Source organism: Pseudomonadota bacterium (assembly GCA_018823135.1).
In the GTDB taxonomy this organism is placed as follows: domain Bacteria; phylum Desulfobacterota; class Desulfobulbia; order Desulfobulbales; family CALZHT01; genus JAHJJF01.
Genome location: JAHJJF010000034.1, coordinates 1 through 45,977 on the forward strand (window position 1 = coordinate 1; position 45,977 = coordinate 45,977).

At 46.8% G+C, this 45,977-nt stretch carries 41 protein-coding genes; 19 read left to right on the forward strand and 22 right to left on the reverse strand.

Going from position 1 to position 45,977, the window contains the following annotated elements; translation table 11 throughout:
• Positions 1-8: 8 nt before the first annotated feature.
• Both ligA and KKE17_02900 read right to left on the reverse strand, forming a co-directional pair.
• Positions 9-2,051, reverse strand: coding sequence for an NAD-dependent DNA ligase LigA (gene ligA / locus KKE17_02895; GenBank protein MBU1708929.1), 2,043 nt, complete (start codon positions 2,049-2,051; stop codon positions 9-11).
• Between the two features lie 43 nt (positions 2,052-2,094).
• Positions 2,095-2,283, reverse strand: coding sequence for a 4-oxalocrotonate tautomerase family protein (locus tag KKE17_02900; protein MBU1708930.1), 189 nt, complete (start codon positions 2,281-2,283; stop codon positions 2,095-2,097).
• A 292-nt stretch (positions 2,284-2,575) separates the two neighbouring features.
• On the opposite strand from KKE17_02900, the gene surE reads away from it, so the two are divergent.
• Positions 2,576-3,346, forward strand: coding sequence for a 5'/3'-nucleotidase SurE (gene surE, locus KKE17_02905; GenBank protein ID MBU1708931.1), 771 nt, complete (start codon positions 2,576-2,578; stop codon positions 3,344-3,346).
• On the forward strand, positions 3,347-4,162 hold the full coding sequence (locus KKE17_02910) for a biotin--[acetyl-CoA-carboxylase] ligase (protein ID MBU1708932.1): 816 nt from the start codon (positions 3,347-3,349) through the stop codon (positions 4,160-4,162).
• A gap of 48 nt (positions 4,163-4,210) precedes the next feature.
• Here KKE17_02910 and ahcY read toward each other — a convergent pair whose 3' ends face one another.
• The 7 genes from ahcY to KKE17_02945 all read right to left on the reverse strand — a co-directional run bounded on the left by ahcY (position 4,211) and on the right by KKE17_02945 (position 13,148).
• A complete protein-coding gene (gene ahcY / locus KKE17_02915; GenBank protein ID MBU1708933.1) occupies positions 4,211-5,515 on the reverse strand; it encodes an adenosylhomocysteinase in 1,305 nt (434 codons plus the stop codon).
• A 92-nt stretch (positions 5,516-5,607) separates the two neighbouring features.
• Complete coding sequence (gene metK / locus KKE17_02920) at positions 5,608-6,777, reverse strand: methionine adenosyltransferase (GenBank protein ID MBU1708934.1); 1,170 nt, start codon at positions 6,775-6,777, stop codon at positions 5,608-5,610.
• A gap of 110 nt (positions 6,778-6,887) precedes the next feature.
• Positions 6,888-7,814, reverse strand: a complete 927-nt coding sequence (locus tag KKE17_02925; protein ID MBU1708935.1) for a 2-dehydropantoate 2-reductase — start codon at positions 7,812-7,814, stop codon at positions 6,888-6,890.
• A gap of 41 nt (positions 7,815-7,855) precedes the next feature.
• Positions 7,856-8,755 carry a DNA-binding protein gene (locus tag KKE17_02930; GenBank protein MBU1708936.1) on the reverse strand — a complete coding sequence of 300 codons (900 nt, stop codon included), beginning with the start codon at positions 8,753-8,755 and terminating at the stop codon, positions 7,856-7,858.
• 230 nt (positions 8,756-8,985) lie between these two features.
• Positions 8,986-11,205 (reverse strand): ATP-dependent Clp protease ATP-binding subunit ClpA, encoded by a 2,220-nt coding sequence (gene clpA, locus KKE17_02935; protein ID MBU1708937.1) that lies wholly within the window; start codon positions 11,203-11,205, stop codon positions 8,986-8,988.
• 29 nt (positions 11,206-11,234) lie between these two features.
• A complete protein-coding gene (gene clpS / locus KKE17_02940; GenBank protein ID MBU1708938.1) occupies positions 11,235-11,549 on the reverse strand; it encodes an ATP-dependent Clp protease adapter ClpS in 315 nt (104 codons plus the stop codon).
• A 204-nt stretch (positions 11,550-11,753) separates the two neighbouring features.
• Positions 11,754-13,148 carry a DNA polymerase III subunit delta gene (locus KKE17_02945; protein ID MBU1708939.1) on the reverse strand — a complete coding sequence of 465 codons (1,395 nt, stop codon included), beginning with the start codon at positions 13,146-13,148 and terminating at the stop codon, positions 11,754-11,756.
• A 202-nt stretch (positions 13,149-13,350) separates the two neighbouring features.
• Here KKE17_02945 and KKE17_02950 point away from each other — a divergent pair, with 202 nt between their 5' ends.
• Positions 13,351-14,538 carry an SDR family oxidoreductase gene (locus KKE17_02950; GenBank protein ID MBU1708940.1) on the forward strand — a complete coding sequence of 396 codons (1,188 nt, stop codon included), beginning with the start codon at positions 13,351-13,353 and terminating at the stop codon, positions 14,536-14,538.
• A 19-nt stretch (positions 14,539-14,557) separates the two neighbouring features.
• Here KKE17_02950 and KKE17_02955 read toward each other — a convergent pair whose 3' ends face one another.
• The 3 genes from KKE17_02955 to KKE17_02965 form a co-directional block, all read right to left on the reverse strand.
• Positions 14,558-14,815 carry a hypothetical protein gene (locus tag KKE17_02955; protein MBU1708941.1) on the reverse strand — a complete coding sequence of 86 codons (258 nt, stop codon included), beginning with the start codon at positions 14,813-14,815 and terminating at the stop codon, positions 14,558-14,560.
• 257 nt (positions 14,816-15,072) lie between these two features.
• Positions 15,073-15,831, reverse strand: coding sequence for an exodeoxyribonuclease III (gene xth, locus KKE17_02960; GenBank protein MBU1708942.1), 759 nt, complete (start codon positions 15,829-15,831; stop codon positions 15,073-15,075).
• 14 nt (positions 15,832-15,845) lie between these two features.
• Positions 15,846-16,538, reverse strand: coding sequence for an endonuclease III (locus KKE17_02965; protein MBU1708943.1), 693 nt, complete (start codon positions 16,536-16,538; stop codon positions 15,846-15,848).
• Positions 16,539-16,857: 319 nt separating this feature from the next.
• Between KKE17_02965 and KKE17_02970 the strand changes: the two genes are divergently transcribed.
• The 3 genes from KKE17_02970 to nhaD all read left to right on the forward strand — a co-directional run bounded on the left by KKE17_02970 (position 16,858) and on the right by nhaD (position 20,044).
• Positions 16,858-17,805 carry a sulfite exporter TauE/SafE family protein gene (locus KKE17_02970; protein ID MBU1708944.1) on the forward strand — a complete coding sequence of 316 codons (948 nt, stop codon included), beginning with the start codon at positions 16,858-16,860 and terminating at the stop codon, positions 17,803-17,805.
• A 21-nt stretch (positions 17,806-17,826) separates the two neighbouring features.
• Positions 17,827-18,303 (forward strand): hypothetical protein, encoded by a 477-nt coding sequence (locus tag KKE17_02975; GenBank protein ID MBU1708945.1) that lies wholly within the window; start codon positions 17,827-17,829, stop codon positions 18,301-18,303.
• A 298-nt stretch (positions 18,304-18,601) separates the two neighbouring features.
• Positions 18,602-20,044: a sodium:proton antiporter NhaD gene (gene nhaD, locus KKE17_02980; protein ID MBU1708946.1), complete on the forward strand. Its 1,443-nt coding sequence runs from the start codon at positions 18,602-18,604 to the stop codon at positions 20,042-20,044.
• Positions 20,045-20,073: 29 nt separating this feature from the next.
• Here nhaD and htpG read toward each other — a convergent pair whose 3' ends face one another.
• The 5 genes from htpG to KKE17_03005 form a co-directional block, all read right to left on the reverse strand.
• A complete protein-coding gene (gene htpG, locus KKE17_02985; GenBank protein MBU1708947.1) occupies positions 20,074-21,960 on the reverse strand; it encodes a molecular chaperone HtpG in 1,887 nt (628 codons plus the stop codon).
• A 475-nt stretch (positions 21,961-22,435) separates the two neighbouring features.
• Positions 22,436-22,675, reverse strand: a complete 240-nt coding sequence (locus KKE17_02990) for a hypothetical protein (GenBank protein ID MBU1708948.1) — start codon at positions 22,673-22,675, stop codon at positions 22,436-22,438.
• 38 nt (positions 22,676-22,713) lie between these two features.
• Positions 22,714-22,923 carry a hypothetical protein gene (locus KKE17_02995; protein ID MBU1708949.1) on the reverse strand — a complete coding sequence of 70 codons (210 nt, stop codon included), beginning with the start codon at positions 22,921-22,923 and terminating at the stop codon, positions 22,714-22,716.
• Between the two features lie 45 nt (positions 22,924-22,968).
• Complete coding sequence (locus tag KKE17_03000; GenBank protein ID MBU1708950.1) at positions 22,969-23,178, reverse strand: hypothetical protein; 210 nt, start codon at positions 23,176-23,178, stop codon at positions 22,969-22,971.
• A 544-nt stretch (positions 23,179-23,722) separates the two neighbouring features.
• Positions 23,723-23,968: a hypothetical protein gene (locus KKE17_03005; protein ID MBU1708951.1), complete on the reverse strand. Its 246-nt coding sequence runs from the start codon at positions 23,966-23,968 to the stop codon at positions 23,723-23,725.
• Positions 23,969-24,560: 592 nt separating this feature from the next.
• Between KKE17_03005 and KKE17_03010 the strand changes: the two genes are divergently transcribed.
• The 4 genes from KKE17_03010 to KKE17_03025 all read left to right on the forward strand — a co-directional run bounded on the left by KKE17_03010 (position 24,561) and on the right by KKE17_03025 (position 33,237).
• On the forward strand, positions 24,561-25,322 hold the full coding sequence (locus tag KKE17_03010; protein MBU1708952.1) for a PEP-CTERM sorting domain-containing protein: 762 nt from the start codon (positions 24,561-24,563) through the stop codon (positions 25,320-25,322).
• A 250-nt stretch (positions 25,323-25,572) separates the two neighbouring features.
• On the forward strand, positions 25,573-27,636 hold the full coding sequence (locus KKE17_03015) for a glycosyl transferase family protein (GenBank protein ID MBU1708953.1): 2,064 nt from the start codon (positions 25,573-25,575) through the stop codon (positions 27,634-27,636).
• A gap of 5 nt (positions 27,637-27,641) precedes the next feature.
• Positions 27,642-32,165 (forward strand): tetratricopeptide repeat protein, encoded by a 4,524-nt coding sequence (locus KKE17_03020; protein MBU1708954.1) that lies wholly within the window; start codon positions 27,642-27,644, stop codon positions 32,163-32,165.
• 10 nt (positions 32,166-32,175) lie between these two features.
• The gene (locus KKE17_03025; protein MBU1708955.1) at positions 32,176-33,237 is read left to right on the forward strand and encodes a DUF4434 domain-containing protein; all 1,062 of its coding nucleotides are present in this window, start codon (positions 32,176-32,178) and stop codon (positions 33,235-33,237) included.
• Here the strand turns inward: KKE17_03025 and wecB are convergent.
• Positions 33,234-34,388 carry a UDP-N-acetylglucosamine 2-epimerase (non-hydrolyzing) gene (gene wecB / locus KKE17_03030; protein ID MBU1708956.1) on the reverse strand — a complete coding sequence of 385 codons (1,155 nt, stop codon included), beginning with the start codon at positions 34,386-34,388 and terminating at the stop codon, positions 33,234-33,236. The two genes, KKE17_03025 and wecB, sit on opposite strands and share 4 nt — an antisense overlap.
• A 263-nt stretch (positions 34,389-34,651) precedes the next feature.
• On the opposite strand from wecB, the gene KKE17_03035 reads away from it, so the two are divergent.
• A complete protein-coding gene (locus tag KKE17_03035; protein MBU1708957.1) occupies positions 34,652-35,074 on the forward strand; it encodes an arsenate reductase ArsC in 423 nt (140 codons plus the stop codon).
• 201 nt (positions 35,075-35,275) lie between these two features.
• Here the strand turns inward: KKE17_03035 and KKE17_03040 are convergent, their stop codons facing one another.
• From KKE17_03040 to KKE17_03050, 3 genes are all read right to left on the reverse strand, one after another.
• A complete protein-coding gene (locus KKE17_03040; protein ID MBU1708958.1) occupies positions 35,276-36,040 on the reverse strand; it encodes a hypothetical protein in 765 nt (254 codons plus the stop codon).
• 3 nt (positions 36,041-36,043) lie between these two features.
• Positions 36,044-36,631 (reverse strand): hypothetical protein, encoded by a 588-nt coding sequence (locus KKE17_03045; protein ID MBU1708959.1) that lies wholly within the window; start codon positions 36,629-36,631, stop codon positions 36,044-36,046.
• A 120-nt stretch (positions 36,632-36,751) separates the two neighbouring features.
• Positions 36,752-37,231 carry a MarR family winged helix-turn-helix transcriptional regulator gene (locus KKE17_03050; protein ID MBU1708960.1) on the reverse strand — a complete coding sequence of 160 codons (480 nt, stop codon included), beginning with the start codon at positions 37,229-37,231 and terminating at the stop codon, positions 36,752-36,754.
• Positions 37,232-37,567: 336 nt separating this feature from the next.
• Here KKE17_03050 and queC point away from each other — a divergent pair, with 336 nt between their 5' ends.
• The 5 genes from queC to KKE17_03075 all read left to right on the forward strand — a co-directional run bounded on the left by queC (position 37,568) and on the right by KKE17_03075 (position 42,726).
• Complete coding sequence (gene queC, locus KKE17_03055) at positions 37,568-38,305, forward strand: 7-cyano-7-deazaguanine synthase QueC (GenBank protein MBU1708961.1); 738 nt, start codon at positions 37,568-37,570, stop codon at positions 38,303-38,305.
• Positions 38,306-38,349: 44 nt separating this feature from the next.
• Positions 38,350-39,327 (forward strand): beta-N-acetylhexosaminidase, encoded by a 978-nt coding sequence (gene nagZ / locus KKE17_03060; protein MBU1708962.1) that lies wholly within the window; start codon positions 38,350-38,352, stop codon positions 39,325-39,327.
• Positions 39,328-39,720: 393 nt separating this feature from the next.
• A complete protein-coding gene (locus tag KKE17_03065) occupies positions 39,721-40,254 on the forward strand; it encodes a cold shock domain-containing protein (GenBank protein MBU1708963.1) in 534 nt (177 codons plus the stop codon).
• A 76-nt stretch (positions 40,255-40,330) separates the two neighbouring features.
• Positions 40,331-41,425 (forward strand): quinolinate synthase NadA, encoded by a 1,095-nt coding sequence (gene nadA / locus KKE17_03070; GenBank protein MBU1708964.1) that lies wholly within the window; start codon positions 40,331-40,333, stop codon positions 41,423-41,425.
• Positions 41,426-41,577: 152 nt separating this feature from the next.
• Positions 41,578-42,726 carry an aminotransferase class V-fold PLP-dependent enzyme gene (locus KKE17_03075; GenBank protein MBU1708965.1) on the forward strand — a complete coding sequence of 383 codons (1,149 nt, stop codon included), beginning with the start codon at positions 41,578-41,580 and terminating at the stop codon, positions 42,724-42,726.
• Positions 42,727-42,735: 9 nt separating this feature from the next.
• Here KKE17_03075 and KKE17_03080 read toward each other — a convergent pair whose 3' ends face one another.
• Positions 42,736-43,404, reverse strand: coding sequence for a serine/threonine protein phosphatase (locus KKE17_03080; protein ID MBU1708966.1), 669 nt, complete (start codon positions 43,402-43,404; stop codon positions 42,736-42,738).
• Between the two features lie 242 nt (positions 43,405-43,646).
• Here KKE17_03080 and KKE17_03085 point away from each other — a divergent pair, with 242 nt between their 5' ends.
• From KKE17_03085 to KKE17_03095, 3 genes are all read left to right on the forward strand, one after another.
• A complete protein-coding gene (locus KKE17_03085; protein ID MBU1708967.1) occupies positions 43,647-44,276 on the forward strand; it encodes a polysaccharide export protein in 630 nt (209 codons plus the stop codon).
• A 42-nt stretch (positions 44,277-44,318) separates the two neighbouring features.
• Positions 44,319-45,587: an outer membrane beta-barrel protein gene (locus KKE17_03090; protein MBU1708968.1), complete on the forward strand. Its 1,269-nt coding sequence runs from the start codon at positions 44,319-44,321 to the stop codon at positions 45,585-45,587.
• Between the two features lie 94 nt (positions 45,588-45,681).
• A partial coding sequence (locus KKE17_03095; GenBank protein ID MBU1708969.1) for a hypothetical protein occupies positions 45,682-45,977 on the forward strand: 296 nt, incomplete at its 3' end.

Here is a 45,977-nt window from a genome sequence, read left to right on the forward strand (position 1 = left end):
GAGGTCAACTAGCGGATATAGGAAAGAAATTCATTCTCGTCGATAATCGTTAAATTCAGGTCTTGCGCCTTTTGGATTTTGCTGCCTGGTTTTTCCCCGGCAACAACATGGGTCACTTTTTTATTGATTGAAGATGCTATCTGCCCGCCGAGTGACTTAACTCGGGCTTTTGCTTCACTCCGTGAAAATGAATTGAGCGATCCGGTAAACAGAAAAACCTTTCCGGAGAGGGGGAGATTTTGTTTTAAGAATATATTCGGGCTGTTGAGAATCAGTCCATGGTTGAACAGTTTGGCAATCATTTCTCGATTTGTCGTATCAGTAAAATAACCGGCAAGGCTTGATGCAATCTGTTCTCCCACCCCTTCAATTTCCTGCAGATCTTCAATCGTGGCCTGGAGAATTCGTTCCAGGGAGCCGGAAAAATGTGCTTCAAGAAGATTGGCTATTTCCTCGCCCACATGACGAATGCCCAGGGCGCTGAGCAGGCGCGAAAGACTGGTGTTTTTTGATTTTTCAATGGCGGCAACGGCATTGGCTGCGGAAAGTTCGCCCCATCCTTCAAGGTTCGAAAGCTGGTCAGTCGTGAGGGAGTATAAATCTGAAATTTTTTGCACAAGTCCTTCGGACACAAGCTGCTTCATAGCCTTTGCGCCGAGCCCCTCAATATCCAAACCTGCTTTTGAGGTGAAATGGATGAGATTCCTGAGTTGTTGAGCCGGGCAACTCGAGTTCGGGCAGCGGAAAGCAGCTTCAACATCGCCTTTTTGGATATTTTCTTCCTGGATCAACTTATGGGTGCACTCAGGACATTTATCCGGAAAAACAATAACGCTCTCGTTTCCTGTCCTTTTTTCGATAATTGGTTTAACTATTTCTGGAATGACATCTCCGGCTCTCTGAATGAGAACCGTGTCGCCTAAAAGCAGACCTTTTTCTTCAATCTGCTTTTTGTTGTGGAGTGTAGCGCGGCTCACCGTGACTCCACCGACAATGACCGGCTCAAGGTTGGCAACGGGAGTGATGACCCCGGTTCTTCCGACCTGGAATTCCACACTCAGCAGTCTGGTCGTTGCCTGGGATGCTGGAAATTTTGCTGCTATGGCCCAGCGCGGACTTCTCGCAGTTACCCCTAACCGGCGTTGCAGGTCAAGGGCATTGACCTTGACCACCATGCCGTCGATATCATAGGGAAGATCGGCGCGAATATTCAGGAGATGTTCATATAAATCAATGATTTCCCGGATGGATTGACAGTGCCGGGTCAGGGTGTTGATCTTGAACCCTGAGGCCTCAAGGAAACCGAGGATGGCGCCCTGGGTGTGCAAATCCTGTTGGTGTGCTGCGTCACTTATGCCATAGGCAAAAAAATCCAAAGGTCTTTTGGCTGTCAACTTTGGGTCCAATTGTCTGAGGGACCCTGCTGCTGCGTTTCGCGGATTTGCAAAAAGTTTTTCCCCGGCGGCCGACCGTTGCGCATTCAGGCGATTGAATCCCTCGACTGAAATATAGACCTCGCCTCGTACCTCTAATGTTTCCGGAATGGAACCGTCGGCATTGGATTTGAGTTTTAGAGGGATGCTGGCAATTGTTTTAAGATTCTGGGTGATATCTTCGCCAAAGCGGCCGTCCCCCCTGGTTGAGCCGAGGGTTAATGCGCCGTGTTTGTAAACAAGTTCAACGGCCAGGCCGTCAAGCTTTGGTTCCCCCATATAATCAAGGGTGCCGTCAAAATTGAGAAACCTTCGAGTTTTTTCTTCAAATTTTATAAGATCATCAGCGCCAAAGGCATTATCCAGGCTCAACATTGGAATTCGATGTTCAACACTCTGAAACTGTCCCAGGGCAGCGCCGCCAACCCTCTGGCTGGGGGAATCAGGGAGTATGATATCCGGATATCTTTCCTCCAGAGCCAGAAGCTCCTGATAAAGGGTGTCATATTCTCCATCTGAGATAACCGGATCATCCTTGACATAATACAGCTGGGAATGATGATTCAGCTCGTCACGCAAAGTTGCAAGGCGTTTTTTCGCCTTTGCTTTTTCAGTCATTGAATGGCTATCCAGCGTGAGTTGTTTGCGTGATGCTTCCTGCTCAGGACGGTTTTTCAAGAAGTTTTCCTGCAATCGCGATGTTTTCATGTTGTTCTTCATCAATGAAAATCAGGATTGTCTCCGGCGGTTTGCCCGCAACACGGGAAATAACTTCTGTAACGCCGGAAGAGATTTCCTGCTTTTGTTCTCTGCTGAGAGAGCCGGCGACCCGGATGTTAACATATGGCATGGGAACCCTCCTTTAGGGCAAATTTGGGTTAAGCTGATTGGATTGATTTAGGCAAACAAAAAATGCCGTGAAGCAAGGCAAAATCCTTTGCCAAGTCTATAAATGTGAACAGGAAATTTAATTTTTTTTACAATAGTATATAAAGTAAAAGATGGGAGAAAAATAGACAAGGGGAATGATATTTGACTGAAGAGTTGGCTGACGAATCAGCAATTACTATAAACAATTCCTTTAGCACGAGAAGTCGGGTAAATTGTTGAGACACGATAATCATTCTAAGGGAATTTTTCATATGAACAAACCACTTATTCTGCTTACCAATGATGACGGAGTCTATGCTCCCGGGCTCAAGGCAATTTGCGATGTAATGAGAAATATTGGTCGAATCGTTGTTGTCGCTCCTGAACGGGACAACAGCGCCGCAAGTCATTCCCTTACCATGCACCGACCGCTCAGAGTGAGAAAGATTGATGAAGACGTTTACATGATTGACGGAACACCAACCGACTGCGTGACAATCGGCATAGGAATGGTGCTTGACGAAAAGCCGGCACTGGTGGTTTCAGGAATCAATCCGGGGGGAAACCTCGGTGATGATATAAGTTATTCCGGCACGGTTTCCGCAGCGGTGGAAGGAACCATGCTCGGGGTGCCCTCCTTTGCAGTATCCCTGGCAGGGGAGGCGCCCTTTGATTTTTCAGCCGCCGCTGAATTTTCCGGGCAATTGGCCGGGAAGATTCTTGATAAGGGCCTTTTCCGGGAGACATTGCTCAATGTCAATGTTCCCAATATCAGCAAGGAGTTGATCAAGGGGGTGCGCTATACCAGGCAGGGGAGAAGGATTTACGAGGGGGCAATCAAGGAAACCAGCGACCCCTGGGGAAGAAAACATTACTGGATTGGTGGCGGCACGCCTCTATGGGATGGGCGAGAGGATACGGATGCCAGTGCCGTTTTAAAGCAGTATGTTTCAATCACCCCCATCCACCTTGATTTGACAAACTATGATGCCTTGTCACGGCTTCGCCAGGACTGGCCCGTTGACATTGATTGGACTCGTTGAATGGAATCATCCGGAAATCTTGCAAATGATCCATTATGGCGGGAAATGCTGGAAACCGGTTTTCTGGGTGATTTTCCGGTCAGCTATCGGGATGTTGTTGACTCCACAAATGTCATAGCAATGGACATGGCTCGTTCCGGCGCTCCCACCGGAACCGTAGTTGTTGCCGGGAGTCAGACGTCCGGCAAGGGAAGGCTTGGAAGAAAATGGCTTTCGCCGCCGGGATCCGGCCTTTATTTTTCAATAATCCTGAGGCCGCGGCTGGCGCTTGATGATTTGTCGAGAATCACCCTTGCCGCAGGCGTTGCGGTCTGCCAGGCACTTGAAGCGACAACCGGTTTGTCGCCACGGCTGAAATGGCCCAATGATCTTTTGCTGAACGGTAAGAAATTCTGCGGTATTTTAACTGAAACCGCCGGGATATCATCTCCTGACTCAATCCCGGTTATCGTCGGCATCGGTATGAATGTTCTGAACGCTAAGAGTTCTATGCCTGCTGATTTGCAGGGAAAGGTTACGTCTCTCTTTGAAGAGGGGGAAACTGTTTACGGCAAAGGAGTGCTGCTCGAAGAATGTGTAGCGCGGGTGCTGGGGCAGGTGGATGTTTTGGAGAAAGGGGACTTTAATGCCATTATTCGGGAATTTGACAGAAGAGATGCGATCAAGGGGAAACATTGTTACTGGCTGACGCCGGCAGGCGCGGTGGTTTCAGGGGTTTCGCTGGGTGTGGATGAGCGGGGAGTTCTCCATATCCGCGATAATCAGGGCAGAGTTTCAGAAGTCATTTCTGGAGATATAAATCAGAAAAAACCATAAAAAAGAGCCCCGAAGGACTCTTTTTTATGGGCTACGTGAACGCTTTAATTAGTATCGATAATACTCAGGCTTGTATGGCCCGTCGGCAGGCACATTAATATATTCAGCCTGTTCCTTGGAAAGCCTGGTCAGCTTCGCGCCGATTTTTTGCAGATGCAGCATGGCCACCTTCTCGTCAAGGTGCTTGGGCAGAAAGTAAACCTTGTTTTCATATTTGCCGGGGTTCAGCCAGAGTTCAATCTGGGCCATGACCTGATTGGTAAAGGAATTGCTCATGACAAAGCTCGGATGACCGGTTGCACAGCCAAGGTTAACCAGGCGGCCCTCAGCGAGGACGATAATCCGTTTACCGTCAGGAAAGATCACGTGGTCCACCTGGGGTTTGATGTTCTCCCACTCAAGCTTTCTGATGGAGGCAATATCAATTTCGCTGTCAAAATGGCCGATATTGCAGACTATTGCCTGGTCTTTCATCTGCTCCATGTGGTTTCTGCCGATCACCTTGAGGTTGCCGGTTGCGGTAACAAAGATATTACCGATGGCCGCGGCTTCATCCATTGTTGTAACCCGGTAGCCTTCCATGGCCGCCTGCAGGGCGCAGATGGGGTCGATTTCCGTGACATAGACGGTTGCGCCCATTCCTCTGAGCGCCTGGGCACAACCCTTGCCCACATCGCCGTAACCGCAGACCACGGCGATTTTTCCTGCAATCATCACGTCGGTGGCGCGTTTGATGCCGTCAATGAGTGATTCGCGGCAGCCGTAAAGATTGTCGAATTTTGATTTGGTCACCGAATCGTTGACATTGAATGCCGGCGTCATCAGGGTGCCTTTGTTCATCATTTCAACAAGCCGGTGGACACCGGTTGTGGTTTCTTCGCTGATGCCGCGGATGTCCTTCATCATTTCAGGATATTTTTCATGCATGATCTGGGTGAGGTCGCCGCCATCGTCGAGAATCATATTGGGCCGCCAGTTGTTCGGGCCGAAGATTGTCTGTTCGATACACCACCAGAATTCCTCCTCTGTTTCACCTTTCCAGGCAAAGACCGGGATTCCAGCGGCCGCGATAGCTGCTGCAGCATGATCCTGGGTGGAAAAAATATTGCATGAGGACCAGCGGACTTCAGCGCCGAGCTCCACAAGGGTTTCGATGAGGACGGCGGTCTGAATTGTCATGTGGAGGCAGCCGCCGATTCGTGCTCCCTTGAGCGGGTTTTTTCCGGCATATTCTTTTCGAACCGCCATCAGCCCGGGCATTTCGGTTTCAGCGATGTTGATTTCCTTTCTGCCCCATGCGGCTCCGGCCATATCTGCGACTTTATAATCCGCTGCAGTTGTCTGCTTACTCATAATGTATACTCCTTCAAAAAACTTTCTTGTATCAACGGCGCCGGCAATGTGAAGAAAAACAAAAGCGCCTGTTGAGTAATTGTTTCAGGTGATTATTTTATTTTGGCAGAACTTTTCAATGCATCCGCCTTATCGGTTTTTTCCCAGGTAAAGGACTCATGCTCGCGACCGAAATGTCCATAAGCCGCGGTTTTTTTGTAAATGGGCCGCAAGAGGTCGAGGTGCTGGATAATGGCTTTGGGGCGCAGATCAAAATGCTCGAGGATCAGATTTTTTATTTTTTCATCGCTTATCTTGCCGGTTCCAAAAGAATTAACATTTATGGAAACGGGTTGGGAAATGCCAATAGCGTAGGCAATCTGCACTTCCACTTCAGTGGCAATGCCGGCGGCCACAATATTCTTTGCAACATATCTGCCCATATAGGAAGAGGAGCGGTCAACCTTGGAAGGATCTTTTCCGGAGAAAGCGCCTCCGCCGTGAGAACCCATGCCGCCGTATGTATCGACGATAATTTTTCTGCCGGTGACCCCACAGTCGCCAACCGGGCCGCCGATCACGAAACGGCCGGTGGGGTTGATGAAGTATTTGGTGTTTTTATCAATCATGTTTGCCGGGATAATCGGTTTGATGATTTCTTCCATGACGCCTTCTTTCAGGTCTTCATAGTCAACGTCAGGGCTGTGCTGGGTGGAAAGAACCACGGTGTCAACCCGCTTCGGCTTTTTATTTTCGTATTCGATGGTAACCTGGCTTTTGGCATCCGGGCGTAACCAGGGAAGAAGGCCGGCCTTGCGTACTTCGGATTGCCGCTTCATGAGGCGGTGGGCATAGGTGATGGGCATTGGCATGAGCACCTTGGTTTCTGAGCAGGCATAGCCGAACATCAGGCCCTGGTCGCCAGCCCCTTGGTCTAGGTCAATACCTGTGCCCTCATTAACGCCCTGGGCGATATCCGGGGACTGCTTGTCAATGCTGGTGAGCACCGCGCAGGATTGCCAGTCAAAGCCCATATCGGAAGAATTATAGCCTATTTCTTTAATTGTCTCTCTGACAACCTGGGGCATATCCACCCAGGCTGAGGTGGTGATTTCACCTGCGATAATCGCCATTCCGGTGGTGACCATGGTTTCGCAGCCAACGCGAGACAATTTGTCCTGAGCGAGAATCGCATCGAGGATAGCGTCTGATATCTGGTCGGCAACCTTATCGGGGTGGCCTTCTGAAACTGATTCGGATGTAAACAGATAATTGCTCATTATCGTCCTTCCTTTGTTGAAAAGGTTTTGAAAAGTATAATAAGTTATTTAGTGTTGCGATAAACCGTTAATTATTGAGCAAAAGCGACGCCTCTGTCAAGAGAAAATGTCAATCAGTTGAGATATTTCATCTGCAGATTCCGTACCTCATCTGCAAGTTCTTCATTGACCGGGGTTTCGAGACCTAGAAGCCGGGCCTCGCGAATAAGCGCACCGTTAATGGCTTCTATTTCGGTTTGGCGCTGATTCCTTATATCCTGCAGCATGCTTGAAATGTTTTGAGAAGTTGCCCTGCACACGGTCTCGGTAAGAGAGACAGGGTTTTCTGAAATCGTTATCCCTTTTGCTTTTGCGACGTGCAGGGCTTCTTTGACCGCGGCTCTCAACTGGTTTTTGATGGACGGCGTTTCCAATAACCTGCCGTTTGGGCAATTATGAATTGCGGTTAAGGCGTTGATGCCGATATTAATGAGAAATTTATTCCAGATCTTTGAAAGAATATCGTTGGTAATTACTGTTTCAAAACCGGCACTATTTAATAGTTCGGCTGCATGGGCAAGCTTTGCAGCTTCCTGGTCATTCGCAGGAGATAAAAAGCCTAAGGAGGTAATACCTGTGCCACCGAAACGTACACGTCCCTGATCGACCAGCGTCGCACCCATAGAGGTTACGCCGGCAACCCAGGGGGAGGACATCTTTTGTTGCAGGATATCCAGATGGTTGATGCCGTTTTGAAAAGCCAGGAGCAGACTTTCCCGCGATAATAGTTGCGACATGGAGACCAGGGCGCTTTCTGTGTGGTGCGATTTAACGCAGAGAAAAACGAAATCGGCAATTCCTATGGTTGACGCATCATGGGTAACCGGGATTGACTTTTTTGTTTCAGTGCCGCCCCGTTCTAGAAAAATGCCCTGCCGCGACAGCAGCAGGGCACGTTTGGGGTCATGGTCTAAAAGCCATATGGCATGATCGGTTCCTGCAGCAAGTGATGATGCCAGCAGGCAGCCTAATGCTCCCGGGCCTATTACAACGATTTTCATGGTGTCTCCCTTCATGGACAGACACTATTTGAACAAGTGCGTTACTTAATAGCTGCTTCCTCGACAAGTACTTTATATTTATAGCCGGCGCCAAAATCTTTATCAGCCGCCAGAATGCCTTCAATGGTAATAACATCACCAAGGTTGGGGGCGGAGGAAGAAGTTACGACAAGATCATGTGTGTTTTTTGCGGGGTCGCCGGAACCGTCCTGTAAATGGATCCAGTTTCTGCTCATAACGTTCGGGGTGACCTTTACGACTTTTCCTTTAACTGTGACTTTTTTGGCGTTCAAAGCCGCACTCTTTTTAAAGAGATCTCCTACCTTATGTGCATTTTCTCCGGTCGCTTTGTCAATTTTGAGTTCAGTAAACGGAACAACGGATTTTGAACTGCCGGTGCCGGAAGCATCCGAAGTCGGTTGATTCATGCTGCCGCCTTCAGCGCTTAACGCATCGTTGAATGATCCGCCGCCCATGCCACCCATAGCACCTCCACCGTGGGGAGATGATGCGCCCCAGCTCGGCGAGGCATTTGGAGCTGCCGTTGGTTGGCCATCGGCAAAACCGGATGCGAAAATCAGTTTGTCAAAGGTTCGGTCGAGAGATTTGCTGGGAAAATCATGCATAACCATGCTGTATATAACACTTACTTCATCACCGACTTTTACATCAGCTGAAGGAAGGGCAACCCATGTTTTTTCCGTGCCCTGATCCAGGTGTATATACGTGTATCCGCCGGCAGGAAGAGCCTCAAGTACTTTTCCCTTAATGGTGGTGCCCCTTAAGGGGTCCTGGTCAATATTGGCAGCCATGTCTTCTTGCTGTCCGGTTGCTTGATTCGAAGAAGTGGTGGCAGTTTTGTCATCACCGCATGAAGCTATGAACGCTGTCATCAATACAACACAAATTATACAACCTAGATTTTTGAGATTAGTGGTCATGGAAAATAACTCCTCACTTGGTTTTTTATAAAAGTATTTTGTTAGCTCGTTAATTTTTCGGCAGCGTAAAAAGCAGGATGCGGACGTATTCCGCATCTAGCTTGTTGATATTACGAGAGGCGCTAATTTAGCATTCAATTTGTTGCGAGACCATCAAAATTAAATATGCCGCAAAATAATCTTACGGCATGTTGGCCGGTTCCTAGTCGGTTGAAAAGCGGCGATGGGCGCTATTGTCCGGAATAGGAAAAGGTTAACTGTTTGTTTTTCAGGCCGACTTTTGTGGTGCCGCCCTTTGAAAGTTGACCAAAAAGAATTTCATCGGTCAGTTTATTGCCAATCTCCTGCATGATCAGGCGGCGCAAGGGGCGAGCGCCATAATCAGGATCGTGCCCCTTATCCGCGAGCCAAGACCTGGCAGCAGGAGAAAGATGAATAATAACATTTTTTTCGGAAAGCTGCATCTGAAGTTCATAGACCAGTTTGTCAACGATTTGTTCCATGACTTTTTTCTGGAGCTGGTCAAATGTAATTATCGCATCAAGTCTGTTTCTGAATTCAGGTGAAAAGAGATTTTTAATCGCCTTTTGTTCTTGGCCCTTTTTTTCCGACATGAAACCGATGGGCTGGCCGCTCATCTCTCGTGCTCCGGCATTGGTGGTCATGATAATAATGACATTTCGAAAATCGGCGCGGCGGCCGGAATTGTCAGTTAAGGTTGAATGGTCCATTACCTGCAGAAGAATATTAAAAACATCGGCATGGGCTTTTTCAATTTCATCAAGGAGAAGTACGCTGTAGGGGTGTTTCCTAATCGCATCGGTCAACAGACCGCCCTGGTCAAAACCAACATAGCCCGGAGGAGCGCCGATGAGTCTGGCCACTGCATGTTTCTCCATGTATTCGCTCATATCAAAGCGTTCAAAATGGATGCCCATTGCAAAGGCCAGCTGGCGTGCGACCTCGGTCTTGCCAACACCGGTGGGCCCTGCAAAGAGAAAGGCTCCGGTGGGTCGTTCTGGTTGTTTAATGCCAGCTCTTGAGCGCTTGACAGCAGTGACAATTGCATCAATGGCATGATCCTGGCCGAATATCTGGCTTTTCATGGTAAGATCCAGCAGGCGCAGATGCTCTACATCAGAACTTGTTGTGGATTGTACGGGAACCCGTGCCATGCTTGCCACAACAGCTTCCACATCCCGAACAGTGACGGTTTTCCTCCTTTTGCCTGGTTTTGCAAGCCTGAAGCGTGCGCCGACCTCGTCAAGAATATCAATGGCCTTGTCCGGCAGAAAGCGGTCATTGAGGTATCGTACTGCAAGTTCAGCCGTGGCTCTGATGCAGGGCGCGGTGTATTTAACGCCGTGGTGCTCTTCATATTTTGACTTGAGACCTTTTAATATTTCGCATGTTTCAGCAATTGAGGGCTCTTCGATGTCGACTTTCTGAAATCGCCGGGAAAGGGCGCGGTCCTTTTCTACATAATTTTTATACTCTTCATAGGTAGTGGAGCCGATACATCGCAGCGTCCCGGCCTGGAGCGCAGGTTTCAGGAGGTTTGAGGCATCCATGCTGCCGCCGCTGGTAGCGCCGGCGCCGACAATGGTATGCATCTCGTCAATGAAAAGGATAACGTTTTCATCGTTTTCAACTGCCTTGATAACTGCTTTGAGCCGTTGCTCAAAGTCACCCCGGTATTTCGTGCCTGATAAGAGGGTGCCCAGGTCCAGCATGCGGATTTCTACATCCTGCAATAAGTCTGGAACATCTCCATGATGAATTTGAAGCGCCAGTCCTTCAGCGATGGCGGTTTTCCCTACACCGGGCTCACCGACGAGCAGGGGGTTGTTCTTCTTTCGTCTGCAAAGGATCTGCATGATCCGCTGCAGTTCATGATGTCTGCCGATGAGGGGATCAATCTTGCCTTCACGTGCAAGTTTGGATAAATTTACTGTAAACTTGTCCAGATCGGATTCAGGCTTTTCTTCGTGACTGGTATTTTCCCTGGGGGCAATTTTTAAGCCGGGCATTGCATGCGAAACATATTCGACAATATCAAGTCGGTTGATCCCTTCTTTTTTGAGGAAATAGACGGCAAAGGAGTCCGGTTCGGCAAACAGTGCAACCAATGCGTCACTGGGAGAGACTTCCTCCTTGCCGCTGCTTTGAACGTGGGCAATGGCCCGTTGCAGCACCCGGTTAAACCCTATGGTCTGAATGGGGTCGTTGGCAATCCCTTCTTTTATGACCGGCACATGAGTTTCAAAGAACTCTTCAAGGTTTTGTTTTATTTTTTCAGTGTCACCGCCGCAACTTAAAATGATCTGAACGGCAAGATCATCGTGCAGGAGACCGTATAGAATATGCTCTACGGTCACATATTCATGTTTGTGGATTTTTGCTTCACGAATGGCCATAACCAAAGCCATTTCGAGTTTATGATTTATCATATCTTAGAGCTCCTGAAAAGAGTTCGGTTTTAAGCCTTTTCAATTGTGCATTTAAGCGGATGTTCGTTCTGCCTGGCGTACTCGTTGACCTGGGTCATTTTTGTGTCGGCAATTTCACGGGGGAAGACACCGGCTACGCCGACGCCGTGATTATGTACTGTGAGCATAATGGCAGTAGCCTCAGTCTTTGTTTTGTGAAAGATCGCTTCAAGGATCATCACAACAAAGTCCATTGTCGTATAATCATCATTATGCAGTAAAACCTTGAACAGGGGTGGCTCTTCTACTTCCTGCCGTTGCTCGACTATGGCTTGCCCATCAAGATCTTTTTGTTCATGACTCATGGCAACATATACTCCCTTTTATCTCATCATGGCTCGTTTCAGTCCTGCATTGAAACAATGTGTCATTATTATGCCGATCCCTGAACCGACTATTTCGTAAGTCCATTGCGGAAATATTGGCGTCTGGTCATGCACTGGTAACTTCTACTAAATATCTAATAATCATTTATCGTTCAAGATGCACGTTTTTGGAAGATATTTTTCTTATGAAAAATCAGCACGCTGTATTTCGGGGGCAGCGGGCAGGAGTTGCCCAAAGAGATAATTTTCAAGGAGCAATGCATCGGAAATACCCGTACTCTTTATCTGAAACTCGGTTTCAAGCAACCGGGAAAGGCCTTTTTTTAAATGAGCAATGGAGAAAGATTCTGCCTGGGTGAAAAGTTTATACACAACATAAGGATGGCCGGAAAGAATATCAGCCGGCTCATCAAGGCAGGCCTTCAGGGATGGCAGGTATCCTTTTTGAAAGCCGTCAAAGGATTGTCTGCTGTATCTGGGATTTTTCAAGCCCTGAAATGCTTTGGCCGTCAGCAGCTTTCTGGTAATATTCCGCAGCCCGGAAAGGACCGCCAGCGGATGAATGCCGTGTTCCCGCAATCGGGTGAAAATCAGGATCGCCTCCGATAGATTGCCGGCGGCAAACGCTTCGGTGAGTTCATACATTGCCTCCTCACGGGTGCGCCCGATAACCGCATCGATATCCCTTGAAGAAATGGTTGTTTGGTCGCCGGTATACAGGGCAATTTTTTCTGTCTCCATGACCACTGCCACCGGATGGAAACCAACTCTTTCAAGCAGTCGGGTCAGGGCTTTTGGTTCGATTTTTTTATTGAAGTCTGCAAGGGTTCTCTCAACCAGTTCGCGTAAAACCACGTCCTGTTCATTGCGGGCTGCTGTGCTGAAGCCCGTGTCAACCGAAAGGTCGATAACCGCGCAGTTTTTCGCCATGAACTTATACAGGCGTTTTCTTTTGTCTACAGTATCTGCAAGAAGGATAAGGATATTGTTTTTTGGAATACCGGCTTCGAGAGTATCGACATACCTGTCGGCGATATCCGTACTTTTAGAATGAGTTGATGCGCTATTTTTTGCCGGAGGTGTGGAGGCGATTGTCTCTTTTATCCAGGAAAGATTTTCGCTGGGTTTTGGAAAGCCGAAGAGGTTTTTCCAGCCATTGGCGTTTAATTCTTCAAGCTCATCCAAGTCTGCCCCGGAAGTATCGATAAGTTGCGCAAGATATCGCCCGGCCTCTTTCGAATCATTTGCGTCATGGGCGTTTTTTGCTTTTTCCCAGATTGATTTAGAGACGGTTTTTGAATGAAACAGTCTGGAATCGGTGACCCGGATTATCTGGCTACCGGGAAAGAGATTGAAAGTCCGCAACAGGTTCAGGGTGTTCTCCGGATCTTCCTGGTCGCCGTCAAGATTCTTGAGATTGGCGGTCTGGTTTTTCTCCGGGAGCAGGGTTGAGATGATTTCGCCGGCAATTTCCCGGCAGAGAAAGCGTTCCCCGAAGATCAGAAAGGCGGGATAGGTCTTGCCCTGTTTGAGCTCTTTAAGCAGAGCGGTAATGTCTTTTCGTTTCCAGGCAGGCATAATGGTTATTTTTAAATGGAATTAATATGTTTAGGTGAATAGATATTTTAGTGCGGAGTAATTTCCATGGCCACTCATTTTTAAAAGAAATAGGATGGGAGCAATTTAAGCACGGATCAAGCATAAAGAAAAGTTGTTTCCCCGCCTGACAAGGATTACATTATATTGATAAATAATACTAAAAAAGGAAAAACACATATTTATGGGAACATCTGGCAGTAAAAGAACAGGGGTGATTCTTGGAGGGTCCGGCTTGATCGGTGGTACCCTCATGTATTATTTCAAGACCAGGATGCCGGTGGAGATGGAGATTCTTGCGCCAAACAGCAAGAAACTGAGTCTAAGGGTGCCCGGCGACATTAATCAGTATTTTACCAATGTGCGGCCGGATTTTATAGTCAATGCAGCCATCGCAGCCATTGATAGCGATCCGCAGATGGCCTTTGAGGTGAATTATCTCGGTACTGTAAACCTTGCGAGAAAGGCCCTGGAGCTAGGTGTTCCTTATATCCATATCAGCTCGGCGGCGATTTTGCCACCTGGAGAAAATCTGACAGAAGACGATCAGTTGCCCCTTTCAGCAGATCTTTCAAATTATGCCAAATCAAAATTGATGGCTGAGATGACCCTCAAACATATGCATGAAAAAGAGGGTCTTGACTATTCAATAATCAGGCTGGCTGTGGTCTATGGCAAGCATGACCATAAAATCCAGGGGTTTCACCGTTTGTTTTTTTCAATTGCCGACCAGTCAATGCCGGTTTTGCTCACCAGGCGCGGAGTCATGCATTCGTATTCCAATTCCTCAAAATTGCCTTATTTTATCCACCATATTCTTGATAACCGGGATGAATTTTCCGGAGAAACCTATAATTTCGTGGATTCCAGCCCGGTAGAACTTGCACAGATAATCCTGACAATCAAGGCCTACATGGAGATGAGCGTTCCTAAAGAAATATATTTACCGTATCCCGTGGCCAAGGCAGGAAGGAAGATCATAGATCTGCTCATTCGGGGACTGGCAAAAATTGGCATCGAAGCAAGAATGCCGGGTGAGTTGATGTTTCTTGAAAATTTTTATAAGACCCAGACCTTGTCTGCAGAAAAACTTAATCGCTCAAGCTATGTAGATCCAGCTCCCGAAAAGACAGTATTCACTCAACTGCCCGACCTTATCCAGTACTATACGACCAGATGGGAGCAGTTGAACCTTATCGAGCCGATCAACAGGGAGTTTTTTGATCCCAGAAAATGTGCTGACGAGTTTCTCCGTTCACCAGAAGAACTCATTGAAGCCATTCACACCGGAAAAGTCGATCCTGCGGCAAATGGATTCGATGTCTGTAAACAGGCCGGGGCAAGCATTGAGAGCAGCAAGGGAGTGAGTTGACCGTCGCATCCTGAAAGGTTTATTTGCTCAGGGCATACTCAAACTGCTCTACTGAGTATCCATGGATGTAATGGGTTGTATTGCGACCCCTGATTACCACAAACGGCACGCCGCCACGTGTATCGAGTTTTGCTTTTCTCGCCGCAGCTTCGGGGTCTTTTTCAATGTCATAAGCAACATACGGGATTCCCTTTGACTCGAAATAATTTGTCGCTTTTTTGCAGTATGGACACCAGCTGGTGACATATATCTCGACCTTTGGGGCCTGGGCAATCATTTGAGGGTCTGAAAAGAGTGCTCGCTGCCCGGGTTCAATTTCGGGGGAGAATGATGAAACATGGCCCGTGTTTCCCGCCAGTTGGAAAGCAGGAACAGCCGAAACCGATAAAGGGCCGAGTAAGAGTAGAAGGAATACCATGATGCAGGGAATAGCGTATGATTTGGTCATTATTGTCTGTCTCCGGAAAGTTATAAAACACAAGTTGTTAGCAATATAAGCATTGATGCCAGATGGGTCAAAGCAAATAACCAGAACTATGCAAATTCAAGGGTAACGGGGCAGTGGTCAGAGCCGATGATCTCTTTTGCGATAGATGCTCCTTTGACGCGCTTATCGCTTTTTTTATCCACGGCAAAATAATCAATCCGCCAACCGATATTCCTGGCCCGGGCATTGAACCGATAACTCCACCAGGTATAATTGTCCGGTTCCTGGTTGAATTTCCGGAAAGTGTCGATATATCCGGAATTGGTGAAGTCATCCATCCATGCCCTTTCCCGTTCTGAATAACCAGGATTTTTTTCGTTTTCTTTTGGATTCTTGAGATCAATGGGCTTATGGGCGACATTGAAATCGCCGCAGATTACCACGGATTTCTGTTTTGCCAGCGTGTCGGCAAAAGCCTGGAGGGCTAAATTGAATGCGATTTTATAGTCAATGCGGTTCAGTCCGTGCTGGGCATTGGGGAAATAGGCATTGATGAAATAGAAGTCGTCAAACTCAAGGGTCAGCACCCTGCCTTCCGAATCGAATTGTGGCTCATCGATTCCAACGAGAACCTTTATCGGCTTCTTTTTTGTGTATACGCAGACTCCGGAATAACCTTTCTTTTCAGCGGAATGCCAATATGCCTGATAACCAGGAATTGCCCGAAGGGCCTCAGAGAGTTGGTCCGGCTGGGCCTTGATTTCCTGAAGCGCAAGGATGTCCGGTGCGGTGGCGGCAACAAAATCGAGAAAACCTTTTTTTTCTATGGCGCGGATGCCATTTACATTCCAGGAAATAAATTTCATTTTACCGTTATCTTTTACCTTTTTTTAACAATGGGTGTCTTTCGCGGAGTTACACCGATTTTCGGGCAATCCTGATTAATCACACATCGATCACAATGCGGCGAAACCGGCCGGCAGGTTCCCTGCCCGAAGGCAACAAGGGTTGAGTTGATTGTCAGCCAGTATTTTTTGGGAAGTTTTTCCCGAAGAATCATTTCCGTTTCAAGGGGCGTTTTTGTCTGAACATACCCCCAGATATTTACAATGCGATGTACATGCGTGTCAACGCAAATGGCTGGAATTTTATGGGCAACGGCCAGGACGAGGTTTGCTGTTTTTCTGCCGACTCCGGGCAGGGTTAATAACTCATCAATGGTGTCTGGAACCTTGCCGGCAAATGTCTCAAGAGCCTCGGGAAGTTTCGCGAGATAGCCGGCCTTGGATTTGTAAAAGCCCACCGGATAAATCAGTTTCATTATTTTTTGTTCAGAAAGTCGGGCAAGATTGTGTATGTCCGGCGCTTTTTTGAAGAGCCTGGCTGTGGCCAGGGCGGTGGTTTCATCTTTGGTCCGCGCCGAAAGAATAGTGGCAACAAGGACTTTATAAGGATCAGCGGTCTGCACGGCAATAAGATCAACAACCGGGACGGCATATGATGCGACTTCTTTTTTCAGAACATCGAGTATCCGGCCAATGTTTTTGGAAATAATTTTGCCTTGTACTTTCATATTGCTTAACAGGAAGAGTTATTTGTGCTTCGACCTCAGTCCGGGTGGATTGGGTGTTCAGTGAGCAGAACGACAAAATAAAATGTCATGATAAAATGAATTCCCTGGGATTTGATTTGAAAAGCTTCAACTATTTAAATATTTTTGCTTGACAGAAACCGTATCGGAGCATTAAGAATTACCCCCAATTTCTCTGATTTTGTTTCATGCCGTAGGGACTTGGAACAGAATCAGGAATATACCATATTTAATAACATTTTACATAAGTTAAGATTAGGGTATGGAGGAGGAAAAAATGTTGAAAGAAACAATGGGGAAGATGGGGAAAGCCGCCACAGCGTTTATCTGTGTAACGGCTCTGACCCCGGCGCTGGTTTTTGCCAGTGAAACAGCGGCAGCTGTGCCTGCCGGTGAAGCACAGGCATGGTGGGTCATGCCGCTTATACTGCTCGTGGTGACCTTTGTCATGGGGATCCTTGCAGTTCTCGGTGGAGTTGGTGGCGGTGTTTTGTACGTGCCGATCATCAGTGGTTTTTTTCCGTTTCATCTTGATTTCGTCCGCGGCTGCGGTTTACTGGTAGCGTTGTGCGGCGCCCTGGCAGCAGGACCTGGCTTGTTGAAGGCCAATCTTGCAAGCTTGAGGCTTGCGATTCCGGTTGCCCTGATCGCTTCAACCATGGCTATTGTCGGCGCCATGGTCGGCCTGGCCCTGCCTACAAATGTTGTGCAGATATCCCTGGGCGCAGTAATTCTTGGTATCGTGGTCATAATGCTGTCCGCCAAGAAGTCTACCATTCCTGATGTCCCGAAGGCCGATGCCCTGTCCTCGGCCCTGCGGATAACCGGTGTCTTTTATGAACCCTCCATGAAGCAGGAGATCGACTGGAAGGTGCACCGTACTCCCTTGGGGTTGGCCACTTTTGTCATCATTGGTTTCATGGCCGGCATGTTCGGTCTGGGCGCCGGTTGGGCAAATGTCCCTGTATTGAATCTGATGATGGGTGCACCGCTCAAAATCAGTGTTGCAACTTCAAAATTTCTGCTTTCCATCACTGATACCTCTGCTGCCTGGATTTATTTGAATAAGGGTTGCGTTATTCCGTTGATGGTTGTTCCGTCACTCATCGGCATCATGCTCGGTTCCTTTATCGGTGTGCGGCTGCTCAAGGTCGCCAAACCGACATTCATCCGCTGGATGGTTATCGCTATTCTCACCTTTGCCGGCGCCAAGGCCTTGACCAAGGGCTTGGGTATCGAGTTGTTCTAAAGTATTAAGGAGAAAAACATCATGACTCAATCAAATATACAAGCCACGGAAGAACAGGTTCTGTACGCCAAGATCCTTGAAAAAGGGATGTACTTCGGCCTTGCTCTAATGTTTATTACTTTTGCCCTCTATGTATTCGGGGTTATGAAGCCGGCAATTCCGCTGGATCAACTGGCCAACTACTGGCACCTGCCGGTCACATCCCATGAAGCCACAGCTGATCATGAAGCGGTTGTCGGTTATATTGAAAAAATGAATCAGGAATATTTACATGAGGAACAAGGTATTACCGGCTGGGCCTGGGTGAAGTTTGTTGGGAAAGGGGATTTTTTGAATTTTATTCCCATTGCCATTCTTTCCGGAGTAACCATTCTCTGCTATGGCGCCATTGTTCCGGGTCTCTTCCGCAGGGGTGATACCGCCTATGCGGTGATGGCTATTGTTGAAGTGCTCATTCTGTCCCTTGCGGCAAGTGGGTTACTCACTGTCGGTCATTAAGCTTCCAGTTATTTATTAGTTTTTATAAGAGCTCATCTGCATTCGAAGTTTCGGAAGCTGATGAGCTCTTTTTTTTGTGTATTCAGCCGGGGATGGTTTGGTCTTTTATCATAACCCCCGTTGTATCTGGTGATTATAAATTAACAAAACCTTGAAAAACGGCATAGTGATTGAGTTAAAGGTCTCAGGTGAAGTTTATATAAGGGGGTGGGTGGTTCGTCTTGTATCGAAGTCCTCAAGGTTACTGCTGTCCGGGTATAAACCAACGAAACAACTATTTCCTCCAGGATATATGTTTATGAAAACGATTTTCTCTCTGTTGATTATTTTGATTATAGGATCATTGCCGGCATGGGCCAGCGGCGGCGGCCAGGAAACGGCTGCTATTGATATGAGCTCCACCGCATTGGGGTATGCCGCAGTGATTCTTTTCATTGCCGCATACACCCTGGTTATTTTTGAAGAAAAACTTCATATGCGCAAAAGTAAACCGGTGATTCTTGCAGCCGGGATTATCTGGGTTCTTGTGGCAATTGCCTATGCCCAGCTGGGTGATACGCATACGGCCCATGAGGCAATCAAACAAAATTTCATCGAGTATGCCGAACTGTTACTTTTCCTGCTGGCTGCCATGACCTATATCAACTCCATGGAGGAGAGAAATGTCTTTCAGGCGTTGCGGGCCTGGCTTGTCACCCGGGGATTTTCTCTGCGGGTGATTTTCTGGATTACCGGATTGCTTTCATTTGTCATTTCACCGATTGCAGATAATCTCACCACCGCGCTTCTCATGGGGGCGGTTGCCATGGCTGTGGGTGGTGAAAACAAAAAATTCGTCACCCTTGCCTGTATTAATATTGTGGTGGCGGCAAATGCCGGAGGGGCATTTTCTCCCTTCGGAGACATCACGACGCTTATGGTCTGGCAAAAGGGCAAGGTCGAGTTTGTCGAATTTTTTGCGATTTTTTTCCCGTCGCTTATCAATTGGCTGGTGCCGGCGGTTTTCATGCATTTTGCAATCAGCAAGGAATGCCCTGCAAAGTTGGATGAAAAGATCTCCATGAAGCTTGGTGCCAAACGAATCATATTTCTTTTTCTGTGTACGATTGCCACAGCGGTTTCATTTCATAATTTCCTGAACCTTCCGCCGGCAGCAGGCATGATGCTTGGCTTTGGATATCTTGGCTTTTTTTCCTATTATATTAAAAGAACAGAGCAGCGATTAAATGACCATGTCGGACTTCTTGGTTTACGCCAGGAGGAGTTTCCCCGGCCCCCGGACGCGCAGGTTGCCCATTTTGATTTGATGCGCCGGGTGGCCCGATCCGAGTGGGATACGCTGCTGTTTTTCTATGGAGTAATTCTCTGTGTAGGCGGGTTGGGACAATTCGGATACCTGATACTGGTTTCAAATTTCATGTACACGGGGCTTGGCCCCACCTATGCAAATATCCTGGTGGGGATCCTGTCGGCGATTGTAGATAACATTCCGGTGATGTTCGCGGTACTGACCATGGATCCGGTCATGTCCCATGGTCAGTGGCTGCTGGTGACGCTGACCGCCGGAGTCGGGGGCAGTCTTCTGTCAATTGGTTCTGCTGCCGGGGTTGCTTTAATGGGAACGGCGCGGGGTGTATATACATTCGGGGCCCACATGAAGTGGACCCCGGTTATTGCTTTAGGGTATGCGGCAAGTATAATCTGTCATCTGCTGATCAATAGCCGTTATTTTACGCATTGATCAGCAGAAAAGCCTGCCTTGATTCGTTGTTAGTCGGTCTTTGTAGCACGTTCCAGGATCTTGTATGTCCTTTGGACCATTTCTCGCGGTTCCACCATGAGGCCTGCCTGAATCAGGGCATTATCCAGAATCTGTTCAACAATACTCTTGGCAAAATCCTCGTCTTTGCCTTTCAGGGCCGACAGATTTTTAATCAGCGGATGGTGCGGGTTTATCTCGAGGTTTTTGGCGCCGAATTTCTGGAATTCATTGCCTTGAGCCTGCATGATCCGTTCCATGCTGCTGGTCATGAAGCCGTCCGGATTAACAATGATTGCCGGACTGTCAACCAGGCGTTTGGATGCATGCACTTCTTTTATTTTATCGCCCAGGGCTTCCTTGATCCACACCGTGAGATCGTCAGTGGTTTTTGCATCAAGGGATTCTTCAGTTTCTTTATCAGTCCCTTTTTTGTCATTTTTGATCTCCGGCAGCTCGATATCGGCACGATCTGCTGAAATCAGTTTCTTTTCGTCAAACTGTCCAAGATGGCTCATGACAAAATCATCAATGGGCTCCAGGGTGTAGATGATTTCAATGTCACGATTTTTAAAGGCTTCCACATATGGTCCAGCTTCAACGGCTTTACGATTCGGTCCATTTATATAATAAATTTCTTTCTGGTCTTCCTGCATGCGCTCGACGTATGCGGCAAGGGAAATTATTTTCCCTGGTTCGGATTTGGAAGATTCAAACCGCAGCAGCTTGGAAATATCTTCACGGTGCGTATAGTCGGAGGTTGCACCTTCTTTGAGGAAAATACCGAAATTTTTCCAGAATGTTTCGTAAGCCTCCGGGTTGTTTTTGGCTTCTTCTGAGAGATGCTTTAAAAAGCGCTTGGTAATGATTTTATTGAGTTTGACAAGCAGGGCATTGTCCTGAAGGGCCTGCCGGGAGATATTCAACGGCAGGTCATCGCTGTCAATTACGCCTTTGAGGAAGCGGAGCCATTCCGGCAGGATGTTCTTGCTGTGCTGCTCGATGAGGACTTTCTGGCAGTAGAGGCTGACGCCGGGTTCCATGCGCCCGAAGCCCATGTTTTCAAAATTGTCCTTTGGGGTGAAAAGCAGGGCTTTGATTGCCAGGGGCGCGTCCGTTTCAAAATGCAGGCGATAGAAAGGGTCGTCAATGGCATTGGCCACGAATTTATAAAACTCGTTGTATTCTTCATCCTTCAAATCGCTTTTCTTTCTGGCCCAGATTGCCTGGACGGTATTGATGGTTTCATCATCCATTTTGATCGGGAAGGGAACGAAGCTTGAGTATTGCTTGATAATCCTTTTGAGCTCATTTTCATCGGCAAATTTTTCGGCATCATCGTTGAGATCAATAATAATTCTTGTGCCCCGTCTGATTCCGGGAGCCTCTGAGATCGTATATGAACCGCTTGCATCAGAAGACCATTCATGTCCGTCTTCCTCAGGCTTGTAGGATCTGGATTGTACAAGCACTCTTTTAGCAACCATGAAGGCGGAGTAAAAGCCGACGCCGAACTGACCGATAAGATTGACGTCTTTTTTTGCCGCATCTGCCAATTCGGTGAGAAACGTTTTTGATCCTGAATGGGCAATGGTGCCAAGGTTGCTGATTAATTCATCCTTGGTCATACCGATGCCGGTATCGGTTATTGTGAGGATTTTTTCTTTTTTATTCACGTTAATATTGATTTCAAGGGGGACATGGCTGTCAAAGACCTCTTCCTCAATGAGACTGTGGTGACGGAATTTTTCAAGGGCATCGGCGGCGTTTGAAATCAATTCGCGTAAAAAGATTTCACGCTCGGTGTATAATGAATGAATGACAATATCTAAAAGCTTTTTAACTTCGGCCTGGAATTCTTTGGTTTCGGGTTTTGATGTGGATTTTTTCTTGGTCATGTTCGCGTCCCTCGCAAGGCGTAATACTTGATTTCTCAAGTGTTGGTGGGCATTAATTGTCTCAATAATATGTTCATCAGTCCGGAAGAAGCAGTTTTTCAAGGTTTGTACAAAGTAGCCCCGATAAAATAATCATCCTCACTCCACTGTCAAGACGTGAAGAAATCTGAAAAGCTTTGGGGTATGATCGAGGGTAAAAAATAACCTTTCATTATGAAAGGAAACCGGAGAAACTATTCATTTTTGCCACAGCTACTGAAAAATGGGATGAGGGGCTGAAACAGAATAGGGGGAAAACAAGCTTTTCCCGAGAGGATATGGGTATGTTTCGCCGAGCTGGCGGGAAGGGAAAAAAGAACTTCTGGATTACAACCCCGGTGCAGGAAAAGTTTTTCCGGAAATTTTACTTTTTGCAAAGAGGAAAAAGAGAGAGTTGATTGTGTAAATAATCCGCCAGTGAGGAGCAAGCTTTTTTTCAGCCTGCAAGTGAGGAAAGCCAACTCTTAACGATCTGCGATATGCCTTGATCGTTAATTGCGCTTGCCAGACAAGCTATTGCCCAGAATCCTACTATTGCTGCGGCTCCGCCAATGAGCAGGAGATTGGTTTTTGAGACTGCCTCCACTCCATCCTTGGCAGAGCCGGAATTACCGAAGCGGGTATCGGGTTTTTCTTTAACTTTTACTGTGGCGATCGCTCGTGGTCCATCATCCATGAAACCGGTTCCTTCAGGTATTCGTAAATTTTATATAATTACATTCCTGCTACAGCGGTGAACCAAGCTTTTGTCATCGCTAAAGGGCCATTGGACACTACTGCGGCGACAAAACAGGTTGCTGCCCAGAGTCCGATCAACGCGGAGGTGCCGCCCATGACAGCGATGGCTCCCTTGGAGATAGTATCGATTCCAGCTTGAGTATTTGCGTGTGCGCCGGTTGTTGTCTGAGTTCTTATGTTTGTCATGATGATCTCCTTAAATATCAATTAATTAATTTTCATTCAGTCAGATTACATTCCAGCCACAGCGGTAAACCAGGCTTTGGTCATTGCCAGCGGTCCATTGGAAAGGACTGCGGTGGCAAAACATGCAACAGCCCAGAGTCCGATCAGTGCGGAGGTGCCGCCCATGACAGCGATGGCTCCCTTGGAGATAATATCGATTCCAGCTTGAGTGTGTTCGTGTGCGCCGGTTGTTGTCTGAGTTCTTATGTTCGTCATGATGTCCTCCTTGGTATGTTTTGAAAAATGAATTTTTAAGTTCGTTGTCATTTGCTTTCTCTATATTGCCAGAAGCGTGCCAACTAGTATTTATGTAATCATATCAAGCTGTTGATGTTTTCGCGGCATGGGTTTCATGTCAGAATGGCATGAAAAATTGTCATTCTGGCAAAGAGAAATGTGTTGGTTTTGTTTTTTTCTGTGAAATTAGTTTTTGAACCGGACTTATGTGGGCGCAGGGCATGCCGAGGAGGAAGATTTCCAATTACAACGTGAAGGATTGCGATCCAGATCTGAACAATAAAAAGGATGTAGGATTGATAAAAGATTTTTGGAAAGAAGAGTTAATCCGCTTTTCTCCCAATTTTTACATGCCGATTTTATAAAACTCAGACATCATTATCTGAGGACTGTGTAATTTTAAACCATTGCTTATTGGTAGCGAGGTGCCCTTGAGAAATGCGGGCTAAGTGCTACTGAGGAAGGTCCGGCTTTTTGAAATAATCCGGCAACTCCAGTTTGGGGGGCAGCCGTATTTTCCGCGTTATTCCAGAAGCTCTGCTGGAAGGATGATTTCAACAGCATTTTTATTGACATCCATGAACTTGGATTTGAAAAGGATATTTTCAGAGCTGCGGTCGGACACTTCTGCGTTTGTAACCGCAAAGAAGGTTTGGACTTCGTCAACATAATCGGTAAGGCGTGATCCAGGCATGAGGTCAATTTCACCTTTGATTCTATAAGTGTTTGTGAAAATGATTACCGTGGTATTTGGCTTTTCTTCTTTCATCTGGGCCTCCCATGATTCAAGGACTGAAAAAGCAATTAGATATAATTCCGCCTGACAATGTTATAAAATATGCGTTTAAGTATTGTCAAAAGAAAACACCTCCAAAGAGTCGCGCGCCGAAACCTGTTGCCACCCGGAAGCCGATCGTTCACCGCCTCTTCAACCGTAAGAGTTTACGTCGGTTTTGCGGTATGAGGCGTGAATTTGTGCCGCAGTTGCAGGGCACGCAGGGAAAGATTTGCTGGTTTAAGATAGGGACTGAGGAAGAAATGGGATTATAATAAAAGGGCGTTCCGGTAAAACGGAAAATACTGACTTGCTTTTTCCGGAAAAACAGAATATAGTAAGTTTAATATTTCGGTAAACCGGAATGCGAGAGGTTGGGAGCAGTTTAATCCTTGTTGGGTTAAAGATGTATCTCCCTGTAATAATAAAGCAAAAATAATTTATTCATAAATCAGGCAAAACAGGTAGCGCTGGTGGTATAAAATTTGCAAAAATAAGTGATGACATTTTAATTGATCTTGCTAATAGCAGACTGATTGCGTACTATTAATTTAATATCTTCCTGAAACCAATAAGAGGTTTTACCATGAACAAAAAAGTTTTGATAATCTCCGCCGCACTTATTTCTCTTGTATTCATCGCTGCAGGCACAGCTCCGGCATTAGAGATAGTTCCGGATAGCTACACTTTTACACCCAGCGCAGGTTACCAGCACGAAGGGACTTGGACATATGACGACCCGGGGCTTTCCAAGCTTACCGACGGGATCTATGGTGAAGACAATTGGACTGTAAATCAAGGTGCCGAATGGGTTGGCTGGCAAGGGATTGCTTGGGACGGCTCATACGTAGACGGTAAGATTACCAAGGAAAATTATGATTTTCGCTCAATTGAGTTGAATTTTGATTTTGGAGAAGTAGTCACTTTGAGTTCGCTGGTTTTAGGTATTAATCAGGATGCGCTGTTTACCTGGAATGTTGTTTTCCCCAGTTATATTTCCGCAGAAACAATATCTTCCACCCTGGAAACACCATATGATTCAGCCAATTCAGGGCCTAATCCTCTTGGAAACGTCTATAATAATGGTAGACGTCATGATGTGATTTTTAATTTTGACCCCATTACAACCTCTACATTTTCAATCACTCTGAACAATGCAGACAATTTTGATAAGCTCCTGTGGGAAAATTTTAACGATGGGATGTTCTGGATTTTTGTTGATGAGGTTGATTTTTATGATAAGCATGTGAATCCGGTTCCTGAGCCCGCAACCATGCTTCTTTTCGGAACAGGCCTTGCTGGATTGGCTGGAGTAATCCGGAGAAAAACAAAGAATTTATTAAAATAACATTTATCGAATTTATCCATTATTTTCTTTATGCCGATCCGGGTGAAACCGGATCGGCATTTCTATTGGCATTTGCCATCATCAACAATTCCTGTAAAGGTGTTGTTTTTTGTAGAAGAATTTTTAGCAGAAGTGTAGCGTGATCTCTCAAAGGGGTCCGTTCGACGCGGTACGGGTATATGCGCTTACCGAAGAGTTGTTCCGGTAAGGATCAAGATGTGACAATAATCTCCGGGTAATTCAATTGGACTTGGATAACATCATTTTCATAATCTATTTAATTTCCAAGGTTTCGCTGGTTGTGGCCGCAGTGATTTTTCTTATTAGCGGAATCGATGATATTATCTTTGATTTCTATTTTTTCATCTGGCAGGCCTACCGCAAGCTCTTTGTGTATAAAAGGCACAAACGCCTGGAAGAAAATGATCTTTTGCAAAAAGAAGAGCAGTATATTGCCATGTTTGTCCCTGCCTGGCGAGAAGAAGCAGTAATAGGCAAGATGCTGCTCAACACGGTTGGGTCCATTGACTACAAAAAATACCATATTTTTGTCGGCACCTACCCGAATGATGACGGAACCAGGCTTGAGGTTGAAAAGGTGCGTCAGGTTTATGGAAATATAACACGAGTTGTTTGCCCTGAAGATGGACCGACGAATAAGGCTGACAACCTGAACTGGATCTATCAGGGCTTGATTGCCTTTGAAAAGGAAAACAAGCTTCGCTTTAATATCATGGTCATGCATGACAGCGAGGACATTATTCATCCCCTGTCCCTGAAACTCTATAATTATCTGATGCCACGATTTTCCATGGTGCAGGTCCCCGTATATCCTCTCCCATGTCCGGTCACTGATTTAACCTGCGGTATTTACATTGATGAATTCTCTGAAAATCACAGCAAGGATCTTCTGGTTCGCGAACGCTTTGACGGCTGCATCCCGGCAGCGGGAGTTGGCTGTGCATTCTCAAGGGAGGCCCTTGAAGCTAAGGCCGAGATGAACAATAATCTCTTGTTCAACACCGATTCCCTTACCGAGGATTATGAGTTCGGCATGGGGCTGCGGGATGTTCCCGGAAAGAAAATTTTTGTAAAACAACCCATCTTCCGGGTTGTTACCGGCGCTGACGGCAAATCGAAAAAAAAGGAAGAAATTATAGCCACAAGAGAATTTTTTCCAAGCCGCTTTTGGGCGGCAGTCTCGCAGCGAAGCCGCTGGACACTGGGGATTGCCATTCAAGGTTGGCAATCTCTTGGCTGGAGGGGAAGTGTATCGACTAAGTTCGTACTGTACAAGGACAGAAAGGTTCTGGTAACGAGCTTGATTAATCTCCTTGGCTATGTAGCCTTCTTTTATTTTATCGCGGAACTCATATTGAAAAAAAGGATGGGCTATTCCATCCTGCCGCCGTTGGTCAGAGGCGATTCCTGGATTGTATATGTCATAATTATCGATACGTTTATAATGCTGCAGCGTCTTGGCAGCAGGTTTTATTTCGTCACCAGGATTTTCGGCCTGGCGCACGGGTTCATGTCTATTCCAAGAGTATTCTGGGCAAATATTCTGAATTTTTTCGCCACCTATCTGGCAATCTATCAATTTATTAGATCCTTATTTACCAAAGAAACCATTGCCTGGTCAAAAACCTCCCACGAGTATCCAACCGACGAGCAACTCACACATTATCGCCGGAAGCTGGGAGATCTGCTTCTGGAGAGACGTTTTGTTTCGGTGGAACAGCTCAACCAGGGACTTGCCATCCAAAAGGAGACGGGTAAACCTCTTGGAGAAATTCTTGTAGAGATGGGACACCTGGAGGAAGAAGACCTCATGTATTCTCTCGGGAAACAATACAATGCACCAAGTGAAGTTTTAAATCCCCATGAAACGGAACTTTCCCTCCTCCAGAGTGTAAGAAAAGACATTTGTGAAGAGTTTCAATGCTATCCGGTCAGGCGCGAAGCGGAGATTCTTGTCATGGCTACCTGCGATATCAGTTTATATAATGATCCGGTAAAGCTGAAACAAGCCTTGAGCGACGAACCGTCTATTGCCATGATTTTGAGTTGCAAGCCGGATATTGATTTTGCTATCCAGCGCGGATACGGGCGTTTAGCCTCCGGTGAACCCACAGCAAAGAATACTTTGGGCAGCAGGCTGATTGAGGAAGGCATGATAACCCCCGAACAGCTTGAGACAGCAATCAGGCGTCAGAAACGGACCAACGAAAGACTCGGGGCGGTTTTAATTGATATAAAAGCCATAAATGCTGAAGACCTGGATAATGCGTTAAGTCGAAATCCTCATCCGTAAAGGCCATGAAAAATAACTCTGTTAATAAACTTGCAGTATGTTTCCTGGTTCTGGGCGCGCTCCATTTGTACGGAGGGTCCGGTTCCATTGAACAAAACATGTCTTCAGGGGAAGGCGCCCTGGCGGTTCTTGGCCTGGATATTCCCCTTGCTCGTGCCGCAGCTGAGAAGAAAGGGGATATTTACGACATCATACCAGAAAGAATCGAGCTTCCGGCGCCCCAGGACCTGCGCAATTGGTTTGCAGATCAGAAGGCCTATGTGAAAACCTATCGCTACTTCGACCGCGGCTACAGGAATATCCAATCCGGGAAATTTCAGGCTGCGGCAGAGGATTTTATCACTATACTTTCCAAGGATCCTGGAAACCGTCTTGCGCCGCTTTATCTTGCGGAAATTGAAATAAAGTTGGGTAATATCGAACGCGCCATCTCGATTCTCGAGAAATACCTTGTTCAATATGGCGATAGTGGTGAAGTTCGGATGCAGTTGGCTTTTATCTATCTTGATCAGGAAGAGATTGACAAGGCACTGACTTCTTTTGAAAAAGCAGCTGAGCACCTTAATCCAGACACCCGGGAATATTTAACCGCACAGGCAAATCTTGCTGAAATATATTTGAAAAAAGAGCAGTTTCAAGAGGCTCTGGTGCCCCTGGAATATCTGCAGAAAAGATATCCGGATAATGGATTGCTCTTATACAAGATCGGTTTTTGTCTCAAATCACTTCTCCGGAAGGAGGAATCAAAGGATTTTTTTCAACGTGCCCTGAAAAGCCAGAATCTTAAAGGTGAAGCAATAAATAATTGCCGATTGGAACTCGCTTATATTGCATACAGTCAGAGATCCATGAGAGAGGCAAAGGAACTCCTGGAACAAATAATTGAGTCTTCCGAACCGGACAGCTTGGCGCAGCTCACAGCCCGGTCTCAGCTTATGGATGTATTCCTGGAAAGTGGGAATGATGCGGCGGTTATAACACAGTATAATGCAATTGCCCCTGCTGACAGGTCCCCACAGATCAAGATAAAAGCGGCCTATGCTGAAAAGAATCTGGGAAATAATAAACAGGCCGTGTTTCTTTTTGAAGAGGTACTCTCTTCAGGGGGACTTGATAAACAAGAAATAATGGTCCGCCTTGACCTTGCCCGGCTCTTTGTAATGCAAGAGGAATGGGTCCGTGCTGAGAATCAGCTCAAGATTATTCTTGAAGATCAGGAAGTAGAAAGTCAAACAATTGAAAACGCACAGGTTCTCATTGCTGAGATAATGATTGGCCAGGGGAGGTTGGATGAGGCAGTAAAGATCATTAATAAGCTGCAAAAGACAACGGCCGGAATCTATGCGGCCTTCAGGATTGCAGAACTCTATAATGCAAAGGGTGAATTTGCCCAAGCTGAAGGGATTCTTCGAAAACTTGCCGAAAGTGACGCTTTTAAGGCGCCGGACAGAGCCCGGGCAACAATGGAACTGGCTTTTTTGCTGAGCGGTCATGGCCGGACGCAGGAAGCGGCAACCCTTCTTGAGAAAGTATTGCAGAGTAAGGAGCTAGCCTCCGAAAATAGAACTCTTGCTGAAAGAAATCTTGCGCAATTGCAATACAGACTCGGCAATTATCCGGAAGCTCTTGCCCTGGCAACATCTTCTTATAGGCAATCATCAGACCCGTCTCTTCTGTTTCTGCTCGCCTCAACGCACGCCGCTCTTTATAAGGACAAAAATATCGCTCTACCGAAAACCCGGGAATCAACGGCTCATTATCAAAGTGCAGCTGGCTTTTTTCAGAAGATAATAGATGACCCGACTGTTGATATTGCAATGCGCGATAAGGCGCTCAATCATCTTGCTTTTCTCCATCTCGAAGGCGGTCGCGCTGATTTGGCCAAAGATTTATTCAGCTCAATTTTGTCCAAGGGCCCGGATAATTTATTGGTCATTGAAACGTTAATGGAACTGGCAAAGCAGGAAAGGAATGCTGAAGAATATCAGTCTTATTTGCAGAGGTATGAGTCCCTGGTAAACACCAGTGAATTACAAGTCCAAACAGCTGAAACCCTGATGGAATTGGGTTATTATCAAGAGGCTCTGAAGCGATACGAAAAGCTGTTACTGAATGAAAAACGATTAGCTGTAAAGGCTGATATCTATCGGAACATGGGCTTTCTTGGTTTGAAAATTGATAATACCAGCCTGGCAATAGACTCTTTTCAGAAGTACCTGCAGATAACTCCGCAGCATGACTTGGAAGTTATTGCGCAGCTCGCAGAAATCTATATTAATTCTGAAAATTGTGCCGCTGCAATCCCCTTGCTTGAAGACTTGATCAAACAGCGACAAGGATTCAAGGGGTATCTCCAACTTGCACGATGCAACAATGAAATCGGCAATAATCAAGAGGCTGTTCTTTGGTACGGGAAAATCCTTGAGTTGAGCTATAGGCCTGACATTGTTCTTGAGACTGCCCAAGTCCATGCGCAACTAGGTAATATTAATCAGGCGATACTCTATCTTGATTCGCTGACCAATTTGACTAGTCTCGATAATATGCAACGGTTAAAAACACATCTTTTACTTTCTAAATATCATGGAAGTCTGGGAAATAGAGAACTCCAGAGAGAATTTGCCGGCAAATCTCTTCTGGCCGCTCCTGAAAACGCAGATATTGCAGACCTGTTTTATGCTTCGGTAATAAGTGGGATTCAGAGCCCGGCTCGCGAACAATATGTGAAAAAGGTGCAGGCGGATCCGGATCCCCGTTCCCGGGCTGCAAGATTGTATGAGATGGCTGAACTTTATGAGATCGGCGGAGATGCTGATCAGGCCCTGGAAACCATAATTCAGGCCGTGAACGCCGAACCCCTTGCTCTTTATATATTTAAACGAGGAGAGCTCCTGTACAACAAAGGGGATTTTGAAAAAGCGCTGGCAGATTTTCAAGCGACCTGGGAGCATGAGCCGCGCTCCGCGCTGTATCTTTCCTTTATTTATGCCCACCAGAAAAAACCCGGCCTGGCGATTGATTACCTTGAACAGTCCATTGACATGCATAAAGAGATGGATACTGAACTCAAGGCAAGGATGTTTGAGCAGCTGGTCTTTCTTTATTTTGATGAGGGGCAGGTTGAGAAATCCCTTGCTGTTGCTGATAAGGCGCTGCTTTTATGGCAAGGTGATAATCCGGAAATTATCATGGCCAAGGGCCAATCACTGATCCGGCTGAATCGACCGGAAGAAGCCATGGTTCTAGGCCGTGCCGGGCTTGAAAAAGCCGCAACCGGGGAAGAAACGGCAAAGTGGCAGAAAATAATGGGCGATGCCGCCCGGGCAATGAATGATTTGGAAGCATCGAATAATTTTTATCAGGAGTACCTCATTGATTTTAAAGATGACGCGGATGTGAATTATTTAATCGCAAGCAACCTGTTCAAGATGGGTAACTATGAAGAAAGCCGGAAATATATTGAAAAAGCAATAGCACTCGACCCCGGGAATCTGACATACCTGCCCGACTATAGTTTCGTACTGATCAAGCTGAACGACATCGAAACTGCGCAAAAAGTCCTGGATCGTTATCTGGCTCATTATCCGCAAGGCCTTGTTGTGTTGGAAGATGCCGCTTTTTTGAATATGAGAGAATGTAATAATCAAAAAGCCGCCAACCAGTTCAAACAGGCAATGGACATAAGGCAGCTCCGTCTTGCCACAGCAGACATTGCGCCGGAAGAATTGAACGTCCAGAGGGCATATATTTACGGGTTGAAAGAAACCGTTTTGAGCCTTGAAAAAGAATTTTCTTTTTCGGCGTATTTGAATAGGCTTGATCTTGCAGGCAGCGGGACCACCCTTTATCGTGGCACCATAGCCTCACAGCTGGGCTTTGAGTTTGGCTGGCGGCCCGAAACCATAGGGATGCGTGACCAGCGAATATTTGAGTTTACCGGCCGGTTGCTTGGTAGTTTTGAAGGTCGGTCATGGACTTATGATGAGAAAAGCACGCAACTGGCAGTGGGTGCCAGATATAAACCCTTTAAACCCGTTAATTTTTTTGCTTCCTTTGAACGGTTGATTAAACTGGGTTCCAACAGTGAAGATAACTGGCTGCTCCGTGGCCTGCTCTCTGAAAGCTGGGGGCGCAACCCGCAGTTCGGTCCACAGTCCTGGCATTCCGGATCTGTATATTTTGACGTAGCCGGATTTCTTGAAAACAGCAACTCCGGCACCCAACGGATTGCGGTGTATAGTGAATTCAAAGACGGGATCCTTTTTCGCCTCAATGAAAACTGGGGCATGGTTCCTCATTTGATCATCGACATGCATTGGGACGATACCCAGGATGCCCTGGGTACCTACCTGGAGGGAGGGCTTGGGGTTGAGCTTCTTGGCTGGCATCACGAAACGAGATATAAGGCCCATGACTGGCGCACCTCTGTTTTTCTTCAATATAAGTGGGGGACCTTCGATGATCTTCCGGTTGGAGAAGAGGGCAAGGGTTATCATGGCCCAGTATTAGGAATCAGTGTTACACATTGAGACGTAACGCATGATGCAAGGTATTAAACGTAATTCCTTTCTGTTTCTCCTTGGTTTGATCCTGGCGCATTCCATTTTTGGGAGTATTTCTTCCGGGATGGAAGTATCCGTTCGTGGACAACAAAATCCTGCCCCCGGAATCTTTATCCAGCCCAATAATCAGATGGCTGCCTGGCCTGAGAAACAATGGCAGCTTGAGTTCCAACGCATGCAGGACCTTGGCTTCAAGGTGTTAATTGTGCAATGGTGCCGCGATAAAGATATTTTCTATTACCCCTTGCCGCCGGATTCAGATGACAATCGTCCCGGACAGGTCGCCATCCCTCACAGGAATATGCTCGGCACGATTAAACGTTTTGCCGAGCAGTTCGGCATGGAGTTCTATCTTGGGCTCTATCATGAAGCGTCTTTCTGGGAGCAAATCAAACAAAAACCGGAACTCCTTGAAGGCTATCTGCTCAGCTTGGGAGAGCGAAATTTTGAGGTGGCTAAGGCATTGTTGCCACTGGTGAAGGATTCTCCAGGTTTTAAAGGTTTTTACATTCCTCAGGAGGTCGATGATCTCACCTGGATGGATAAAGATAAGGCCCGACGTTTGAGCTTGTTCCTTTCCCGTTTGACCGAGCGGTTGAAAAGATTGCAACCTGATGCGGATGTTTTAATCAGTACTTTTTTCCGGGGCCGCTCTTCTCCGGGATCTTTTGCCGAAATGTGGCAGATGATTTTATCCCGGACCAGGATAGATGTACTTCTTGTTCAGGATGGAGTGGGAAGTGGAGAGGTGTCACTGCATTTTCTTGAGCGATACCTGGTGGAGTTGCGGAAACGATTACCAGAAGGGAAAAACCGGTTATGGGGTGTGGTAGAGGCCTTTGATGTGATCACCGATGAAAAGCAGGAGTTTGTTGCCGGCAGCGCCCCTATGGCAAGAGTCCAGCAACAAATGTCCACAGCAGATCCCTTAGTGGACAAACTTGTCTTCTTTTCTCTTAAGTACTTTATCCCTTCCGCAGAGGTTCCCGGTTCCAGGGAATTATCCACTGATTATTTGAAACGGAGAGAAGTCCGTTAAGGTCGGCTGGCTTTGTTTCTCAGAAATTCCAGGCAGCCGTCAACAATCAGTTTTGCCGCCCTGCCATCTCCGAACACCTTACTCGGTACTGCCATTTTGTTGTATCGTTCCTGGTTTTTCAGGATATCAAGGGCCTCATTGATAATTGTTTGGGCGTCCGTGCCGACCAGTTTGGCAACCCCGCTTTCCACCGCTTCGGGTCTTTCCGTAACATCCCGCATGATTAATGTTGGTTTGCCGAGAACAGTTGCCTCCTCCTGGATGCCGCCAGAATCGGTGAGCACTAAGTAGGCATTTTTTAAAAGAGCGACAAAGGAGAGGTAATCCAAGGGTGAAACCAGAAGGATATTGTCCAGGTCACCGATTAATTCGTGCACCGGTTTCCATACATTGGGATTCAGATGCACAGGGTAGACAAGGCAGGCGTCAGGTATCTCTCTGGCGATTTCCCGCAGGGCTTTGCAGATGTTTGAAAAACCGTGCCCAAAGCTTTCGCGGCGGTGACCTGTGACCAGGATGAGACGTCTGTTGTCAACTGTTTTCAGGATTTTTGCAACCTCGTGTGAAGCTTTGTATCGACCCTTGTCAATGCCATCTGAAATGATCTGCAGGCTGTCAACAACCGTGTTTCCGGTGATTACAATTTGATTTTCCGGGACATTTTCCTTGCGGAGATCGTTGTAGGCTTTTGTTGCCGGGGCAAAATGCAGATCCGCCAGAGGGGTGACGAGCTGCCGGTTGATTTCTTCAGGAAACGGCAGGAATTTATCGTGGGTCCGGAGGCCTGCCTCGACATGACCTACAGGGATTTTCAGATAAAAAGCGGCAAGGGCCCCCATGCATGCAGAGGTGGTGTCGCCCTGGACAAGAACCATGTCCGGCTTGAGTTGTTCGAGAGCTGGGGCAAGTGCACGTATCAGGCGGCCGGTCAGGTCCGGCAAGGTCTGGCTTTCCTGCATCACATCAAGATCCATGTCCAGGCTGATACCCAGAGAGTTGACGATCTGGGCCTGCATGTCTCGCTGCTGGCCGGTGGCAAGGGTGAGGCCGACACAATTTTCCCTGGCCTGCAATTCTTTGATGACCGGAAAGAGTTTGATAACTTCGGGCCTGGTTCCAAAGATGGTCACTATTCTGGTTTGTTGAGTCATAAGATGAAGGCAGAATGGGAATCGAAGAGATTAAAAAAATAAATCGGTTAAAAAACTAGTCGAGATAAAGATATTTTTTGTTAATATATTGATGGTCTTGTAACGGGCACATGTGTTTATCCGCGGTTGTTTTGTTGGCCGACACTGAAGCGGATTTCGTTTCTAACCTGCTGAAATAATTAGGTGATAATTCAAGTTTAGACTTTTTACGAAGCCATCAATATATTGATACTTTATCTATTCATAATCAGCAAACTTTAAAAATGAAAAAGTGTATCCTCTTTCTCTGCACCGGGAATTCCTGCCGTAGTCAGATGGCTGAAGGCTGGGCCAGACATCTGCACGGCGGAAGTTTTGATATTTATTCCGCAGGGATTCAAAAACATGGAATGAATCCTTTAGCCGTCCGAGTGATGGCCGAGGCAGGCGTGGATATCTCAGAACAACAATCCAAGCTGATCGACGAGTTGCCTGTTAAGGATTTTGATCTGGTGATCACGGTTTGCGCCAATGCCCATGAAAGCTGCCCGGTCTTTTCCGGAAAGGCAAAAATTGTGCATCATGGTTTTGACGACCCGCCGAAACTTGCCCAGACTGCTCAATCCGAAGATGAAGCGATAACTCACTACCGCCGCGTCCGTAACGAGATAAGGGATTACATAAAAGACCTGCACGAGCTTATATAGTATTGGTGGAGAACATGTGAAAAAAGGCGCCGGCAGAAGAATCCGTCAGCGCCCTTGCTTTCCAGCAGCGGAAAGCTGTCATTTTTGTCGGTCTCGTATTTATGCTCCGTGAGTAAAAAGCGCGCGGAGAAGGTTTCTCCCGCTTTCAACTTGCTGGAACCAGAAGAAGCGACAGTTTGGCTTTGCATTAGTAATGAACGGTTATTTTTCAGTTATTTCATAATTGCCTTGCGCATCAATCTGCACGACCGCATTTAGCACCTTGTTTTCATAGCCGTTTTTTCTCAGCGCTTCAGCTGCCATTCCGGCCATGATCCCGGTATTGCAATGGATAATGATTTCCTCGTCTTTGGGGATTTCACCAAGCCGTGATTCCAATTCGGCAAGCGGGATATTCGTCGCACCGGCGAGCTTTCCCTGTTTCGCTGTGGCGCGATCGCGGACATCGAGAATGAACTTGTCCGCAGGCATGCTTTTGGCAATGGCCTTAAAATCCCAGATACTGATTTCTCCTTTTGGGGTCTTTTTAATATAGGTTATGGCCGTGGGCATATTGCCGGGAATGATTTTCCCTTGTGATGCTGCCCAGCCTGCCACTCCATTATTCAGCGTGGAGGTGTTTTTGTACCCCCAGCCGCGGACAAGATTAAACGCTTCAAGATCATTTGCTTCTGCAGAGTAAAGGATGATAGGTGCCGTTTTATCTGATGGGAACTTGTCCTTGGCGGTTGCAAGTTCACCTGCAGGTATTGAAACGGCATCAGGGATATGGCCTTGTAGCGCCACAGCCGGAGCCCTTATGTCAACCAGGACGAATGAAGCATCATTTTTCATCATGCGCTTGATGAATTCCGGTTCGGAAACTAAAATGCCGCCGGCTTTTTTCCATTCAGGCATTCCGGCATGGAAAACACGGATGCTGGTATAACCGAGCTTTTCCGCAAGACTTGCGGAAGAAGGACTCAAAGCTCAGGTAAAGCCCCCGCAGTAAAAAATGATTTGCATGTCCTTTTTCGGCGGGAGAACCTCTGCCCCAAGTTCTTTGAGTTTGGGGAATGGAATTGACACGGCTCCGGGGATATGGCCGGAAGCAAAAGCATCAGGAGGGCGGGAGTCAATAATGATAATATTTCCACCGGCTTTTTCTGGAGCGGTGATTTCCAGCATCTCGTCGACGGAAACAATTTGTTCTTCTGGAAGTTTGAAAGGTTGTTTGGCGGAGATCTTTGCTGCGATAGGTTCTTTTTCAGTGCCTTGAAAAGTAACGGCGATTTCCGTGTCTTTAGTGAGGGCATCAAGAGAGTCGGCACCGATAATTTCGGTGTTTTTGTCATATTTTACTATCCAGACGAGGGGGCCGACGTCGACCTGAACGGTCTGGAATTTTTCAGAATGCGAGACTTTTTTGCCGCGTATGACGTTTTGCTCGGCAATGTGGCACGTTTTGCAGCCCGGCATAATGTTGGGTTTTGAAGCAAAGGCGTGGGTTGTGTTCAACAGAAACCCGAGGGTGATGCCCATGACTATGATGACATGGACTGATTTTTTTGAAAACATGAGCCTAACCTCCTGGCAATTTTGTTAGTGCCGTTGATTGTGTAACAGCTGAATAAATATACGTTATTTCTGCTTGATTCCTCCTTTTGGTTAACGGTGTAAACCGTAATGATAAAAAAATTATTGACGATACGTTTCCCGCATGGACTCCATGGCGGTCCGCAATGTCTCAATGGCTGATATTACTCCGGCGCGCTGGCTCGGATCAATCTTGTTTAGCAGCTTGAAGTGAATCTCAAAGATGAACTCGTCAATTTCCAGCATTTTTTTAAGGCCCGTGGCGGTCAAGCTGATAAGTTTTACCCGGGCGTCATTGGGGTCGGCTGCACGGGCGACGAGTACTTTATTCACAAGGCCGTCAATGATAACCGTGGCCCGGCTTTTAGCAACTTCGAGGCGGTTGGCTATTTCGATACAGGTAAGGTATTTCCGGTCCTCAAAAAGGAGAATGGTTTTAAGTTCTGAAACCAGCAGATCAAATGAATGGGCCTGATAAAAAATTCTCTCCTTGCAGCAGTCATGCATTTCCGCAAGGAGTTCTTGGAGTTTGTTGGTCTGGTAACCGGTCAGACGAAGATCCTGATCTTGTTTATCGTTCATAGTGGTAACTATTGTAATGGGTGTTTGAGGCTGCTGTCAAGATTCAAATTGGGTCTTGTCTTTTGTTGAAATGAGTGAGAATGAAGTATGGATGATTGACCTTGGCATATTCTTCGAGACCCGGAGTTGAAGGGTCTTCAACCGAGAGGGCCTGATGTGGAAGTTTCAAGAAATGCATACGGATTTTCATCGCAGTGATGCGTTTACTTGCTTTATTACCAGAAGCAATTATTATTGTTTTTGTGGGCGGTCTTAGTCAAGAGTATGCGCCTTAAGACCTGCAATAAACTTCTCAAATTTTTTACACACTATCCTTACGAGTCGAACCAATAAACCATGCCTGATAATTATGATACTCCTCCTAAGGCTGTGGTGCTTTTAAGCGGCGGACTAGACTCAACCACCGTCCTTGCCATTGCCGACTCCCTTGGCTATTGTTGTTATTGCTTAAGTTTTTCCTATGGGCAGCGCCAGGCTGTTGAGCTTGAGCGAGCCAGGGAGGTTGCACATACTTATCGCTGCAAAAAACACTTAATCCTGCAACTTGATCTTGATAAGATCGGCGGCTCGGCCCTCACAGGTGATATCGAGGTCCCCAAGGGAAGGGCAACCGAAGAAATGCAAAAGGCAATTCCGGTGACGTATGTGCCGGGGAGAAATATAATATTTCTTTCGCATGCCGTCGCCTGGGCAGAGGTGGTGGGCGCTAACCATATATTTATAGGCGTAAATGTACAGGACTACAGCGGCTATCCTGACTGCCGGCCTGAATTTCTTGATGCCTTCACCGCCATGGTCAATCTCGGCACCCGGGCTGGAACCGAAAAGGGGCAACCTTTTACTGTCCACGCACCGCTGATGAAGCTGACCAAAAAGGAAATTATTCTTAAAGGGATTTCATTGGGGGTTGATTATTTTAAGACCCATAGCTGTTATGATCCGGACAAGTCCGGTTTGGCTTGCGGGGCATGTGACGCCTGCCTGCTGCGCCTGAAAGGATTTGAACAGGCAGGGCTCAGAGATCCATTAGAATATTCGGGCCAAGACTGCGGACCTGAGGGAACTACAGAATAATGATTGAAAAACGCGTTAGTGTTTCTCCTCTCGGCCAGATATTCATGGCCGGTTTGCCGGGAAAGGACCTGGACCCTTCAACGCTGCGGCTGATTTGTGAAAAAGGGATAAATAATTTTATAATCTTTAAAAGGAATGTTCAAACCCCGGCGCAGTTAACAGGCCTTTGCAGAGATATTGTCTGGGCCTGCAGGGAAAATGATCTGCAGTCGCCTATTATTTCAATTGATCAGGAGGGCGGATCTGTTGCCAGATTGCCTCCTCCTTTTTCTCAGTTTGCCGGTGCACGAAAACTGTCTGAGTCTCACAACCCCGAAAATGCAGTATCGGATTACGCCCGGATTTGCGCGCAGGAACTCAAAAATGTCGGTATTACCATGAACCTGGCGCCGGTACTTGATGTGTGTCCCAAAGACCGGGGTTTTTTTATGGAAGACCGGGTGTACGGCAGCACATATCAAGAAGTTGTGGAGCTGGGATGTTCGGTAATCCGGGTAATGCAGGAACAAGGGATTGCTGCCTGCGGCAAACATTTCCCCGGGCTTGGGAGAGCGGTGCTTGATCCCCACGAACGATTGCCTGTGGTGGAATCATCATTGGAGATCCTCGAAAAAGAGGATTTTATTCCTTTTGTCGAGGCTGTTTCTGCAGGGGTTGCAGCGATCATGACCTCTCATACGATTTATACCGGTTTGGATCACCAATATCCGGCAACAATGTCAGAAAAGATTTTAACCGGGCTTCTCAGGAATACAATGAAGTTTGACGGGGTCATCATCACCGATGACCTTGAAATGGGTGCGATTGAAACCAACGGTTTGGTCAGTGATGCCAGTGTCAAGGCGTTTAAGGCCGGCGCAGATCTTCTGCTGATCTGCCATGATCATAATAAGGTTGAGCGGGCCTATGATGCAATGCATGCAAAAATTTCTAAAGGGGAGATTACTGATGCAAGGCTTCAGGCATCGCTCAAGAGAATTCAAGGCCTCAGTGACAGGTTTGCGAAAGATTGCGCAACTTAGTGAAAATACGAGATAAAAACAATATTTTCATTGATGGGTCGTTAAAAAATAATAAGTTGCATAATGAAAAAGGAGTTGTATATTACTCGATTTTTTATGGTAACCTGAAGGTACAGACGCAGCTCTTTAATTTTATAGAATGCGTAACAGCTTCGAATTCATCCGGTTATTGCCTTGTAATATATGCCTTTACTGGATGGACATGGCGTGACAACTACTTGTAAGGATTTTATCAGTTTTCAATTATTAGCATAAATTTTTTGGGAAAGTTTTTTACTCAGGCCCTTGAAACAGGATTTTTTACTAAATTCCCAGCGCTTCAGAGCCCGGGGTTGCTTATCTGGGTGTTGAAGCATTTTTCAGGGCGCCGAATTCATATTAAGGAGGAAATCAATGGAAGTTCAGGTTGAAGCTCGGAATTTGGAAATACGAAAATCGTGGCAGGAAAAAATCGAAGACGAGAAAGAGAGATTGAATCGGCATCATCCCGGATTGGTTCACAACCTACGTATTACCATTGAGGAAACAACCCATCACAAGACCGGCGGTTTCGAGCTGCGAATTGTTGCTTCAGTCCCCAGTGATACCGTTGTCGTGAAACGAAAAGGGGAGGCGGTTCGACCACTTCTGGTTGAAGCCTTTGATACATTGGGTCTGCAGTTGAAGGAATTTCAAAGAAAACGGCGGCAGACAAGCAAGGCTCCGGAGGTTGGACGTTCATTGAGTGGTGAAGGGGTAATCAAGAGTCTTTTTGCCTATGAAGCCTATGGATTTATCGCTACCCCGGAAGGGCAGGAAGTCTATTTTCATGAAAATTCTTTGAAGGATTCGGCCATGGATCAATTGTCGGTGGGCGATGTCGTGAAATTCGGTGAAGGCGAGGGTGATAAAGGCCCATGCGCTGCCTGGGTGAAAGCAGTAAAATAACACATTACAATATTCGACGGCGATAAAGGGAGCAGTCATTTCGGTGGCTGTTCCCAAGTTTTTTTGGGGTTAAAGAATGGAGTTGCTTGAGCAGGTTGACATAGGACCGGAATTCCTGGAAGGGCAGGAAGAGGCAATCCTTGAGAGGATAAGGGCCAGAAAAAAGGAGTTCGGTAGCACGCTTCTAATATTGGGGCACCATTATCAGCAGGAAGCGGTTTTTCAATTTGCCGATAAAACCGGTGACTCGCTCAAACTTGCCAAGTTCGCTGCACAAGCTGAAGACAGTCGCTTTATCGTTTTTTGCGGGGTGCATTTTATGGCGGAATCAGCGGATATTCTTACGTCCGTTGAGCAAAAGGTCATACTGCCCGACCTTCGTGCCGGCTGCCCCATGGCCGACATGGCATCAATCGATGAGGTGGAATGGGCCTGGCAGGAACTTGAAGATGTTGTTGGTGGAGCAAGGATAATTCCTGTTACTTATGTTAATTCCTCAGCAAGGATCAAGGCCTTTGTCGGTGAGCGACAGGGGTCGGTCTGTACTTCTTCGAATGCTGAGCGGGTTTTGACCTGGGCGCTGTCAAAGGGAGACAAGGTTTTTTTCTTTCCGGACGAGCATCTTGGGCGGAACTCGGCATATGCGCTGGGTATTCCTGAAAATGAGGTGGTTCTGTGGAAACGGGGCAAGCGATTGGGGGGCTATACCCCGGCGCAGCTGCAAAAGGCCAGGGTCATTCTCTGGGACGGGTATTGCACGGTCCATATGCAGTTTCATGCCGCACAGGTTGAAATGTGGCGCAAAAAAGAGCCTGATATCCGGATCATTGTTCATCCTGAATGCCGCAATGAAGTGGTGAGTCGCGCCGACCATTATGGATCAACAGAATCAATCATTAATACGATAAGGGAATCACCCGCAGGATCAAAATGGGCGGTTGGTACGGAGGTCAATCTTGTTAACCGGCTGAGTAAGCAATTTCCGGATAAGGAGATACACTCGTTGTCGCCGTTTCAATGTCTGTGTTCGACAATGTATCGGATAAAACCGGGGTATCTGCTCTGGGTGCTTGACAATCTCGCGTGTGGTTCTGTGGTGAATCAAATCACTGTTGAAGAAGAAATTGCCGAACGTGCCCGGCTGTCGCTGGATAGAATGCTTGAAATATGACAAATTCCTCAAAATTTCTCTAACCACCGAGGGGATTCTGCTCAATAACCCCTTGGAGGCGGCAGGGGTTTTTCGGTTAAAAGAAAGCGCTTTTTTCTGTGAACGCGGAGATCTCAGTGTTTAAAATCCCGCCTTTGCCCTTGGTAAAAAAAATGAAAATCTATTTAGACAATAACGCAACAACGCCGGTGGATTCCCAGGTCATTGAGGCAATGCTGCCGTATTTCGATGTGCGGTTCGGCAATCCATCAAGCGGGCATCGGTTTGGTGAGACTGCAAGACTTGGAGTTGAAAGGGCACGGGGCCAGATCGGCGCTTTGATGAACTGTCATCCCGATAGATTGATTTTTACAAGCGGCGGCTCGGAAGCAAATAATCTGGCTATTTTCAGTGCGGTTCATGCCGCTCCTGGAAAAAAACATATCATTGCCTCGGCAGTTGAACATGCATCGGTTCTGGAACCCCTGCGCTATCTGGAAAAACAACATGGCTATACGGTAGAGTTGCTGCCGGTTGATGAAAAGGGCGGACTCAGCCTTGAAAATCTGGCCCTTGCAATAAAAAGCGACACGGTCCTTGTATCCCTGATGGCAGCCAACAATGAAACCGGAGTGATCTGGCCGCTGGAGAAAATCAGTGCCATCTGCATGGAGAAAAACGTTTATTATCACTGTGATGCGGTTCAATTGATCGGTAAGGCGGCGCTGGATCTAACAGCTCTGCCCATTGATTATCTGGCCGTTTCCGGACATAAACTGCATGGACCCAAAGGTGTCGGGGTGCTGTATGCGAAAAGAACCGCGCCGCTTTCACCAATAATCCATGGAGCCGGGCAGGAGAAGGGCAACCGGGCTGGCACGGAAAATGTCCCGGGCATTGTCGGCCTTGGCATGGCATGTGAGCTTGCAGGAGAGCACCTGGGTATCTTTGAAAAAGAGGTTTCCGTGCTTCGGGACCTGCTCGAAAATGAAATCAAAACAAGAATTGAAGATGTGATGATTAATGGCGCGGGTATGCCGCGTCTTATAAATACCAGCAATATCAGCTTTCAATATTGTTCTTCTGCGGCCCTGATCCAGGAGCTCGACGAAAAAGGTATCGCGGTTTCGGCGCATTCTGCCTGCCAGAGCGGCGACCTTGATCCTTCCCATGTGTTGGCTGCCATGGAGATCCCGGAAACTTATCTGCACGGAACGCTCAGGATAAGTTTGAGCAGAATGAATAGCCGGGCAGACGTTGATGCCCTGCTGGAAATCCTTCCGGCCATTGTTGCAAAGCTCCGAAAAGGGTTTGCTCTCTAAATCAGCAGTTCAGAAAGGCCCTGACGCGTGGCACTCTCCGTCAACCGAGACAAACTCAAGATCAGGCAGGATAAGACAGGTGAGCCTGCCGCCGTAGACCGAACCGGTATCAATGCCGATTTTGTTTTGTTGGATGAATGGCTCCTTGAATGGTGTATGTCCGAAAATCACTTTTTTCCCGAAATCGTAATCAGACTGAATAAACGAACTTCTTGACCAGAGCATCCAGTCGGATGATTGCTGGGTGAGGTGGACGCCAGGCTTGAGGCCTGCATGGACATATATATAGGAGTCATCCTCCCAGTAAAAGTGTAGTTCTTTCAGAAACGAAAGGTGTTCGGGGGGGATGTGTTGCTGTGGTGCTTTGTACGGGGGGGCCGCCCCATAACTTTGTAATGTCGGGACTCCGCCGAATTCAAGGAAAAAACTCTTTTTTTCACCATCTAGAAATTTAAGAAAGGAAAGCTCGTGGTTGCCCATAAGGGTCACGACATTGTCATGCCGGGCCTGAAGCAAGAGGATTTCATTGATTACTTCTTTTGAGTCTGGTCCTCTGTCAATATAGTCGCCAAGGAAGATGATGGTGTCGTTGTGGATGTCCGGTTTGATATTATCAAGGAGCTGTAGCAGGGATCTGTGGCAGCCGTGTATGTCACCGATTACATATGTTCGATTCATAAGACTGAGTTGCGTCGTCCGGAAAGTAAAGGCCAAAAAACAGGATTCTCTAAAATATTTTTATAGATCATTTTACTTATAAAAACAATAAGGTATAATGATTATCATTTCGTAGGTGGATGTTTCGGTAACATGGAGCCAATTGTTTCATTTTTTGTTGTTCTAAGATTTCCTTGAGCGTATACTGCTTCCTTTGTGAAGTGTAACTGCAAATCAATTTTTTAATAAAGCGGAAGGTTACTGTGATTTCAAGCAAAAGGGTAAGAAAGACGATTCTATTGATCAGTATTTGCTGCTTTTGCGGCCTTTTATGTGCTGAATTTTTGGCCGCCGAAGAAGCCCCTGCGAAGATTGAACCTTCTCAGTCGGCAGTGAAAATTTCGGACAAGAGCAGTTATATCATTGGGCTTGCAGACCGTCTGGAGGTTCAGGTATGGAAGGAAGAATCTCTTTCCCGGATGGTTACTGTGAGGATCGACGGCAGGATTTCATTGCCGCTGGTCGGAGATGTCGATGCTGCCGGTCGGTCTCTTGAAGGATTGACCGAGGTTTTGAAGGAGAAGTTGTCCAAGGTTGTATCTGAGCCGGCAGTTACGGTGATCCTCATAGAAAGTAGAGGTCAGCGATACTACGTGGTCGGCAAAATCAACCAGCCTGGTGAGTTCACAATCGATTTTCCTTTAACTATCCTGCAGGCCATCGCCCGAAGCGGCGGATTTCTTGAATGGGCCGAAAGGGATGATGTGGTTGTGGTGCGAAGGGAAAACGGCAAGGAAACGTTTCTGAGGTTTGATTATGATGCTTTTATCAAAGGAAAAAATCCCGGCCAGAATATTTTGATTAAACCCGGAGATACGATTTTAGTGCCTTGATCGAAGGGCGCTTACATGTTGTCAGTGTAATGAGAAATTCTGTTGATACTTTTAATCCGACGGCTCCCGATAATAATTCTGGTAATTGAAACGATTCTGTTGTTGCCATGCATGGCCAATAGCCGAGAGATAACTCTGGGCGGCAGTGTTTCGGTGAGACAGGATTACGATTCCAACTATTTCCGGACCAAAGAAGATCCTGAATCAGTCTGGACAACGGTTTTATCGCCGGGGGTGGATATTTCTGTTGTCGGTATAAAGGACAGCTATATTCTTCATTATACGCCTGAGTATTCCATAAACCAGCGAACCGACGAATACGAGATTGATCACCGCCTTTTGTTTACTGCCCAGAGGCAATTTACGTCAGGATTGTCCGGTTCAGTCAACGAGACGTTTACCCGTTCGAATCAGCTTGATAATGAGAGTGCCGCCCTGCTATCCGACAGAAGGGGGCGTAGTCGATTCTGGATAAATTCTGCTGATGTTTCCGCTAATTACAGTTATGGAAATGGAAGTTTTCTGGGTTTGGGGTATGCAAACCAGATTTTTGACGAAGAAGAAGAGGATGATAATGATTACGAGAAGCATACCCCATCGGCTAGCATAAGACAGCAATTGACTCGCAACTGGGGGGCCAGGCTGGGTTATTCATTTATCCGGGGTGATTTTGAACAATCAGTTGACCTGTCATCCCATCAATCCAATGTGACGGTTGATTATCGCACCTCTGACACCGCCCTCTATTATATGCAATACAGTTATGCGAAAGCCGACTATGAAGAGGAGCTTGACGATTATTCGACCCAGAATATTACGGTTGGATTGGAATATGAACTCGGCAAGGGCACAAACGTCAATGTTTCAGGTGGCAGATATTTTCTTACGAAAGATTTAACCTCTGACGCACAAGGTTACAGTTATGCGCTTGATTGTGCGAAAACATTTCCAAACGGGTCGCTTTCACTCCGGGGTCGAGGCGGCATGGATGAGCTGCAATTTAATGGAGAAGCGGACGGCCTTTCAAAATTTTGGGAAATGAATCTTGCGTTTACCTATTCATTAATTCGGAACCTGTCCGTTGGCATGAATAGTTTTTTTAGAAATGATAGATTATTAGATCAGGATTCGGATCGAAATGAAGACAGTTTCGGGGCCGGATTATCATTTAATTATTCCTTTCAGAAATGGTATTCTGTTCGGCTCGGCTATAATTACCGGCAACTTGACGCAGAAGTTGTTGACGACAGTTATGAGGATCATGCTGTTGTTTTGGGAATTACCGGCAAATACGATATCTGGCATTGGTAATGAGCCGGAATATCTAACGCATGGAATGATTTGTTAGCGGTTTTTTTGTTACGCCGCAAAGAAAAAAGAAGACAAGAGGCTGGAAAAGCTCCCCATGGAAAAAGAACAGCGCCAATTACTTAAGAAATACACGGATATCGTCCTTCGCAGGAAAAAAACAATTGTTTTCTTCCTGCTGGCCGGGATAGTTGTCGGTCTGGGCATATATCTGAAAACCCCGAAAGTCTATCAGTCGACTTCTCTGATCATGTATCAGCAGCAGCAGATAAATCCATCAAAATTCTCTCCTGATCTGAAAAAAAGAACGGAAGAAATGGTCCATAACGTGAGTCTTCAGGTTACCAGCAGGACAAGTCTCGAGGAAGTGGTAAAACGCTATGATCTCTACCC

What these genes read in the sequence shown, in the direction of transcription:
- nhaD (MBU1708946.1), top strand. Translation starts at nt 18,602, where the DNA reads ATGAAAACGATTTTCTCTCTGTTGATTATTTTGATTATAGGATCATTG.
- KKE17_02970 (MBU1708944.1), top strand. Translation starts at nt 16,858, where the DNA reads ATGGGGAAAGCCGCCACAGCGTTTATCTGTGTAACGGCTCTGACCCCG.
- ahcY (MBU1708933.1), bottom strand. Translation starts at nt 5,515, where the DNA reads ATGAGTAAGCAGACAACTGCAGCGGATTATAAAGTCGCAGATATGGCC.
- KKE17_03000 (MBU1708950.1), bottom strand. Translation starts at nt 23,178, where the DNA reads ATGACGAACATAAGAACTCAGACAACAACCGGCGCACACGAACACACT.
- KKE17_02910 (MBU1708932.1), top strand. Translation starts at nt 3,347, where the DNA reads ATGGAATCATCCGGAAATCTTGCAAATGATCCATTATGGCGGGAAATG.
- KKE17_02950 (MBU1708940.1), top strand. Translation starts at nt 13,351, where the DNA reads ATGGGAACATCTGGCAGTAAAAGAACAGGGGTGATTCTTGGAGGGTCC.
- KKE17_03045 (MBU1708959.1), bottom strand. Translation starts at nt 36,631, where the DNA reads ATGTTTTCAAAAAAATCAGTCCATGTCATCATAGTCATGGGCATCACC.
- nadA (MBU1708964.1), top strand. Translation starts at nt 40,331, where the DNA reads ATGGAGTTGCTTGAGCAGGTTGACATAGGACCGGAATTCCTGGAAGGG.
- KKE17_03035 (MBU1708957.1), top strand. Translation starts at nt 34,652, where the DNA reads ATGAAAAAGTGTATCCTCTTTCTCTGCACCGGGAATTCCTGCCGTAGT.
- KKE17_03005 (MBU1708951.1), bottom strand. Translation starts at nt 23,968, where the DNA reads ATGAAAGAAGAAAAGCCAAATACCACGGTAATCATTTTCACAAACACT.
- KKE17_02995 (MBU1708949.1), bottom strand. Translation starts at nt 22,923, where the DNA reads ATGACAAACATAAGAACTCAGACAACAACCGGCGCACACGCAAATACT.
- nagZ (MBU1708962.1), top strand. Translation starts at nt 38,350, where the DNA reads ATGGCCGGTTTGCCGGGAAAGGACCTGGACCCTTCAACGCTGCGGCTG.
- KKE17_02965 (MBU1708943.1), bottom strand. Translation starts at nt 16,538, where the DNA reads ATGAAAGTACAAGGCAAAATTATTTCCAAAAACATTGGCCGGATACTC.
- KKE17_03020 (MBU1708954.1), top strand. Translation starts at nt 27,642, where the DNA reads ATGAAAAATAACTCTGTTAATAAACTTGCAGTATGTTTCCTGGTTCTG.
- KKE17_03065 (MBU1708963.1), top strand. Translation starts at nt 39,721, where the DNA reads ATGGAAGTTCAGGTTGAAGCTCGGAATTTGGAAATACGAAAATCGTGG.
- KKE17_03080 (MBU1708966.1), bottom strand. Translation starts at nt 43,404, where the DNA reads ATGAATCGAACATATGTAATCGGTGACATACACGGCTGCCACAGATCC.
- surE (MBU1708931.1), top strand. Translation starts at nt 2,576, where the DNA reads ATGAACAAACCACTTATTCTGCTTACCAATGATGACGGAGTCTATGCT.
- htpG (MBU1708947.1), bottom strand. Translation starts at nt 21,960, where the DNA reads ATGACCAAGAAAAAATCCACATCAAAACCCGAAACCAAAGAATTCCAG.
- ligA (MBU1708929.1), bottom strand. Translation starts at nt 2,051, where the DNA reads ATGACTGAAAAAGCAAAGGCGAAAAAACGCCTTGCAACTTTGCGTGAC.
- queC (MBU1708961.1), top strand. Translation starts at nt 37,568, where the DNA reads ATGCCTGATAATTATGATACTCCTCCTAAGGCTGTGGTGCTTTTAAGC.
- KKE17_02930 (MBU1708936.1), bottom strand. Translation starts at nt 8,755, where the DNA reads ATGACCACTAATCTCAAAAATCTAGGTTGTATAATTTGTGTTGTATTG.
- KKE17_02990 (MBU1708948.1), bottom strand. Translation starts at nt 22,675, where the DNA reads ATGGATGATGGACCACGAGCGATCGCCACAGTAAAAGTTAAAGAAAAA.
- KKE17_03025 (MBU1708955.1), top strand. Translation starts at nt 32,176, where the DNA reads ATGATGCAAGGTATTAAACGTAATTCCTTTCTGTTTCTCCTTGGTTTG.
- KKE17_02945 (MBU1708939.1), bottom strand. Translation starts at nt 13,148, where the DNA reads ATGCCTGCCTGGAAACGAAAAGACATTACCGCTCTGCTTAAAGAGCTC.
- clpA (MBU1708937.1), bottom strand. Translation starts at nt 11,205, where the DNA reads ATGATAAATCATAAACTCGAAATGGCTTTGGTTATGGCCATTCGTGAA.
- wecB (MBU1708956.1), bottom strand. Translation starts at nt 34,388, where the DNA reads ATGACTCAACAAACCAGAATAGTGACCATCTTTGGAACCAGGCCCGAA.
- KKE17_02975 (MBU1708945.1), top strand. Translation starts at nt 17,827, where the DNA reads ATGACTCAATCAAATATACAAGCCACGGAAGAACAGGTTCTGTACGCC.
- KKE17_03075 (MBU1708965.1), top strand. Translation starts at nt 41,578, where the DNA reads ATGAAAATCTATTTAGACAATAACGCAACAACGCCGGTGGATTCCCAG.
- clpS (MBU1708938.1), bottom strand. Translation starts at nt 11,549, where the DNA reads ATGAGTCATGAACAAAAAGATCTTGATGGGCAAGCCATAGTCGAGCAA.
- KKE17_02955 (MBU1708941.1), bottom strand. Translation starts at nt 14,815, where the DNA reads ATGATTGCCCAGGCCCCAAAGGTCGAGATATATGTCACCAGCTGGTGT.
- KKE17_03050 (MBU1708960.1), bottom strand. Translation starts at nt 37,231, where the DNA reads ATGAACGATAAACAAGATCAGGATCTTCGTCTGACCGGTTACCAGACC.
- KKE17_02900 (MBU1708930.1), bottom strand. Translation starts at nt 2,283, where the DNA reads ATGCCATATGTTAACATCCGGGTCGCCGGCTCTCTCAGCAGAGAACAA.
- KKE17_03010 (MBU1708952.1), top strand. Translation starts at nt 24,561, where the DNA reads ATGAACAAAAAAGTTTTGATAATCTCCGCCGCACTTATTTCTCTTGTA.
- KKE17_02925 (MBU1708935.1), bottom strand. Translation starts at nt 7,814, where the DNA reads ATGAAAATCGTTGTAATAGGCCCGGGAGCATTAGGCTGCCTGCTGGCA.
- xth (MBU1708942.1), bottom strand. Translation starts at nt 15,831, where the DNA reads ATGAAATTTATTTCCTGGAATGTAAATGGCATCCGCGCCATAGAAAAA.